General features: G+C 41.4%; 60 protein-coding genes (2 of these 60 cut by a window edge). All 60 read left to right on the top strand.

The features are described 5' to 3' along the window. Positions 1-373 carry the 3' end of a flagellar basal-body MS-ring/collar protein FliF gene (gene fliF / locus ACSR9O_RS00550; protein ID WP_230177507.1) on the top strand. 1,226 nt of this gene lie to the left of the window's left edge, so only the last 373 of its 1,599 coding nucleotides appear in the window; its start codon lies beyond the left edge, outside the window; its stop codon occupies positions 371-373. A 13-nt stretch (positions 374-386) separates the two neighbouring features. After that, positions 387-1,406, top strand: coding sequence for a flagellar motor switch protein FliG (gene fliG, locus ACSR9O_RS00545; protein WP_230177506.1), 1,020 nt, complete (start codon positions 387-389; stop codon positions 1,404-1,406). Next, positions 1,390-2,163, top strand: coding sequence for a flagellar assembly protein FliH (gene fliH / locus ACSR9O_RS00540; protein ID WP_230177505.1), 774 nt, complete (start codon positions 1,390-1,392; stop codon positions 2,161-2,163). The genes fliG and fliH overlap by 17 nt, the downstream gene beginning before the upstream one ends. 2 nt (positions 2,164-2,165) lie before the next feature. Next, positions 2,166-3,485 (top strand): flagellar protein export ATPase FliI, encoded by a 1,320-nt coding sequence (fliI, locus tag ACSR9O_RS00535; protein WP_230177504.1) that lies wholly within the window; start codon positions 2,166-2,168, stop codon positions 3,483-3,485. 2 nt (positions 3,486-3,487) lie between these two features. Then, positions 3,488-3,934 carry a flagellar export protein FliJ gene (gene fliJ / locus ACSR9O_RS00530; protein WP_491723790.1) on the top strand — a complete coding sequence of 149 codons (447 nt, stop codon included), beginning with the start codon at positions 3,488-3,490 and terminating at the stop codon, positions 3,932-3,934. A 4-nt stretch (positions 3,935-3,938) separates the two neighbouring features. Further along, the gene (locus ACSR9O_RS00525; RefSeq protein WP_230177502.1) at positions 3,939-4,556 is read left to right on the top strand and encodes a MotE family protein; all 618 of its coding nucleotides are present in this window, start codon (positions 3,939-3,941) and stop codon (positions 4,554-4,556) included. Positions 4,557-4,581: 25 nt separating this feature from the next. Further along, positions 4,582-5,898 (top strand): flagellar hook-length control protein FliK, encoded by a 1,317-nt coding sequence (locus tag ACSR9O_RS00520; protein WP_491723789.1) that lies wholly within the window; start codon positions 4,582-4,584, stop codon positions 5,896-5,898. Then, positions 5,895-6,530, top strand: a complete 636-nt coding sequence (flgD, locus tag ACSR9O_RS00515) for a flagellar hook assembly protein FlgD (RefSeq protein ID WP_101224649.1) — start codon at positions 5,895-5,897, stop codon at positions 6,528-6,530. The genes ACSR9O_RS00520 and flgD overlap by 4 nt, the downstream gene beginning before the upstream one ends. A gap of 11 nt (positions 6,531-6,541) precedes the next feature. Then, positions 6,542-6,688 carry a hypothetical protein gene (locus ACSR9O_RS00510; protein WP_260357081.1) on the top strand — a complete coding sequence of 49 codons (147 nt, stop codon included), beginning with the start codon at positions 6,542-6,544 and terminating at the stop codon, positions 6,686-6,688. Between the two features lie 85 nt (positions 6,689-6,773). Then, positions 6,774-6,923 carry a hypothetical protein gene (locus ACSR9O_RS00505; protein WP_230177497.1) on the top strand — a complete coding sequence of 50 codons (150 nt, stop codon included), beginning with the start codon at positions 6,774-6,776 and terminating at the stop codon, positions 6,921-6,923. A 72-nt stretch (positions 6,924-6,995) separates the two neighbouring features. Further along, positions 6,996-8,261 carry a flagellar hook protein FlgE gene (locus ACSR9O_RS00500; protein ID WP_491723788.1) on the top strand — a complete coding sequence of 422 codons (1,266 nt, stop codon included), beginning with the start codon at positions 6,996-6,998 and terminating at the stop codon, positions 8,259-8,261. 46 nt (positions 8,262-8,307) lie between these two features. Then, positions 8,308-8,526: a flagellar FlbD family protein gene (locus ACSR9O_RS00495; RefSeq protein ID WP_459735540.1), complete on the top strand. Its 219-nt coding sequence runs from the start codon at positions 8,308-8,310 to the stop codon at positions 8,524-8,526. Continuing rightward, entirely contained in the window at positions 8,523-8,951 is a 429-nt protein-coding gene (gene fliL / locus ACSR9O_RS00490) for a flagellar basal body-associated protein FliL (RefSeq protein ID WP_101224653.1), read from the top strand. The genes ACSR9O_RS00495 and fliL overlap by 4 nt, the downstream gene beginning before the upstream one ends. 53 nt (positions 8,952-9,004) lie before the next feature. Beyond that, positions 9,005-10,003, top strand: a complete 999-nt coding sequence (fliM, locus tag ACSR9O_RS00485; RefSeq protein ID WP_260357085.1) for a flagellar motor switch protein FliM — start codon at positions 9,005-9,007, stop codon at positions 10,001-10,003. Next, positions 9,993-11,210 (top strand): flagellar motor switch phosphatase FliY, encoded by a 1,218-nt coding sequence (gene fliY / locus ACSR9O_RS00480; protein WP_491723787.1) that lies wholly within the window; start codon positions 9,993-9,995, stop codon positions 11,208-11,210. Before fliM ends, fliY begins: the two co-directional genes overlap by 11 nt. Positions 11,211-11,227: 17 nt before the next feature. Beyond that, positions 11,228-11,590, top strand: coding sequence for a chemotaxis protein CheY (gene cheY, locus ACSR9O_RS00475; protein ID WP_063231856.1), 363 nt, complete (start codon positions 11,228-11,230; stop codon positions 11,588-11,590). Positions 11,591-11,605: 15 nt separating this feature from the next. Then, a complete protein-coding gene (locus ACSR9O_RS00470; RefSeq protein ID WP_491723786.1) occupies positions 11,606-12,265 on the top strand; it encodes a flagellar biosynthetic protein FliO in 660 nt (219 codons plus the stop codon). Further along, complete coding sequence (gene fliP, locus ACSR9O_RS00465; protein ID WP_101224657.1) at positions 12,262-12,927, top strand: flagellar type III secretion system pore protein FliP; 666 nt, start codon at positions 12,262-12,264, stop codon at positions 12,925-12,927. The genes ACSR9O_RS00470 and fliP overlap by 4 nt, the downstream gene beginning before the upstream one ends. A gap of 14 nt (positions 12,928-12,941) precedes the next feature. Further along, positions 12,942-13,211 (top strand): flagellar biosynthesis protein FliQ, encoded by a 270-nt coding sequence (fliQ, locus tag ACSR9O_RS00460; RefSeq protein WP_101224658.1) that lies wholly within the window; start codon positions 12,942-12,944, stop codon positions 13,209-13,211. Positions 13,212-13,214: 3 nt separating this feature from the next. Then, positions 13,215-13,991: a flagellar biosynthetic protein FliR gene (fliR, locus tag ACSR9O_RS00455; protein WP_491723785.1), complete on the top strand. Its 777-nt coding sequence runs from the start codon at positions 13,215-13,217 to the stop codon at positions 13,989-13,991. 4 nt (positions 13,992-13,995) lie between these two features. Beyond that, a complete protein-coding gene (gene flhB / locus ACSR9O_RS00450; protein WP_491725431.1) occupies positions 13,996-15,075 on the top strand; it encodes a flagellar biosynthesis protein FlhB in 1,080 nt (359 codons plus the stop codon). Positions 15,076-15,115: 40 nt separating this feature from the next. Next, positions 15,116-17,152, top strand: a complete 2,037-nt coding sequence (gene flhA / locus ACSR9O_RS00445) for a flagellar biosynthesis protein FlhA (protein WP_491723784.1) — start codon at positions 15,116-15,118, stop codon at positions 17,150-17,152. Further along, positions 17,149-18,306, top strand: coding sequence for a flagellar biosynthesis GTPase FlhF (gene flhF, locus ACSR9O_RS00440; protein ID WP_491723783.1), 1,158 nt, complete (start codon positions 17,149-17,151; stop codon positions 18,304-18,306). The genes flhA and flhF overlap by 4 nt, the downstream gene beginning before the upstream one ends. Then, the gene (locus ACSR9O_RS00435) at positions 18,290-19,156 is read left to right on the top strand and encodes a MinD/ParA family protein (protein ID WP_491723782.1); all 867 of its coding nucleotides are present in this window, start codon (positions 18,290-18,292) and stop codon (positions 19,154-19,156) included. The genes flhF and ACSR9O_RS00435 overlap by 17 nt, the downstream gene beginning before the upstream one ends. Positions 19,157-19,166: 10 nt before the next feature. Further along, positions 19,167-20,264, top strand: a complete 1,098-nt coding sequence (locus tag ACSR9O_RS00430; protein ID WP_101224742.1) for a protein-glutamate methylesterase/protein-glutamine glutaminase — start codon at positions 19,167-19,169, stop codon at positions 20,262-20,264. A gap of 21 nt (positions 20,265-20,285) precedes the next feature. Further along, a complete protein-coding gene (locus ACSR9O_RS00425) occupies positions 20,286-22,328 on the top strand; it encodes a chemotaxis protein CheW (RefSeq protein WP_491723781.1) in 2,043 nt (680 codons plus the stop codon). 108 nt (positions 22,329-22,436) lie between these two features. Then, positions 22,437-22,892 carry a chemotaxis protein CheW gene (locus ACSR9O_RS00420; RefSeq protein WP_434169085.1) on the top strand — a complete coding sequence of 152 codons (456 nt, stop codon included), beginning with the start codon at positions 22,437-22,439 and terminating at the stop codon, positions 22,890-22,892. A 4-nt stretch (positions 22,893-22,896) separates the two neighbouring features. Continuing rightward, a complete protein-coding gene (locus ACSR9O_RS00415; RefSeq protein WP_459735494.1) occupies positions 22,897-23,529 on the top strand; it encodes a chemotaxis protein CheC in 633 nt (210 codons plus the stop codon). After that, complete coding sequence (locus tag ACSR9O_RS00410) at positions 23,529-24,032, top strand: chemotaxis protein CheD (RefSeq protein WP_101224667.1); 504 nt, start codon at positions 23,529-23,531, stop codon at positions 24,030-24,032. Before ACSR9O_RS00415 ends, ACSR9O_RS00410 begins: the two co-directional genes overlap by 1 nt. Before the next feature lie 126 nt (positions 24,033-24,158). Further along, positions 24,159-24,923: a FliA/WhiG family RNA polymerase sigma factor gene (locus ACSR9O_RS00405; protein WP_101224668.1), complete on the top strand. Its 765-nt coding sequence runs from the start codon at positions 24,159-24,161 to the stop codon at positions 24,921-24,923. A gap of 200 nt (positions 24,924-25,123) precedes the next feature. Beyond that, positions 25,124-25,762: a DUF6115 domain-containing protein gene (locus ACSR9O_RS00400; protein ID WP_101224669.1), complete on the top strand. Its 639-nt coding sequence runs from the start codon at positions 25,124-25,126 to the stop codon at positions 25,760-25,762. A gap of 154 nt (positions 25,763-25,916) precedes the next feature. Continuing rightward, positions 25,917-26,630, top strand: coding sequence for a 30S ribosomal protein S2 (rpsB, locus tag ACSR9O_RS00395; RefSeq protein WP_034313644.1), 714 nt, complete (start codon positions 25,917-25,919; stop codon positions 26,628-26,630). Between the two features lie 295 nt (positions 26,631-26,925). Further along, positions 26,926-27,810: a translation elongation factor Ts gene (gene tsf / locus ACSR9O_RS00390; protein WP_101224670.1), complete on the top strand. Its 885-nt coding sequence runs from the start codon at positions 26,926-26,928 to the stop codon at positions 27,808-27,810. A gap of 125 nt (positions 27,811-27,935) precedes the next feature. Further along, positions 27,936-28,658 (top strand): UMP kinase, encoded by a 723-nt coding sequence (gene pyrH / locus ACSR9O_RS00385; protein WP_034313639.1) that lies wholly within the window; start codon positions 27,936-27,938, stop codon positions 28,656-28,658. A gap of 3 nt (positions 28,659-28,661) precedes the next feature. Further along, positions 28,662-29,219, top strand: a complete 558-nt coding sequence (frr, locus tag ACSR9O_RS00380; protein WP_101224671.1) for a ribosome recycling factor — start codon at positions 28,662-28,664, stop codon at positions 29,217-29,219. 399 nt (positions 29,220-29,618) lie between these two features. Beyond that, positions 29,619-30,392 (top strand): undecaprenyl pyrophosphate synthase, encoded by a 774-nt coding sequence (gene uppS / locus ACSR9O_RS00375; RefSeq protein WP_101224672.1) that lies wholly within the window; start codon positions 29,619-29,621, stop codon positions 30,390-30,392. 25 nt (positions 30,393-30,417) lie between these two features. Next, positions 30,418-31,215, top strand: a complete 798-nt coding sequence (locus ACSR9O_RS00370) for a phosphatidate cytidylyltransferase (protein WP_260357096.1) — start codon at positions 30,418-30,420, stop codon at positions 31,213-31,215. A gap of 43 nt (positions 31,216-31,258) precedes the next feature. After that, entirely contained in the window at positions 31,259-32,419 is a 1,161-nt protein-coding gene (gene dxr / locus ACSR9O_RS00365) for a 1-deoxy-D-xylulose-5-phosphate reductoisomerase (RefSeq protein WP_101224673.1), read from the top strand. A gap of 7 nt (positions 32,420-32,426) precedes the next feature. After that, complete coding sequence (rseP, locus tag ACSR9O_RS00360) at positions 32,427-33,695, top strand: RIP metalloprotease RseP (RefSeq protein WP_101224674.1); 1,269 nt, start codon at positions 32,427-32,429, stop codon at positions 33,693-33,695. Between the two features lie 266 nt (positions 33,696-33,961). Next, on the top strand, positions 33,962-35,662 hold the full coding sequence (locus ACSR9O_RS00355) for a proline--tRNA ligase (RefSeq protein ID WP_491723780.1): 1,701 nt from the start codon (positions 33,962-33,964) through the stop codon (positions 35,660-35,662). Positions 35,663-35,827: 165 nt separating this feature from the next. Further along, positions 35,828-40,150 carry a PolC-type DNA polymerase III gene (locus ACSR9O_RS00350; protein ID WP_491723779.1) on the top strand — a complete coding sequence of 1,441 codons (4,323 nt, stop codon included), beginning with the start codon at positions 35,828-35,830 and terminating at the stop codon, positions 40,148-40,150. A 193-nt stretch (positions 40,151-40,343) separates the two neighbouring features. Beyond that, positions 40,344-40,817, top strand: a complete 474-nt coding sequence (gene rimP / locus ACSR9O_RS00345; protein ID WP_101224677.1) for a ribosome maturation factor RimP — start codon at positions 40,344-40,346, stop codon at positions 40,815-40,817. 43 nt (positions 40,818-40,860) lie between these two features. Then, complete coding sequence (nusA, locus tag ACSR9O_RS00340; RefSeq protein WP_076366463.1) at positions 40,861-41,991, top strand: transcription termination factor NusA; 1,131 nt, start codon at positions 40,861-40,863, stop codon at positions 41,989-41,991. 16 nt (positions 41,992-42,007) lie between these two features. Beyond that, positions 42,008-42,283, top strand: a complete 276-nt coding sequence (gene rnpM / locus ACSR9O_RS00335) for an RNase P modulator RnpM (RefSeq protein WP_061462443.1) — start codon at positions 42,008-42,010, stop codon at positions 42,281-42,283. A gap of 4 nt (positions 42,284-42,287) precedes the next feature. Continuing rightward, on the top strand, positions 42,288-42,593 hold the full coding sequence (locus ACSR9O_RS00330) for a YlxQ family RNA-binding protein (protein ID WP_034313614.1): 306 nt from the start codon (positions 42,288-42,290) through the stop codon (positions 42,591-42,593). A gap of 19 nt (positions 42,594-42,612) precedes the next feature. After that, positions 42,613-44,763 carry a translation initiation factor IF-2 gene (gene infB, locus ACSR9O_RS00325; RefSeq protein ID WP_101224678.1) on the top strand — a complete coding sequence of 717 codons (2,151 nt, stop codon included), beginning with the start codon at positions 42,613-42,615 and terminating at the stop codon, positions 44,761-44,763. Further along, the gene (locus tag ACSR9O_RS00320) at positions 44,760-45,041 is read left to right on the top strand and encodes a DUF503 domain-containing protein (RefSeq protein ID WP_101224679.1); all 282 of its coding nucleotides are present in this window, start codon (positions 44,760-44,762) and stop codon (positions 45,039-45,041) included. Before infB ends, ACSR9O_RS00320 begins: the two co-directional genes overlap by 4 nt. A gap of 17 nt (positions 45,042-45,058) precedes the next feature. Continuing rightward, positions 45,059-45,418: a 30S ribosome-binding factor RbfA gene (gene rbfA, locus ACSR9O_RS00315; protein WP_101224680.1), complete on the top strand. Its 360-nt coding sequence runs from the start codon at positions 45,059-45,061 to the stop codon at positions 45,416-45,418. 169 nt (positions 45,419-45,587) lie between these two features. Beyond that, the gene (gene truB, locus ACSR9O_RS00310; protein ID WP_230177481.1) at positions 45,588-46,508 is read left to right on the top strand and encodes a tRNA pseudouridine(55) synthase TruB; all 921 of its coding nucleotides are present in this window, start codon (positions 45,588-45,590) and stop codon (positions 46,506-46,508) included. Between the two features lie 33 nt (positions 46,509-46,541). Next, positions 46,542-47,492 carry a bifunctional riboflavin kinase/FAD synthetase gene (ribF, locus tag ACSR9O_RS00305; RefSeq protein WP_101224682.1) on the top strand — a complete coding sequence of 317 codons (951 nt, stop codon included), beginning with the start codon at positions 46,542-46,544 and terminating at the stop codon, positions 47,490-47,492. Positions 47,493-47,627: 135 nt separating this feature from the next. After that, positions 47,628-47,897, top strand: a complete 270-nt coding sequence (gene rpsO, locus ACSR9O_RS00300; RefSeq protein WP_053345367.1) for a 30S ribosomal protein S15 — start codon at positions 47,628-47,630, stop codon at positions 47,895-47,897. Between the two features lie 319 nt (positions 47,898-48,216). Next, positions 48,217-50,334 (top strand): polyribonucleotide nucleotidyltransferase, encoded by a 2,118-nt coding sequence (pnp, locus tag ACSR9O_RS00295; RefSeq protein WP_230177479.1) that lies wholly within the window; start codon positions 48,217-48,219, stop codon positions 50,332-50,334. Between the two features lie 155 nt (positions 50,335-50,489). Continuing rightward, positions 50,490-51,449: a polysaccharide deacetylase family protein gene (locus ACSR9O_RS00290; protein WP_260357104.1), complete on the top strand. Its 960-nt coding sequence runs from the start codon at positions 50,490-50,492 to the stop codon at positions 51,447-51,449. 46 nt (positions 51,450-51,495) lie between these two features. Further along, a complete protein-coding gene (locus ACSR9O_RS00285) occupies positions 51,496-52,722 on the top strand; it encodes a M16 family metallopeptidase (protein ID WP_230177475.1) in 1,227 nt (408 codons plus the stop codon). Positions 52,723-52,884: 162 nt separating this feature from the next. After that, the gene (locus ACSR9O_RS00280) at positions 52,885-53,154 is read left to right on the top strand and encodes a YlmC/YmxH family sporulation protein (protein WP_048684753.1); all 270 of its coding nucleotides are present in this window, start codon (positions 52,885-52,887) and stop codon (positions 53,152-53,154) included. A gap of 229 nt (positions 53,155-53,383) precedes the next feature. Next, positions 53,384-54,286, top strand: a complete 903-nt coding sequence (gene dpaA, locus ACSR9O_RS00275; protein ID WP_101224744.1) for a dipicolinic acid synthetase subunit A — start codon at positions 53,384-53,386, stop codon at positions 54,284-54,286. Further along, the gene (locus ACSR9O_RS00270; protein ID WP_101224686.1) at positions 54,283-54,885 is read left to right on the top strand and encodes a dipicolinate synthase subunit B; all 603 of its coding nucleotides are present in this window, start codon (positions 54,283-54,285) and stop codon (positions 54,883-54,885) included. The genes dpaA and ACSR9O_RS00270 overlap by 4 nt, the downstream gene beginning before the upstream one ends. A 213-nt stretch (positions 54,886-55,098) precedes the next feature. Then, positions 55,099-56,154 carry an aspartate-semialdehyde dehydrogenase gene (gene asd / locus ACSR9O_RS00265; RefSeq protein WP_101224687.1) on the top strand — a complete coding sequence of 352 codons (1,056 nt, stop codon included), beginning with the start codon at positions 55,099-55,101 and terminating at the stop codon, positions 56,152-56,154. A 106-nt stretch (positions 56,155-56,260) separates the two neighbouring features. Next, entirely contained in the window at positions 56,261-57,487 is a 1,227-nt protein-coding gene (gene dapG, locus ACSR9O_RS00260; protein WP_230177473.1) for an aspartate kinase, read from the top strand. 49 nt (positions 57,488-57,536) lie between these two features. Further along, positions 57,537-57,671, top strand: partial view of a 4-hydroxy-tetrahydrodipicolinate synthase gene (gene dapA / locus ACSR9O_RS00255; RefSeq protein ID WP_260357106.1) — the 5' portion only. It continues 732 nt past the right edge of the window; the window shows 135 of its 867 coding nt (coding positions 1-135); its start codon is at positions 57,537-57,539; its stop codon lies off the right edge, out of view.

Raw genomic sequence — 57,671 nt, 5'->3', positions numbered from 1 at the left:
AGCTGAAGGGGAAGAGCTGACGGACGAGGAGCTTAATAATAAAATTGCGATTTCCGTTCAGCCGTTTAATGGAAAAATGAAGTTGCAAAAAGATGAAACGAAACCTTCGTTACCAATATGGGCATACATAGTCGGTGGAGTGCTAATACTTGCCATTATCATTCTCTTAATCTTATTCCTCCGTTCCCGAAAGCAAGCTGAAATGGAAGAGGAGTACGTGGTTGAAGAGGAAGAAGTCGTATTCGATGTTCCGGATCTGAACAAAGAGAAGGAAACAGAAGCATCTTTAAAAAGAAAACAACTGGAGAAGCTGGCAAAAGAAAAGCCGGATGAATTTGCAAAATTATTAAGAAGCTGGATAGCAGAAGACTAGGAGGCTTAAGAAAATGACAGATAGAAAAAAAAAAGCCGGATTGACTGGCAAACAGAAAGCTGCCATCCTCCTTATTTCCTTAGGCCCGGATGTTTCTGCGTCCGTTTATAAGCATCTTTCCGAAGAGGAAATTGAGAGATTGACACTTGAAATTTCGGGAGTGAGGAAAGTGGACTCCCGAGATAAAGAGGAAATTCTGGAAGAATTCCATAATATTGCTTTAGCACAGGATTACATCTCCCAGGGAGGGATAGGATATGCCAAACAGGTACTTGAAAAGGCATTAGGGACTGACCAGGCAACCGCCATCATTAACCGTTTAACATCTTCCTTGCAGGTTCGTCCATTCGACTTTGCTCGAAAGGCAGATCCTGGACAGATCTTGAATTTCATTCAGAACGAGCATCCGCAGACCATTGCATTAATCTTGTCCTATCTTGATCCCACACAGGCTGGACAAATATTGTCTGAGCTTCCGCAAGAGGTGCAGGCCGATATTGCAAGAAGGATTGCTTTAATGGATAGCACTTCTCCGGAAATCATCAATGAAGTGGAGCAAATACTCGAAAGAAAACTTTCAGCGACTGTAACCCAAGATTATACACAGACTGGTGGAGTGGAAGCCGTTGTAGATGTGTTGAATGGTGTTGATCGCTCAACGGAAAGAACGATCTTGGATGCACTTGAAATCCAAGATCCGGAGCTTGCTGAGGAAATAAAGAAACGAATGTTTGTTTTTGAGGATATCGTGACCCTTGATGGCAGAGCGATTCAGCGTGTTGTCAGGGAATCCGATAACGAAGATCTTAAGCTATCGCTTAAAGTGGCTAGTGATGAAGTGAAGGAAATTGTTTTCCGAAACATGTCAAAACGTATGGTTGAAACGTTCCAGGAAGAAATGGAATATATGGGGCCGGTACGTTTGCGTGATGTAGAAGAAGCGCAATCAAGAATTGTTGCCGTCATTCGCCGACTGGAGGAAACTGGAGACATCGTGATTGCCCGCGGCGGAGGGGATGATATCATTGTCTAGGATTATCAAATCCCAGCAGGCTAACCAGGAGAAAAGCAAAAAGATAGCGATAAAAGTTCGCCCTTTTGACTTTCTTCAAAATGATGATGCAGATGAGCGAAAAAAACTTCATTATATTCAATCTGATGAATTTCTCAAAGATGCCAAACAGGAAGCGGAAACGTTATTGCTCGATGCTAAGCAAAAAGCCCAAGCGATTGCTGCTGAAATCCAGCAAGACCGAGAACAATGGGAGAATCAAGAAAAAGCAATGGTTATCGAACAAGCTCAAAAAGAAGGGTATCAGCAGGGAGTCGAAGATGGGATCCAAAAGGGTTATAGCGAGATTGCCGCGGAAATAGCTTTCGCAAAAGAAGTGGTGGAGTCCTCTAAAAAAGATTATCGGCACCATATCGAATCATCTGAAACCGTTATTTTAAATCTTGCCCTGAAGGTGGCAGAGAAAATTATCGGGCAACAGCTTGAAAGAGATGAAGAGTCTTTTTTATCCATAGTCAAAAGAGCCATCAAAGAAGTGAGGGATTGCCGTGAAGTGCAATTGCATATCCATCCGATCCGATATCAATCGATTCTTTCTCATAAAGATGAGTTGATGGCAATCTTTCCGAAAGATACTGAGCTGTATATCTTTCCGGATGATGAGCTTGAAGAAAGCAGCTGTATCATCGAATCCGATAACGGAAGGATGGATGCGAGTGTCGACAGTCAGCTGCATGAAATAAAAGTGAAACTAACTGAATTGCTGGAAGGGGAATAAAGATGAAAACTAGAGACCTATTGCCCTTGGTTGATGAAGTTGATCCATTCAAACATTATGGACGGGTCAAACGTGTCGTGGGGTTAATGATAGAATCTCAAGGCCCTGAAAGCTCTGTAGGTGATGTTTGTTATATCCATACAGGCATACAAAAAAAGAAAAATCGAATCTTAGCCGAAGTGGTCGGTTTCCGTGATGAAATGGTTATTTTAATGCCATTTACAGCAGTTAGTGATATTGCTCCGGGCTGTATCGTGGAAGGGAGCGGACGGAGCCTTGAGATAAAGGCCGGAAGCGGGCTCATTGGCAAAGTAGTCGATCCATTGGGACATCCCATTGATGACTCACTCCTTCCAAAAGGTCTGGCGACAATTTCTGTGGATCAAGATCCGCCGAATCCGATGAAACGACCTCCCATTAATGAACCGATAGATGTAGGAGTCCGGGTGATTGATAGTTTATTAACAGTTGGTAAAGGACAGCGTGTTGGTATCTTTGCAGGAAGCGGCGTCGGGAAAAGCACGTTGCTTGGTATGGTAGCAAGGAATACGACGGCTGACTTAAACGTAATCGGTCTTATTGGAGAACGTGGCCGTGAAGTTCGTGAATTCATTGAGAAAGATCTTGGACCGGAAGGACTGGCACGATCAATCGTTGTAGTGGCGACATCTGATCAGCCAGCGTTGATGAGGATAAAGGGTGCTTTGACGGCAACTGCCATCGCGGAATATTTTCGTGATAAGGGATTGAATGTGATGCTGATGATGGATTCGGTCACGAGGGTTGCGATGGCCCAGAGGGAAATTGGACTTGCCATCGGGGAACCGCCGACGACAAAAGGGTATACCCCCTCCGTTTTCGCCATCCTGCCAAGGTTACTCGAAAGAACGGGTACAAATCAGCTCGGTACCATTACAGCTTTTTATACGGTACTCGTCGACGGTGATGATATGAATGAACCGATTGCTGATGCTGTCAGGGGAATTTTGGATGGTCACTTCATACTGGACCGAAATTTAGCCAATAAAGGACAGTTTCCAGCGCTCAATGTATTAAAGAGCATTAGTCGTGTAATGAATAATATAGTTGGTGACAAGCATAAAAACGCCGCGGAAAAATTACGGGCAAGTTTATCAACCTATATGGAGTCGGAAGATTTGATTAATATAGGAGCTTATAAGAAGGGTTCTTCCAAACAAATTGATAACTCGATTACACGCTATCCGGAAATCATTTCATTTTTGAAGCAAGGAACCCATGAAAAAGCTACCAAAGATAATAGTATCAATGCCCTTGTCGAATTGATGGAGAAAGGTGATTAATAATGATTTATCAATATAAATTCGAGAAGATCCTGACCATCAAAGAAAAAGAAAAAAACGATGCACTAGCTAAATATAATGCTGCTTTAAAAAAATTTGAAGAAGTGGCAGAAAAGTTATATAAGCTTTTAAAGAAAAAGGAAGAGTTGCTTGAGTTTCAACAGGAAAAGCTGCGAAATGGATTATCCATACAGGAAATTCGTCATCATCAGTTATTTATGGACAACTTGGAAAAACTCTTAAACCACTGTCAACAGGAAGTCATTGAAGCGCGATACATGATGAATATTCAACGGGATATATTAATGGAAAGAAATATCGAGGTTAAAAAGTACGAGAAAATGAAAGAAAATGATTTTCTTAAATTCCTCGATGTCATTAAGGAAGCTGAGAACAAACAAATGGATGAAATATCAATCCGGCAATTCTTAAGCAAAGGCGTAAGGTGATGGAATGCGTAAAAAAAGTGAATCCAATGGATTGGAAGAATTGGAAGAAAGCAAGATAAGTAAGTTTCAATGGTTTCTTGTCATCTTCATTCCATTAATCTTTGCGGTAACTGTAGCGTTGATCGTTTTTACAGTTGCAGGGGTGAATGTAATGGAAAAGGCAAAGGATATGTCTGCGAAAATACCCTTCATTGAATCGGATCAAAAGGATGAAGAGAAAGATAAACCAGCCAAGAGTGATGAGAAAGATTCCATGAAGATCGAAAAATTAGAAACCGAGATTGAAAACAAGGAAAAAGAGATGGACAAGCTTGAGAGCATCATCGATACACGCGACAAGGCCATTGAAAAGGCAGAAGCAGAAAAACAGCAGCTTCAAACAGAAATGAATCAACTTAAAGATAGTCAGAATAATAGTAAACAAGCGTTCAAGGATATAATTCGTACTTATGAAACCATGGCTCCGAAGAAGGCTGCACCTATCATTACCGAAATGAATGATGAAGATGCATTGGAGATTCTCTCAAGTATGAAAGCAGCCACTTTAGCTAAGGTTTTGGAGCAAATGACAACGGCTGATGCTGCAAGGTTAACGAAGAAACTAACGGAACAAAGTCCTTAAGTGGAAAGAGTTAGGAGGTGAATATATGAATTCTGCCATTAATTCTTTACTTCCCTTGGCATCATTAAGTCTAAAGGTACCAATTAAGCCAAATCAGCAAACTAATTCAGGGTTTGGATCAGTCCTTCAATCAGCGATAGTGGCAGAACCTCCCATTCCATCGGATATAGGCGGCAACCCTGAAGGACGAATGTCTGAAATAAACGATTTGCTTGGTTTTTTGAAGCTTGAAAGGTTAAGTGATACAGGGGAAGAGAGTCCAGCCGTTGACCCTTCAGTAAACAAACAAGACAGCAACCTTATTTTACAGGCCCTAAAAAATATAGTTGGAAATGATGAGGGTGCGCTGGATGATTTCTTTGCGAGCATCGAGGAACTGGATTTAGAACAAGAAGGTGATGACTTCAGCCTGAATCCACAAAGTTTGTTATCAGCCAATGTGATGGAACTGTATACCACCCTGAAAAAAATTACTTTATTGAGCGAAGAAGAATGGCATGACCTACCATTATCTGGTGTGGTGAATCTCTTGAAATTTGTGAAAGTTCAAGATCTTCTCTCGGAGAATAAGCACATGACACAAGATGAAGCGGCCATGCAGAAACAAATGAAACACCTGCTTGAAGGGATAACGGGGAAGCTGGAGAAATGGCTGTCCATTCAACCAAAATCAAAAACAGAACCTGACCAATCCAACACTTTGGAGACAGGGCAAACTAAAGCAATAGAAACATTTAAAAGCGCATTCCCTCATTCATCTGGGAGTGACAAGGTAAATAAAGACGGAGCAGTCGCTAGCATTGTGACTTTGCAAAGCCTGGATAGCGGTAAACATCAAGGGTCTGGTATGCCTTTTTTCATGACAAAGCTGGAGCAATTCGTCTTGGCAGCTCCCAAAGTTGAGCAAACTGCCAGTCAAGGAGAGTTCGTTAAGCAATTTGAAAATATTCTAAGTAAGGCGAACTTTAGCGTAATTAACGGTGTAAATAAACTGTTGATCAGATTGAATCCTGAACATTTAGGGTCCCTAAGAATCGAGCTGATTCAAAAGGATGGTATGCTTTCAGCCAAGATTCTAGCTACTACTGCACAGGCCAAAGATATGCTGGAGAATCAGATTCATGGTTTAAAACAAGCGTTTAGCGGACAAAACATTCAAATTGAAAGAATTGAAATATCACAGACCTTCAATGCTTTTTCTGAGAAATTCAGCCAGAAAGATGCGGATGAACATAATGAACAACAGGAGAGTAAGGAAGAAAGCAATGATGAGACGGAAAGCGAATTTACGGGATCCCTTGCCGATGCTTTGTTAAATCTGGAAGTGTGGGTGAAAAAATGACGACCATCGATACGTCACTATTATTATCAAAATCTCAAACTGAAAACAGAAAAACCGGGGATGCATTGGGAAAAGATGATTTCTTGAAATTGCTGCTTACCCAGCTTCAAAACCAAGATCCGTCAAGCCCGATGGACAATACGGAATTCATCGCCCAAATGGCCACTTTTTCTTCTCTGGAACAGATGATGAATATGGGAGCCCAAATGGAAGAAATAATCGGGATCAATCAACAAAATAGTTTAATGAACTATAACTCTTTTGTCGGAAAGGAAGTCACTTGGCATAAACTGGATGAAGGCGATGATGACCTTGCGATAGAAGAAGGAACAGGCATGGTTAAATCGATCCAATATAAGGGTGATGGCGTTTATTTTCTTTTAGAAGATGGCACAAAGCTTGAACCCGCAAATATCTCGGCAATGAAACAAACAAGTTCCACGTCGAATAGCTTGACGGCGGCAAGTGAATTAATAGGCAAGCGCGTTTCCTGGATGGATGAAAAAAATGGAGAGACATCAGCTGTAGTAATCTCGGTATCCATGAGTAATGGCAAACTGCAAATTGAAGTGGATGATGAAAACAAAACCAAGTTATCATCAGAGCAATTGATAAAAATCGCTGAAGCTTAAGGGGCGGGAATATGAATAAACTTGGTTTTCAAGCAAATTCCTCTCAGCTGATGCCACAAAGAAAATTGCCGTTAAGGCAAAGGCGGATGATCCAGCAAGGCTTCCAACAGCATTTTCAAGCTGCTGTCTGCACAAAATCAAAAATTGACCATCAGTAAACATGCTCAATTTCGGATGAGTCAAAGGAGAAATAGCGTCATAAACCTGGGACAAATAGCTCTTAAAGCCAATGAGGCCAAAAAAATGGGTGTAAACGAATCTCTTATCATTACAAAGAATGCGGCACTGATAGTAAGCCCGAAAAACAATATGGTCATCACAGTCATGAACAGGGAAGAAGCAACATCACAAATTTTCACGAACATCAACGGAACCATAATTTTAGATAAATAGGCTGGACCTGAAAGAGAAAGCCTGGACTGTGGAATGACGGAAGCAGTCTATATATGAAAGGGGAGCTTTACCATGCTTCGTTCAATGTATTCGGGAATAAGCGGATTAAAAAACTTACAAACAAAATTGGATGTTATCGGTAATAACGTCGCCAATGTCAATACATATGGTTTCAAAAAAAGCCGTGTGACATTCAGTGATGCAATGAACCAAACGGTATCTGGTGCAAGTGCAGCAACAGCCAATAAAGGAGGAACCAATTCTAAACAAATTGGATTGGGCTCCACGATTGCTACAATTGATACGATCCATACACAGTCAAGCCTGCAAACCACTGGCCGCGATCTTGATTTAGGAATATCCGGTGATGGCTATTTCGTCGTCAAGCAAGGCGATTCTCTTTCATATACACGTGCAGGAAACTTTTATCTGGATGATAATGGTACCCTTGTCAACGCGAATGGTTTGAAAGTGCAGGCTTACAAGGTTGATGAAAACGGGAAACGATCAAAAACGATTGGCGATGTTGCTGTTAACGTCAATGCGATTTTACCTGCCATTACCTCCACTAAAATATCAGTAAGTGGAAATCTAGCTGCTGACGCAATTGATGGTACCGTATTTAGCCAGCAAATGAAAGTTGTGGATGACAAGGGTAAAGAACAAACGGCAACTATCTTTTTCCAAAAAAACGGTGATGATAAATGGGAGGTTTTTGATGAAGAACCTGCTCCTTTGGGGGATACATCAGCAACTAAACCAAAACCGTTCACTACGGTAAATTTCGACGCTAATGGGTTGATAGTGGCAGCAGATAAAACCCAGGCAGGTCAAACCATAAACATTTCAAGCGGCAAAGAGGATGACTCGGATACTGCAGTCGATGAAAGCGTACAAAAAGTTAATTTGGATTTTGATTTCTCGAATCTTACTCAAGTTAAAGGTTCCACCACTGCTCTTGTAAATCCGAATGGTAATAAAGAAGGTAAACTGGAAAGTTTTAATATTGGTTCATCAGGGGAAATAAATGGCGTTTATTCCAACGGTCTGATCACTACCTTAGGCCAACTTGCCGTCGCCAAGTTTTCCAATGCATCTGGCTTGACGAAAACCGGTGGCAATACTTTTCAGGAATCAATAAATTCAGGTACCGCAAATATCAATATCGCAGGTGAGGGGCGCGGTGTGATTGCATCAGGTTCTTTGGAAATGTCCAATGTGGATTTATCCGAAGAGTTTACTGAAATGATCGTTGCTCAACGTGGTTTCCAGTCAAATTCGAGGATCATCACGACGTCGGATGAAATTCTACAGGAATTGGTTAACTTAAAACGATAGGTTAAGGGAGGGAGGAGCCAGGTGCTTTTTGCCCTAGCTCCTAAATATCATTATCAAAGTCACAAGGCTCAATGGAAAATGCTTTTATATCAATGCATTGTACATAGACACAGTCGAGTCATTGCCAGATACGACCATTACCTTTACAAATGGTAAGAAAATCGTTGTGCTAGAGAAGGAAGAGGAACTGGTTGAAGGTATTATACAATTTTATCGTACTGTTAATATTCTCGGTTTTCGTAAGGATGTGGAGGAAAGTTCATGAAAAAAAATCTATTGACCATTATGTTGATTATACTCGTGGCTATAACGCTTGTTGGTGTCATAGCGGTCGTAGTTGTGACAAAGTTATCTGAGCCCACATCTGCCGAAGATAAACCTAGCATTGACGAAATTATCAAATCATCAGTTGAGATTCCTGAAATTACTACGAATCTTGCCGGCAATGATTATATCAAAATCTCATTTACGGTCCAAACAGAAAATAAAAAAGCAAAAGAAGAGTTGGAAAAAAGAAATTTTCAAGTGAAAAATATCATCATTACCGAACTATCAGAAATGAAAGCGGAAGAGTTAACCGGTAAAAAAGGCAAGGAAAAGCTTCAAGAAGCGTTAAAGACTAGAATGAATGAATTAATGGAAGAAGGAAAAGTTGAAAAGGTTTATATAACCTCCTCGATTCTGCAATAAGAACATCCTTGCTTCATTAAATTAATAAGGAGAAGCTTTGGAGGTGAGTGTTAATGTCCGGGGAAATATTATCGCAAAATGAAATCGATGCTTTGTTATCGGCCATTTCCACAGGTGAAATGGATGCAGATGATTTAAAAAAAGAAGAAGTAGAAAAAAGAGTGAAAGTATACGACTTTAAAAGGGCGCTTCGGTTTTCTAAGGATCAAATCCGGAGTTTGACCAGGATACACGAGAACTTTGCAAGGCTGCTGACCACATACTTTTCTGCTCAGCTTAGAACATATGTCCAAATATCCGTTGCTTCGGCAGATCAAATACCTTACGAAGAGTTTATCCGATCGATTCCTAAAATGACCATCATGAATGTTTTTGAGGTGCCGCCCTTGGATGGCCGGATCATTCTTGAGGTCAACCCGAATATCGCTTATTCCATGATGGATCGCGTTTTGGGCGGGCGGGGCATAAGCGAGAATAAGGTGGATAGTTTAACGGAAATAGAAACGAAGATCATGTCGAATTTATTCGAGAAAGCTTTTGAAAATTTACAGGAGGCTTGGGGAACGATTGTTGAAATCGAGCCGGTGATGACAGAGTTCGAGGTGAATCCACAATTTTTACAACTGGTTTCACCCAACGATACTGTTGTGGTCATTTCCTTGAATACACAAATCGGCGAAACGAGTGGAATGATTAATGTTTGCATTCCTCACGTCGTATTGGAACCGATCATACCAAAGTTATCCGCTCATTATTGGATGGAAAATTCCCAAAAGGAAAAAATCCCGGAGGAAATCATGATTTTGGAAAAGCGTATCCGAAACGCAGATCTTCCCATTATTTCCGAACTTGGTTCCACGGACATCACCATCGAGGATTTTTTGCTGCTTGATGTTGGCGATGTCATCGATTTAAATAAGGCAATCGATGAACCTTTGACGATTACCATTGGAGGGATTCCAAAATACAGCGGGCAGCCAGGAAAAGTAGGAAAAAAACATGCTATCCAGATTCTTGATATTTTGAAAGGGGGAGACGAGGATGGTAAGTGATGGAATGCTTTCGCAAGACGAGATAGATGCCCTTTTAAAAGGTACAAGTGATATAGAAGATGAGGTGTTCCCTCTCTCGATTGACGATTATTTATCGATGATGGAACTCGACGCCCTCGGTGAAATCGGTAATATCTCCTTCGGAAGTTCGGCCACTGCCCTATCCACTTTGTTGAATCAGAAAGTGGATATCACCACTCCGACGGTTACATTGATTGAAAGGGGACAGATCGCGGAAGAATTCCCGCATCCGTATGTAGCGATACAAGTGCAATATACAGAAGGTTTTTCAGGTATAAATATGCTGGTCATCAAGCAGAGCGATGCTGCTATCATTGCGGATTTGATGCTTGGGGGAGATGGGGAGAATCCTTCTGACCTGCTTGGGGAAATTCAATTGAGTGCTGTTCAGGAAGCCATGAACCAAATGATGGGTTCTGCTGCGACTTCCATGTCGACCATTTTCAGTAAAAAAGTGGATATTTCTCCACCTAGCATAGATTTACTTAACTTTTTAAATGGTGAAGGTGAAAATGCGATACCGGACGAGGATTTATTTGCAAAAATCTCATTCCGTCTCCGTGTCGGCAGCTTAATTGATTCCAGTATCATGCAATTGCTGCCTTTAGAGTTTGCTAAAGGGTTAGTTTCCGAATTATTAAATGGAACGGGCGAAAGCGATCCTGCCGAGATGACAACGCAAAAAGTACTAAGTGAACCAGTAACAAACATTCCAACTCAGGAGCGGGCACCATTACAGGACAGCCGGTCTGATCGATCGGCAAATGAAACTTATGGACAAGGCGATCACCAAACCCAACCTATGAACCAAATACCGAATGTACCACAACATTTTGGTGTTTCATCCGTACCAACAGGACAGCCGGTAAATGTTCAGCCTGCCAGTTTCACCAGTTTTCAGCCTTATCAGCTTCAGGAGTCTGAAACGAAAAATCTCAGCATGCTGATGGATATCCCTTTGCAGGTAACTGTGGAGCTTGGAAGAACGAAACGCTCCGTCAAGGATATTTTGGAGCTGTCCTCCGGATCGATCATCGAATTGGATAAATTAGCGGGAGAGCCAGTGGATATCCTGGTAAACAGCCGCTTGATAGCAAAAGGCGAGGTAGTGGTTATTGATGAAAACTTTGGAGTGCGTGTTACGGATATCATGAGTCAGAGTGACCGATTAAATAAAATAAGATAATTTGGGGGACGAAAATTATGGCTAATAGAATTTTAATTGTGGACGATGCAGCATTTATGAGAATGATGATTAAGGATATCCTTTCAAAAAATGGCTTTGAAATAGTCGGGGAAGCAGCAGATGGCGCCCAAGCGGTGGAAAAATATAAAGAAACTCATCCGGATCTTGTAACGATGGATATTACCATGCCTGAAATGGATGGAATTACAGCATTAAAGGAAATTAAAAAGGTAAATCCTCAAGCTAAAGTCATCATGTGTTCAGCGATGGGACAGCAAGCAATGGTCATTGATGCAATCCAGGCGGGTGCAAAGGACTTTATCGTGAAGCCATTCCAGGCAGACCGTGTTTTGGAAGCCATAAATAAAGCATTAAGTTAAGAGGGTGTCTTCATATTGTTTTTAATTAAAAAATGGCTTCAGGTCTCACTGATGATAGCAGTATTCTTCTCTGGGGCGATACAGGCCCATGCGGAAGATCTTGAAAAAACAGTGAAGGATGTTTATGAACAGCCAGATGATTTAAAGGTGGATAAAGGTGAATCAAAAGGCTCGAAATCTATCAAACAGACAACGAATCCTGACAAAGTGGGGATAACCGTTTGGGAGTTTCTGAGGATGATATTTGCTACTATTTTTGTAGTGGCCCTTCTATATATCCTATTAAAGTTCATCAATAAAAAAAGTAAATCGTATCAAAAGGCAAATTCAGTGGAGAATTTAGGCGGTACGGGCCTTGGCGCAAATCGTTCTGTCCAGCTTGTTAAAGTCGGCGGGAGAATATTGGTGATCGGGGTCGGTGAAAATATTCAGCTCTTGAAAGAAATAGATGATCCAGAGGAATATGAACAGCTTTTGAAAGATCACAACGATAAGATCGATCAAATGATCCAGCCAGGGGAACTTGCAATGAAGTTAAAAAATAATTGGTTGAAGAAAAGCGGATCCGAAACCGCCAGTTTCTCTGCAGAGTTCAAAAATCAACTTGATCAATTGTCTGCTAGCAGGAAAAAGCTGTTAAAGGAGCTTGATAGGAAAGGAAGAGACAATGAATGAATGAGTTCATGGAGTTTTTTAATAACAGTGATCCCACTAATGTCTCTACTTCCGTCAAACTTGTTCTACTGATGACTGTCTTATCGCTGGCTCCAAGCATATTGATCCTGATGACCTGTTTTACTAGAATCATCATTGTCCTGAGCTTTGTGAGAACATCGCTAGCTACACAGCAGATGCCGCCGAATCAGGTGTTGATCGGCCTGGCACTTTTCATGACATTTTTCATAATGGCACCGACTTTTCAGGAAGTGAATGAAAAGGCATTAACCCCGTTATTTAATGAAGAGATAGATTTAGAAGAAGCATATGTACAGGCCTCGATACCATTTAAGGAATTCATGAGTGCCCATACAAGACAGAAGGACCTTGAGCTATTCTTGGAATATGCCAAGGTGGATAAGCCTGAAACGATACAGGACATTCCCTTGACGGCCTTTGTACCTGCTTTTGCAATCAGTGAAATCAAAACAGCTTTTCAAATAGGTTTCATGATTTTCATTCCCTTTTTGGTTATTGATATGGTCATTGCAAGTGTCCTGATGTCGATGGGGATGATGATGTTGCCGCCAGTCATGATTTCCCTGCCATTTAAAATCCTCCTTTTCATTCTTGTAGACGGATGGTATTTAGTGGTGAAGTCTTTATTACAGAGTTTTTAAGCAGGTGAGAAAAAATGAGTGCAGATTTTGTTATTGATATAGCAGAAAAAGGAATTTATATGGTATTGATTATCGCTGGCCCATTGATGGTAATCGCTCTTATTGTAGGACTATTAGTAAGCATCTTTCAGGCAACTACACAGATTCAGGAACAAACCTTGGCATTTGTTCCGAAAATCGTCGCAGTCTTATTGGGACTCATTTTATTGGCTCCATGGATGTTGAGCCACCTATTATCATATGCAAATGAAATATTCGGTAATCTGAATCGATTTGTAGGGTAGGGCATGGAAGAATTATTTCCGCACTTTCCCGCCTTTTTATTAATTGTGGTACGGGTCACTACGTTTTTCGTGGCCATGCCGATTTTTTCGTACCGTTCTATACCGGTACAACATCGGGTCGGGCTTGGAATCTTCCTTGCCTGGATCATGTACTACACCATTGATGCTCCGGTTCTGGAATTGGATGTCACATTTTATTTATTGATCATGAAGGAAGCGCTTGTTGGCCTTTTCATTGGGTTTGCAGCGTATATGATTTTATCGGCCGTTCAAATGGCTGGCGGATTGATTGATTTTCAAATGGGTTTTTCAATAGCGAATGTCATCGATCCCCAAACGGGGGCACAAAGCCCGTTGATGGGACAATATCTTTATACAATCGCTCTATTATTCCTATTGAGTACTAATGGCCATCATTTGCTTTTGGATGGAATTTTTTATAGTTATCAATTCATCCCGATTGACCAATTATTTGTACCATTCGGAGATCATGCGCTGATAGAATACTTGGCCAAAGCTTTCAGCAAAGCTTTCATGATTGCTTTTCAAATGTCCATACCTGTGGTGGGAAGTATTTTCTTAGTGGATGTCACGTTAGGGATACTTGCCAGGACAGTTCCTCAATTAAATGTATTCGTTGTTGGGATTCCAGTGAAAATCATTGCCGGCTTAGCGGTTATCATACTGGTAATGGGGATGATGATGACGGTTGTCACCCAACTCTTCAATTTCTTGCTTTTGACGATGCGTCACCTAATGCAGTTGATTGGAGGCGCTTGATATGGTGAGGTTTCAGCTGGATTTGCAGTTTTTCGCTGGTGAAAAGACCGAAAAGGCGACTCCCAAAAAACGTCAGGATTCGAAGAAAAAAGGTCAGGTGGCAAAGAGTCAGGATGTAAATACCTCTGTGAATTTAATTGCCGTGTTTTCTGTGTTATTGCTTATGGGACCGTACATGTTTAATCATTTGCTCGGTCTTACGAAAGAATATCTGCAACATTTTACCTTGGCTGGATTCAGTGAGGAGAATATGCAAATTATCATGATAGAGGTTTTAAAGGAGATGGGCCTTATCCTAGGACCCGTTTTTGCAGCAGCGATAGTCGCTGGGATATTGGCTAATGTCATGCAAGTCGGGTTTCTGTTTTCGACTGAATCCATACAGTTCAAACTTGATAAATTGGATCCCATTAAAGGATTCAAACGTATTTTTTCAATGAGGGCCATTGTTGAGTTATTGAAATCCATTCTTAAAATATCATTTGTTGGTTTGGTTGCCTTTTATGTACTATGGCAGCGCATGGACGAGATTATGATTTTATCACAGATTTCTGTGGAAGAAGCGATGGCAACATTGGCGGATATTACGATTAAAGTAGGATTTTATGCTGCCGTGGCTTTATTGTTCATTGCTCTATTAGACTATTTGTATCAAAAATATGACTTTGAAAAAAACATCCGGATGTCCAAACAGGATATTAAGGATGAATATAAAAATTCCGAAGGGGACCCGCTCATCAAATCCAAGATAAAGCAAAAGCAGAGGCAGATGGCCGCTCAAAGAATGATGCAGGAAATTCCCAATGCGGATGTCGTCATCACTAACCCGACGCATTTTGCTATTGCTTTAAAATATGATGAAGAAAAAGCTGAGGCTCCGTATGTAGTGGCAAAGGGCGTTGATTTTGTTGCCCAGAAAATTAAATTCATTGCCAAAGAAAATGATGTGATCATGGTGGAAAATCGGCCTTTGGCGAGGTCTTTATATGATCAAGCTGAATTAGGCCAAGCGATACCTGAAGAGTTCTTTAAGGCGGTCGCTGAAATACTGGCCTTTGTATATAAAACCAAAGGTAAACTGTAAAGAAGTAATAGGGTAACCCGCTAGTTAGGAGAGAAAAAACATGCGAGCAAGAGATTTAGTTGTTATATCGAGCGTCATCATGATCGTTGCCATGTTGGTCATTCCATTGCCAACATGGTTGTTAAGTATTTTACTCCTTTTAAATATCTCTCTTGCGCTGCTGGTTCTATTGACTACGATGAATATGAAAGAACCTCTCGAATTTTCAATCTTTCCTTCCTTGCTCCTTTTACTGACATTGTTCAGGCTGGGGTTGAATGTTTCGACGACTCGTGCCATTTTGACCTATGGTGATGCTGGGGGAGTTGTAGAAACCTTTGGGTCGTTTGTAGTCGGCGGTAACGTGCTTGTAGGATTAGTTGTATTCATCATTTTGGTCATCATCAATTTCATCGTCATCACGAAAGGTTCCGAACGGGTCTCGGAGGTAGCGGCAAGGTTTACGCTGGATGCGATGCCAGGGAAACAGATGGCCATCGATGCAGATTTAAATGCTGGGATGATCTCCGAAAACGAAGCACGTGCCAGAAGGGAAAAAATTAGTAACGAAGCAGACTTTTATGGATCCATGGATGGGGCTAGTAAGTTTGTTAAAGGGGACGCCATAGCGGGCATCATCATTGTCATCATTAACTTGATTTTCGGTATGATCATTGGCGTCATGCAATTGGACATGAGCTTTGGAGAAGCAGCCGTCCATTTTTCCATGTTATCGGTTGGTGACGGAATCGTGAGTCAGGTACCAGCTTTATTGATTTCTACAGCTACGGGAATTGTCGTAACCCGGGCAGCCTCGAATGGAAACCTCGGAGCGGATATTGTTGAACAGTTATTTCAATTTCCCAAAATGCTTTACCTAACAGCAGCAACCATTTTCCTTTTAGGGTTATTCACTCCCATTTCCGACTTGTTCACCATTCCGATCGCTGCTTTATTAGTCGTTGGAGGGTATACAATTTCAAGGATACCGAAGCAGGACGAAAGTGAAATACAAGAAATGGAGGAAGTGCTGGAAACCGATGAAATGAAAAGCCCAGAAAGCGTCGTTAACCTTTTAAGTGTCGACCCGATCGAATTTGAGTTTGGATATGGACTGATTCCGCTTGCGGATGCCAATCAAGGGGGAGACCTACTGGACCGGGTCGTCATGATCCGCCGGCAGCTTGCAATTGAGTTGGGACTCGTGATCCCTGTCGTCAGAATACGTGATAATATTCAGTTGAATCCTAATGAGTATCGGCTGAAGATTAAGGGAAGTGTCATGGCAAAGGGGGAATTGCTCCTAAATCATTTCTTGGCCATGAGTCCAGGGATGGAAGATGATTCAATAGAAGGAATCGATACGATAGAACCGTCTTTCGGTTTACCGGCCAAGTGGATTACGGATGATATGAAAGAACATGCCGAGATTCTGGGTTATACAGTTGTGGACCCGCCAAGTGTTGTATCCACCCACTTGACGGAAGTCATAAAGTCCAATGCGCAGGAATTATTGGGCAGGCAGGAAACGAAACAATTGATCGATCATCTTCACGAATCGGCACCTATACTAGTAGAGGAGGTCACTCCGAATCCCTTATCTATAGGAGATGTACAAAAGGTATTGGCAAAATTATTGAAGGAAAAGGTTTCGATAAGGAATTTACCGATCATTTTCGAAACGCTTGCTGATTATGGCAAGTTATCGACTGACACAGATTTGCTTACTGAATATGTAAGGCAGAACTTAGCGAGACAAATAACAAATTCTTTTATTGCGGATGAAAATAGAATTAAAGTCATAACATTATCGGGGAAAGTTGAAAAGACCATCGCTGATGGTGTACAGCAAACTGAACATGGTAATTTTTTATCATTGGATCCAACTCTATCGCAATCCATATTGGAGGCAGTTGCAGCCAAATTGGAAGAGCTGACCCTAATGGATCACCAACCGATCCTACTCTGCTCTCCAGCAGTAAGGATGTATGCCCGGCAATTAACTGAACGTTATTTTCCTAATGTACCGATTCTTTCATACAATGAACTCGAATCGAATGTGGAAGTACAAAGTGTAGGGGTGGTGAATATCGATTGAAGGTAAAGAAATATTTGGCGCCATCAATGAACGAGGCAATGAAGCGAATAAGGACGGAACTAGGCAGTGATGCAGTAATCTTAAGTTCGAAGGCTGTATATAATGGTGGTTTCTTAGGATTATTCAAAAAGAGGAATATTGAAGTCATTGCAGCCATAGACCCTGTGTCCCAGCCTATCCAAGCCGTAACCAAGCAAAAATCGAAGAAGTTGCCATCAAAGCTGGAAATGGCAAGTCATGCCCCTGAACCTAATGAAGGGAATGGGGAAAGTGCTGACTTATTAAAAGAAATCGAAGGTTTGAAAGATATGATAAAGAGTTTGCAAATCTATTCAACTGATAAAAAATATCCGGGGAAGCTGGAGAAAATCCACGAATACCTAACCGAGCAGGAAATGGATATATCACTTCGGTCCCAAATCATGGATGAATTGCTTGAAAAATGGTTCGTTTTTAAACAGCAATCCACTGATGAAGAGGTTCAAGTTTGGTTGGAAGAAGCCATGCTCGGGATTTTAGAAGAAGTTGGAAACGGAAAACCCGGGCTGCAAAAAAAATATATTAATATTGTTGGCCCAACAGGTGTGGGAAAGACAACGACCTTAGCAAAAGTAGCTGCGGAAACCATGTTAAAGCATGATAAAAAGGTGGCCTTCATTACGACGGATACGTACAGGATTGCTGCAATAGATCAACTTAAGACATATGCCAAGATTTTAAACGTTCCGATTGAAGTCGCTTATAATTTGGAAGACTTCAAAAGGGCTGCTGAACGCTTCTCCCATTATGATTTTGTTTTTATTGATACGGCCGGAAGGAATTTCCGTAACCCGCAATATGTCAAGGATCTTAATGAAATCATCCATTTTACAGATGAGATGGAAACCTATTTAGTATTGTCATTGACCTCTAAACAAAAGGATATGGAAGATATTTATCGACAGTTTGCTGCCATACCTATTAAACAGGTCATTTTTACAAAAGCGGACGAAACCTCCACTTTCGGGCAAATATTCAATTTTATACATACTCATAAATTAGGAGCCGCCTATATAACAGATGGACAAAATGTGCCAGACGATATTGAAATAGCTACATCTTCACAGCTATTGAAAATGGCTATTGGGGCTAATAAATATGAAAGATCAAGCTGAGAATTTACGAAGAAGATTGGAAGCCCGCCAAAATCGATCAATGGCCAAAACGATTGCCGTTTTAAGCGGGAAAGGTGGAGTGGGAAAATCAAACTTTTCCTTGAATTTTTCGATTGCCTTATCCCAAAGAGGCAAAAAAGTACTGTTGTTCGACATGGATATCGGTATGGGGAATATTGATATTTTGATCGGGGAACAATCTCCCTGCAGCATAATTGATTTTTTTGAAAACGATTGTAGTTTGAAGGATATCATCATGGCAGGACCGGGAAACATTTCAATCATTACAGGTGGAACGGGGTTGACGGCTCTCTTTTCACTTGATGAGGAAAAATATACCCGGTTTAATGAGGAGTTCGGTTTATTGTTGGCGAATTACGATTATATCTTATTTGATATGGGTGCTGGCATCACTCAGGATTCCATGAAATTCCTGTTATGTGTGGATGAATTAGTCGTTATAACGACACCTGAACCCACTTCTATCATGGATGCATATTCCGCAATGAAATATATCCATTCAGTAAATAAAGAGATATCATTGTTCCTGGTTTGCAATCGGGTTTTCACGAGTAAGGACGGCAAAGATACGATTAAGCGGCTCCAAAATGCATTAGTGGAATTTTTGGGATTGGAAACTGTAGCTCTTGGGTACTTGCCAGATGATAGAACCGTACCCAATTCTGTTAACAAACAAATGCCCTTTCTTCTTTTCGATTCTGAAGCCGATGTATCCAAAGCCATTATGGACATTGCTTCGAGATATGCAAATCATTCATTTGGGGAAGAATTGACTTTGCAAAAAAGCCATTTCCTCCAAAATATGAAGAGATATTTTTTTGGAAAGTAGGTCTCCTTATATGAGTAAAGTAAAAGTGCTGATAGTGGACGATTCTGCGTTTATGAGAAAGTTAATTTCAGAGTTTTTAGCGGAAGATAGCAGGATGGAAGTCATCGGGACTGCGAGGAATGGTAGAGATGCCATAGACAAAATAAAGGCTTTAAAACCCGATGTCGTGACTTTGGATGTGGAAATGCCTATTATGGACGGATTGGAAGCATTAAGCCGGATCATGAATGAATGTCCAACTGCTGTTGTCATGTTATCAAGCACAACGAAAAAGGGAACGGAAAATACATTTGCCGCCATGAACAGTGGAGCCTTTGACTTTGTGGCTAAACCCTCTGGTGCCATTTCATTGGATTTACATAAAATCAAGAAAGAACTCCATGAAAAAGTTATGGCTGCCAGCAGGGCAAATGTTCACAAACTAGAAAAAAATGCGATGAATATTGAAAGAAGCCCATCCGTTTGGGAAAAATATAGTAAAATAGATTCAAAAGAATCGTCAAAAATTAAAAAAAATCAAAAAAAATGGTCCTATGGGTACAAAAAAATAATAGTCATTGGTACATCAACAGGAGGGCCGAGAGCTCTGCAGACCGTCTTGGCAGGACTCCCGGAAGAAGTTGATGCTCCCATACTCATTGTCCAGCATATGCCCCCCGGTTTCACAAAATCCTTGGCAACACGCCTGAATTCATTGTGCAAGATTAAAGTGAAGGAAGCTGAAGAGGGGGAACTGATTCAAAAAGGTGTCGCCTATATCGCACCGGGAGGTTTTCACTTGAAAGTGAGGAAAGTCGGAATGAGCTGGGCAATCCTTTTGGATCAATCCGAATTGCGTAATGGACATCGCCCGTCGGTTGATGTGCTATTTGAATCGGTAAGTGAAATGAATGATTCTGCGAAAATAGCCGTTATCATGACCGGGATGGGAATGGACGGGTCGATGGGACTCATGAAGCTTAAACAGGAGGGTCCTTTAAAAGCGATAGCCGAATCACAGGAGACATCAATCGTTTTTGGTATGCCTAAGGCGGCAATCAATACCAAGTTAATAGATAGCATAGAGGATGTAGAAAAAATAGCTAAAGCGATAATGAGCTATTGTTAACACGTGGAGGTGTGAGATTGTATGGATATGAATCAGTATTTAGAGGTTTTTATAGAAGAAAGTAAAGAACATCTTCAAACGTGCAGCGAACAGTTGCTGGTACTCGAAAAGAACCCGGAAGACCTCTCAATCGTAAACGAAATCTTTCGTTCCGCCCATACCTTAAAAGGGATGTCGGCGACTATGGGGTATGAGGATTTAACCAATTTAACCCATAAAATGGAGAATGTGTTGGATGCAATCCGAAATAGTCAAATCGCCCTCTCTCCAGAATTATTTGATGTGATATTTTTAGCGGTTGATGATTTAGAAGCGATGGTCATGTCCATTGCAGAAGGTGGAGATGGAAAAAGAAATGTGGAAGAGGTTGTCCATCAGCTGGAAGTGATTGAAAAAGGGGAGTCGCCCGTTTCTTCCACCATTGCAGAGATTGCAGCAGCTTCTGCCGTCCTTGAAAAAGAGGAAATGACTGTGGGAGAGTACGATGAATTTGAATGGACAGTGCTTAAGCAGTCCAAAGATCAAGGCTTCAACAGCTTCGAAATCTCGATAGGGTTGCGAGAGAACTGTCTTTTAAAAGCTGCCCGGGTGTTTATGGTTTTCGAGGTGCTTGAAAAGTCAGGTGAAGTAATCAAGTCACACCCACCGGTCGAACTTTTGGAAGAAGAACAATTCGATCAGCAATTTACGGTCACGATGGTAACAACAGAATCGAGTGATGAGATAAAGGAAAAAATCATGAAGGTTTCCGAAGTGGATCAAGTTGTGGTAAATGCCCTTGATCTTGAGGGCTTGAGGCATGCAGCCAATTCTATAGAGGATCAAGTTGCTGAAGTACCGGAACAAGCGACAATTAAAGCCGTGCTTCCAACTGATAATGATGATAAGAAAAAACAGGCACTCGTTAAGCCGGCATCAAGCAAGACCATTCGGGTGAACATTGAGCGGCTTGATATATTAATGAACCTATTCGAGGAACTAGTAATCGATAGAGGCAGACTTGACCAAATTTCCAGTGATTTGAATAATCAAGAATTGCATGAAACAGTAGAAAGAATGTCCCGTATAACAAGTGATTTACAAACAATCGTTTTGAATATGCGGATGGTGCCCGTTGAAACTGTATTCAATCGTTTTCCTAAAATGGTTCGTCAATTAGCAAGGGATTTAAACAAGAAAGTCAATTTGGAAATCAACGGTGCAGAAACGGAACTTGACCGTACAGTCATTGATGAAATCGGTGATCCTCTCGTCCATTTATTAAGAAACGCCATGGATCATGGAATTGAAACACCTGAAGAACGTTTGGCGAAAGGAAAGAAAGAAGAAGGTAAAATCCTGTTAAAAGCCTACCACGGCGGCAATCATGTTTTCATTGAAATTGAGGATGACGGTGCAGGAATCAATAAAGATCGAGTCTTGAACAAGGCGCTCTCCAATGGGATTTTAACCAAGGAAGCTGCCGACACCCTAACGGATAAGCAAATCTATGAATTGATATTCGCTTCTGGTTTCTCAACAGCGGAAACCATTTCAGATGTATCGGGGCGCGGTGTTGGACTGGATGTGGTTAAAAATACTATTGAGTCTCTCGGTGGATCTGTCACGATCGATTCCAAAGAGAATGATGGATCCATCTTCCTTATTCAGCTTCCGCTTACATTGTCCATTATCTCTGTCATGCTGGTTGCAATCCAAAACGAAAAATATGCCATACCTCTTTCTTCGATAATAGAAACAGCGATCATAAAAAAAGCAGATATCTTGAATGCCCATAATCAACAGGTTATTGACTTCAGGGGAAAGATTCTGCCGCTTCTGTTCTTGAAAGATATATTTGAAGTGCCAATCAGTCTGGAAGAAGAAGAGTCCCTCTCTGTGGTCATTGTAAGAAAAGGTGATAAATTAGCCGGATTAGTCGTTGATTCATTCATCGGGCAGCTGGAAATCGTTCTGAAATCACTAGGTAATTATTTAAATAGCGCTTTTGCAATATCGGGGGCAACGATCCTTGGTGATGGTCAAGTTGCTTTAATTATAGATTGCAACACATTGATTCATTGAATGATAGATAAGCGGGGCAGGGGAATGGGACGTTGGTTCAACCGTTTCGATTCAAGTTTTCGTTAAGACTGCACAACAATCAGGAGTTTATTAAAAGGAGGGGAATAGATGTCGGAGGATATGAAAGTAATCGTATTTCAAATTAAAGATAAAGAATATGCAATACCAGTGGATAAAGTCAGCGGTATCGAAAAGATTCTGCATATTACCAGAGTTCCAAAGGCTGTAAAGTTTGTTAAGGGAGTCATAAATCTAAGGGGTGTAATCACTCCAATTATTGATTTGCGGGTGCGTTTTGGTTTCGAAGAGATGGAATACGATGAATCAACAAGGATTATCATCGTCATTCTGGATGATATGGAAGTTGGGTTAATAGTGGACTCTGCCAATGATGTTTTGGATATTCCAGTGGAGAGTATCGAACCTCAGCCTGAAGTTGTGGGACATTTGGCTTCAGAATACATTAGCGGAGTGGCTAAAATTGACAAGCGACTGCTCGTCCTAATCAATTTGGAGAAGGCTCTAAGTCTGGAAATGACTGAAAATATATTAAGAGAAGGATAATCATATGTCGTTCATTGAGAAAATCAACCCTATTCAACTCGATATTTTGAAGGAAATCGGCAATATAGGTGCAGGGAACGCAGCAACTGCGTTTTCTGCCATCCTTAATAGGAAAATTGATATGAATGTTCCTAATGTCCGAATCGTTTCCTTTGATGAAATGATGGAAATGGCTGGCGGGGCCGATCAAGTCGTTGCCAGCGTTTTCCTTAGAATAGAAGGTGATGCTTCAGGGAGTATGTTTTTTATCCTTTCGCTTCCTGTAGCCCAATACTTGATTCGTAAGATGACTGGTGATGAGACCTTTTTGATGGAATCCGCACCCCATACTGAATTGGCGCTTTCTTGCCTTCAGGAATTAGGGAATATCTTATCGGGATCCTACCTCTCTTCTCTTTCTGATTTCACCCGATTGAATATCTATCCATCCGTTCCATCCTTGAGCATCGATATGGTAGGGGCAACGATCAGTTACGGATTATTGGAATTATCAAAAGTAAGTGACGCAGCCATCGTCATTGATACTGTGCTTGAAAAAGACCAGCTTTTCGCTGAATCCATTAATGGTCATTTCTTTTTATTACCTGATCCCGAATTTTTTGATATCATTTTTTCCGCTTTAGGAGTGTCCACCTAATGACTGAATTGTTAAAGGTCCAGGTTGTTAAGGTTGGAATAGCGGATATGAATATTATAAAACCTCCCTATACGATTCGCACTTCCGGGCTGGGGTCGTGTGTTGGAGTTGTGATTTATGATGAGAAAAAAGAGATTGCGGGTTTGGCACATATTATGCTGCCTGACTCTTCATTAGCTAAATCGGGGCCGATCAACGTTGCCAAATTTGCAGATACGGCGATAAAGGAATTGGTGCAGCTCTTAGTAAAAGAAGGCGCAAGAATGCCATTCCTAAAAGCGAAGTTGGCTGGCGGAGCACAAATGTTCCAATTTGCCTCCGGAGGGGATTTAATGAGAATAGGACCACGGAATGTGGAAGCTGTCCGAAAGGTGTTATCTGACTTGCGCATTAGAGTCGTCGCTGAAGATGTTGGCGGGAATAGCGGAAGAACGATTGATTTCAATTTAAGTGATTGTTTGCTAAATATACGGACCGTTACAAAAGGGACTAAAAACATATAGGATCGGATTTGGCTTTTGAAAAACCAAAAATATGACAGGTACACTTGCAATCGAATTATTATTGCATTTATGGCTTTAGGGGTCGTATCGATCACAAATCGTATAACAATGTTAGGAGGATGTCCAATGTCTCATCTGACCATCGAAGAAGAGCAGTTATGTTGGAAGAATTGGGTGGATCGCAGAGATCCGCTAGCCGGGGACATTTTGGTGAAGAAATACATACCTCTCGTATCGTATCATGTTCAACGTATTTCAGTAAGTCTTCCTAAAAATGTGAGCCGGGATGATATAAGGAGTTTAGGAATGATGGGGTTATTCGATGCCCTGGAACGTTTTGACACGAAGCGTGACCTGAAGTTTGACACATATGCATCATTTAGAATACGTGGTGCTATTTTAGATGGATTAAGAAAAGAGGATTGGCTTCCGCGGAGCGCAAGAGATAAAGCCAAGAAAATTGAAGCTGCAATAGAAAAGCTGGAGCAGCAATACATGAGGAACCTTTCGCCAAACGAGATTGCCGCTGAATTGAATATTCCGGAAGATGAAGTATATGCTGCATTAAATGAGAACTTCTTTGCCAATGTACTATCAATGGATGAAAATCCCCAAGAAGACGATAAAGAAAGCGCGAATTTTCATATTAAAGATGAAAAGGCGGATTTACCCGAGGAACATGTGTTAAGGGATGAACTGTATGTTGAATTGGCCAAAGTCATAGAAACCCTTAATGAAAAAGAACAGTTGGTTTTACAGCTTTTTTATAAAGAAGAACTAACATTGACCGAAATCGGGCAAGTGATGAGCCTATCTACGTCCCGGATATCCCAAATTCATTCAAAAGCGATATATAAATTAAGAAACACGATGCAAGATCAAAAAAATTAATCATGATAGTTTAATGAAGAGAGCTACGGAGTTTGGGAAGCATAAAATCCCAATTGAACGAAGAAGCCCCCTGCAAGCTTGAAAGAATTGATAAGGGTACCCGCATCAATAAATGCTTCGAAATCACAGAATGCACGAACTGTACTTAGTCAATAAGAGCAAAACAACAGATTGACTATTCCGGTTAATTAGGAGGCAACATGACAGCATTTTTTATATTTCTGTTGTTTGTATTAAACATATTCACCATTTTCGCCATCATCGTTTTATATCTTCGGCAAAATCGTTTAAGTAAGTTGGAAAAAGACCAAAAAGCCATCATTGGAGAAATGGAACAACTTTTGTCTGGTTATTTAATGGAGATGAAAGAGGATAATGAGGCATTGGTAAAGGCATTCACCAATTCGGTGGCAATGAATCACGAGCATGGTCAAAAAGGTCAAGTACATGGCTCGATCAAAGAAACAAAGGAAGATAAAGAAGAAAAACAGGAACAAAACATGCTGCTAGAGTATAAAGAGGGAAGCCGTGCCGGTGCTAAAAAGCAGGCAATCAACGCCTATAAAATTATGCCTGAAAAAAATGAAACCAATGCTTTACCAGTAAAAGTCGAGGACAAATTGGAGCTTTCATCGGCAGTCGCTTCTCCAAAAAACGAAGGGAAGCCGGCTGGCATGGAATTTTCGGACATGCTGCAGGCTTCGTTAAATGAACGATCATTAAATGCAAAAGTGGATATGTTAGCGGATCAAGGACATTCAGTAGAGGAAATCGCCAAAAAGTTAGGTTGCGGTCAAACCGAGATAGAGCTATTACTAAAGTTTCGCATGAATAGATAAAGTTATCTCTTGATTGTGCAGAGCCATTATGATATATTATGAAATGGTGTTAATACACACGCCCCGTGATTCTTGCAGATGGTGCTGTTATGACAGTTTCTGTATGAAAATGATCGGTGCGGAGGAAAAACAAAACCATTTAGGAGGAACTAAAATGTCAGTCATTTCTATGAAACAATTGCTTGAAGCTGGTGTACATTTCGGACACCAAACACGTCGCTGGAACCCAAAAATGAAGAAATATATCTTCACTGAGCGTAACGGCATCTACATCATCGACCTTCAAAAAACAGTTAAAAAGGTTGAAGAAGCTTATAACTTCGTGAAAGAACTAGCTGCTAACGGTGGTACTGTTCTTTTCGTTGGAACTAAAAAACAAGCTCAAGAATCTGTTAAAGAAGAAGCTATCCGTTCTGGTATGTACTATGTAAACCAACGTTGGTTAGGTGGAACTTTAACAAACTTTGAAACAATCCAAAAACGTATCGCTCGTCTTAAAGATATCGAAAAAATGGAAGAAAACGGAACTTTCGAAGTACTTCCTAAAAAAGAAGTTATCCAACTTAAAAAAGAATGGGATCGCTTAGAGAAATTCTTAGGCGGTATTAAAGATATGAAGACTCTTCCAGATGCGATCTTCGTTATCGACCCTCGCAAAGAGCGTATCGCTGTTGCGGAAGCACACAAATTACACATTCCACTTGTTGGTATCGTTGATACAAACTGTGATCCGGATGAAATCGATGTAGTTATTCCTGCGAATGACGATGCAATCCGTGCTGTTAAATTATTAACAGGTAAAATGGCAGATGCTATCTTAGAAGCTAAACAAGGCGAAGAAACAGCAACTGAAACAACTACTGCTTAATAAGTAAAAAAGGTTGCTTATTCAGTAAGAAAAAAGGTGATAAGAGGATAATGCCTTTTATCCCTTTTTTTTGCACTAAATAAGCATACATAAAATCACTGTACGTAATGACTTTTTAAAAAGGTATGGGCGATTTTTCAGGGATGAAAATGTTCCGTCATATTGACTGAGTAAGTGGATGTTTTTTCAGAAATATTGTCAAGACTCGTTATTTTGTTTGATGATAACAAGTATTTTTTGGCAATAATGGGTAAAGATTGAATAAACTGCATTTAATTTGAGGAGGATATATATTATGGCAATCACTGCACAATTAGTTAAAGAATTGCGTGAAAAAACTGGTGCCGGTATGATGGACTGTAAAAAGGCACTTGTACAAACAGAAGGCGATATGGAAAAGGCAATCGATTTCCTACGTGAAAAAGGAATTGCAAAAGCTGCTAATAAAGGCGACCGTATTGCTGCTGAAGGTCTAACTTCAATCGTTGTGGAAGGAAACCAAGCGGTAATCCTTGAAGTGAACTCAGAAACTGATTTCGTTGCTAAAAACGAAGGATTCCAAACTCTTGTTAAAGAATTGGCTGGATTCCTTCTTGCTAACAAACCTGAAAGCGTTGAAGCGGCTCTTGAGCAAACAATGGAAAATGGAGTAAAAGTAGCAGATCATATCAATGCTGCAGTTGCTAAAATTGGGGAAAAATTAACTCTACGCCGTTTCCAAGTTGTTTCTAAAACAGATAACGACGCATTTGGTGCATACCTTCACATGGGTGGACGTATCAGCGTACTATCAGTTCTTGAAGGTACAACTGACGAAGAGGCAGCTAAAGGCGTTTCAATGCATATCGCTGCAATCAACCCTAAATATATTTCTCGCGACCAAGTAGATGCTAGCGAATTAGAACGCGAACGCGAAGTTCTTACTCAACAAGCGCTTAATGAAGGCAAACCTGAAAAAATCGTTGCAAAAATGGTTGAAGGACGTATCAATAAATTCTACGAAGAAATCTGCGTAAACGAACAAGCTTTCGTTAAGAACCCAGATCAAAAAGTGGGACAATTCGTTGAATCAAAAGGCGGAAAAATCCTATCATTCGTTCGTTATGAAGTAGGGGAAGGTCTTGAAAAACGTCAAGAAAACTTTGCTGAAGAAGTAATGAACCAAGTTAAAAAAGACTAATTGTCAGATAATTAATAATGGGGAACACTCTGGTGTTCCCTATTTTTTGAAATGTCATGAATTTTTGGTAGTATTGCAAGAAAGCATGATGAACGAATGAAAAGATTACATAGTTGGAGGTTCTCATGAGTAACGCTAAATATAAACGTGTCGTTTTAAAACTAAGTGGCGAAGCATTAGCCGGTGAAGAAGGATTTGGAATTAACCCTGCAGTAATTAAATCTATTGCTGAACAAGTCAAGGAAGTGGCTGAGCTTGATGTAGAAGTGGCTGTTGTTGTCGGCGGCGGAAACATTTGGCGCGGGAAAATAGGCAGTGAAATGGGCATGGATCGTGCTAATGCCGATTATATGGGGATGCTGGCTACAGTCATGAACTCATTGGCATTACAAGACAGCCTTGATCAGCTTGGAATTGAAACGCGCGTGCAAACTTCCATTGAGATGAGGCAAGTCGCTGAGCCATACATTAGACGCCGTGCTATCAGGCATCTAGAGAAAAAGAGAGTGGTGATTTTTGCAGCTGGTACAGGTAATCCATACTTCTCAACGGATACCACTGCCGCCCTGCGTGCTGCTGAAATTGAAGCTGATGTCATCTTGATGGCGAAGAATAATGTGGATGGCGTATACAATGCAGATCCGGTTAAGGACAAAAATGCGGTGAAGTATGATAAACTTTCCTACCTTGATGTGATTAAAGAAGGGTTAGAAGTAATGGATTCAACTGCGTCCTCACTATGCATGGACAATGATATTCCATTGATCGTCTTCTCGATCATGGAAAAAGGTAATATTAAACGGGCCGTATTAGGCGAAACGCTTGGTACTATTGTAAGGGGGAAATAAAAGATGCCGAAACAAGTTATTTCGAATGCGAAAACGAAAATGGAAAAAGCCATTGGAGCGTACACACGTGAATTAGCAAGCATCCGTGCCGGAAGGGCAAATGCCTCATTGCTTGATAGAATCTCGATCGATTATTATGGATCGCCGACACCAGTCAATCAGGTGGCAGGAATTTCTGTCCCGGAAGCTAGACTATTAGTCATTCAACCATATGATAAAACGGTTTTGGGTGAAATCGAAAAGGCGATTTTGAAATCAGACTTGGGATTAAATCCTTCTAATGATGGATCGGTCATCAGGATTGCCATCCCAGCTCTAACGGAAGAGCGCAGAAAAGAGCTTGTGAAAGTCGTTAAAAAAGAAGCGGAAGAAGCGAAAATAGCTGTCCGTAATGTTCGTCGCGATGCTAATGATGATTTGAAAAAGCTTGAAAAAAGTGGTGAAATCACTGAAGATGATTTACGTGGCTATGCAGATGACATCCAAAAGATGACAGATGGCAACATCACGAAAATTGATGAAATTACAAAAGATAAAGAAAAAGAAATTATGGAAGTATAATTCCCACTGAAGAATTGATTAAATAAAGAGGGCCGAATCCATACTGGGTCATGTCTTGGTTCTAACATATAGGTGTGCTTAAAGGAGAAAACTGTTATAATAAGGTTTCTCCGATAATGATTACTCCTTGAGTTAGTATGTTGCATGCAAACGTTGGAGGTGGTCCTTTTTTTGCATTTTTCATGGTAATCATAACCGGTTTTAGAAAAAAAGAAGTAATGATTTCTCCCTTTCTAGCTTCTAATGAAGAAATAATTTTCATATAAATAATATGAGAACCAGTTTTTTTTTGGTATTATAATATAGATTCTTTTTAAGCGGCAGAAAGCTTGATATACATAGTGCACGAAAACTTTGCCTTTGTAGAGAGATAAGTACAACCTGATGGGGGACTAACATATGTATTCACTTTGGAAGCGTTTCGTTAAAAAAGATGCTTCTTCCGATGTAACAAATAGGATTCAGCATATTAAACAGTTTGATGTTCCTCAGCATATCGCCATCATTATGGATGGAAACGGCCGTTGGGCCAAAAAGCGTGCATTGCCACGTGTGGCGGGTCATCATGAAGGAATGAAAACCGTTCGTAGAATTACGAAAGTTGCCAATAAATTAGGGGTCAAAACTTTGACAGTCTATGCGTTTTCCACTGAAAATTGGAAACGTCCGAAAAGTGAAGTCGACTTTTTGATGAAGCTTCCCCAGGAATTTCTGGGGACATTTTTACCAGAGCTCATTTCAGAAAATGTAAGAGTTGAAACGATAGGGGACTTGTCACTCATTCCGTCACATACTCAAGGTGCCGTTAAACGGGCCATGGAGGACACGAAAGACAATGATGGGATGATTCTGAATTTTGCCCTGAACTATGGAAGCCGTGGGGAGATTGTATCTGCAGTGAATAGCATCATTGAAGATGCTAAGAATGGTATAATAAAGGAAAATGTAACTGAGGAAATGCTATCCAGTTACCTGATGACCAAACATTTGTCGGATCCTGATTTACTGATCCGTACAAGCGGTGAAATCCGTTTAAGTAATTTCATGCTTTGGCAGTCGGCTTATACTGAGCTGTGGTTTACTGAGGTGCTATGGCCGGATTTTAGTGAAGAGCATTTATTGCAGGCAGTTGAGGAGTATCAAAAGCGTTCACGAAGATTCGGTGGCGTTTAATGTAGAAGGCGAGGAAAATGGAATAATGAAACAACGAATTATTACGGCGGTCGTAGTTGCCGCTATCTTCATTCCACTAGTCATTTTAGGGGGCACTCCCTTTTTACTGACGGTATATCTGTTAGGGTCAATTGGTTTGTATGAACTGATGAAAATGAAAAAGTTACGTGTACTGTCTTTTGAAGCATTTCTTTCCTACATATTATTGTGGGTGCTTTTATTGCCTAATGAGCATACTGCTTTTTTAGCAGAAATAAATTACGATAAAGTTCAAGTCTTTTTAATCGGGGTTTTGTTGCTATTGCTTTATACAGTCGTTTCAAAAAACCGTTTTACTTTTGATGACGCGGGCTTTCTAGTGATTTCAATCCTATACTTGGGGATAGGCTTCTATTACCTATTTGAAACACGTGACTCATTGGGGTTGGGGCTGATCTATATCCTGCTTACCCTATTTACGATCTGGGCAACCGATTCCGGGGCATACTTCATAGGTAAATCACTTGGTAAAAGAAAGCTATGGCCAGAAATAAGTCCAAACAAGACGGTGGAAGGGTTTATCGGCGGGTTATTTTCCGCGATGGTAGTGGGGGTTCTATTTTACGCCTTCTCCAGCCTGGATTACACGTTATTACAATTATTATTGATTTCATTAATCATTGGGGTATTCGGCCAATTGGGCGATCTCGTCCAATCGGCGTATAAACGTCATTATGGCGTCAAGGATTCAGGAACGCTTCTCCCGGGACATGGTGGGATTTTGGACAGGCTTGATAGCGTGATATTCATTTTACCGATTCTGCATTTATTGCACGTTTTATAATATAAATATAGGCAAGTGTTATCTGAATTAGGAGATGAACAATTTGAAAAATATCAGCCTTTTGGGCGCGACAGGATCGATTGGTCAACAAACAGCGGATGTAGTAAGGTCCCATCCAGATCAATTCAAGATCGTGGCGCTTTCTGCTGGAAAGAATATAGAATTGGTCAGGACTTATATAAAAGAGTTTGAACCGAAACTGGTTTCAGTCCAGACGGAAGAAGATTATCATGTTTTGAAAAGTGAATTCTCCAGCCGCAAAGATATCGAGTTCATGTATGGGGATGAGGGTTTGACTGCTGTTGCCGTTTATGGTCAAGCGACGATATTGGTCAATGCTGTAATTGGAAGCGTGGGTCTATATCCTACACTTCAAGCAATAAAGGCTAAAAAGGATATTGCGATCGCCAACAAGGAGACTTTGGTGACGGCAGGTCATTTGGTCATAAGTGAAGCAAAAAAAGCGGGGGTTAGACTGCTGCCGGTTGACAGTGAGCATTCCGCTATTTTTCAGGCATTGCAAGGTGAAAAGGAAAAAAATATAGAACGACTTGTCATTACTGCTTCAGGAGGCAGTTTTCGAGATCGAACCAGGGAAGAATTGAAGGATGTAACGGTGGAAGAGGCATTGAACCATCCGAACTGGTCAATGGGAGCCAAAATCACGATCGATTCGGCATCAATGATGAATAAAGGATTGGAAGTAATTGAGGCCCACTGGCTATTCGATCTCCCCTACGATAAAATTGATGTATTGCTACATAAGGAGAGCATCATCCATTCCATGGTTGAGTTTCATGACTCCAGCGTGATAGCACAACTGGGGACACCGGATATGAGGGTGCCTATACAATATGCGCTTACTTATCCAGACCGTATTCCGCTGGCAGGGCGCAAACGGCTTAACCTTGCTGAAGCAGGCAAACTGCATTTTAGCGATATGGATTTCACCAGATATCCTTGTTTGCAATTCGCTTATAAAGCGGGTAAAATGGGCGGAACGATGACTACTGTGCTGAATGCCGCCAATGAAGCCGCAGTATCTGCATTCTTATCTGGAAAGGTAACCTTCCTTGATATTGAAACATTGATTGAAAAAGCGCTGAATCAGCATTCCGTCATAGCCCTTCCAGATTTAGAAACGATTCAGGAAGTCGATCATATGACAAGGCAGTATATAGAATCTTTAGTGAAAGATAGGTGACCGGAACATGCAGACTTTAGAAACGATTATAGCGTTCATCATCATTTTTGGAGCTCTAGTATTTTTCCATGAGCTTGGGCACTTAGTGTTTGCTAAGCGAGCAGGAATTTTATGCCGTGAGTTCGCAATCGGTTTCGGGCCAAAAGTATTCACATATAAAAAGAAGGAAACCGTTTATACCATTCGATTGCTTCCTCTTGGCGGGTACGTCCGTATGGCTGGTGAAGATGCAGAGAATATAGAATTGAAGCCCGGCTATCGAGTGGGATTAATGTTTGATAATGAAGAGAATGTTACAAAAATCATTTTGAACAATAAAGATAAATATCCTGATATTCGACTTGTGGAAGTTGAAGTGATCGACCTTGATCATAAACTGATCCTTACTGGTTATGAAGAGGGCGAGGAAGAAACATTAAAAACGTTTGCCATTCATAAAGAAGCGGTGATTGTTGAAAATGGTGTAGAGAACCAGATAGCTCCTTTTGACCGGCAATTTGCCTCAAAGTCGCTTGGGCACCGTTTTCTAACGATTGTAGCTGGACCGGCAATGAATTTCGTTTTGGCTTTTGTCATTTTTGTATTGATCGGCCTGTTTCAAGGAGTCGTGGTGGATGAAGCGAAACTTGGTGAATTGACACCGGATGGCTCGGCAGTAAATGCCGGTTTAAAATCGGGGGATGTCATTCAATCCATAGAAGGGACGGAAGTCTCCACTTGGGGAGATGTTCAGGAAAGCATTCAAAAGAACCCTGGGCAAGAGATCGAGTTCGTCGTTGATAGGGACGGGAAAACATTAGAAGTTCCGGTTGTTCCGCAAGAAGTGGAGAGGGAAGGGAAGAAAATCGGGATTATCGGTGTCTACCCTCCAGTTGAAAAAGCCCCGATTAAAGCTATACAATATGGTTTTACAGAAACGTATTTTTGGACAAAACAAATCTTCATCATCCTTGGTGACCTCGTAACGGGTGGGTTTACGATCGACAGTTTATCTGGTCCTGTAGGAATATATAAATCAACTGAGGAAGTGGCGAAACAAGGTTTATTCACGTTAATGAAATGGGCAGGGCTGCTCAGCATTAACCTGGGAATCATGAACCTGCTTCCGCTACCGGCATTGGATGGAGGAAGACTGTTATTCTTTGTGGTCGAATTCTTGAGAGGGAAACCGATCGATCGTCAAAAAGAAGGAATGGTCCACTTCATCGGCTTTGCTTTGTTGATGTTATTGATGATTGTCGTTACCTGGAATGACATCCAGCGCTTCTTCCTGTAAGACATGTTTGGATAACGCAAAACAGGCCAGCAGAATTATCTGTTGGCCGTTTTCTTATCTGAAGGATTTCCTAGTTTTTTAACCGTTTTGGGGAAATTGTTTGTTTTCTAGGGAAATCGTAAGTATAATCGAGAATGAGTATATTAAATTAGCTTTTCTGAATAACGCGGAAAGTCTTTTTTGTATGAAATGACCGTATTAATGTTGCGGTATTAAATTTACCGTAGCTGCAAGTAATTTATAGGAAATATTGAAGAGGTGCAGATATGAAACAAAGTATGACGTTGATCCCTACATTGAGGGAAGTGCCTGCAGATGCTGAAATCAAAAGCCATCAGCTGCTATTACGTGCAGGATTTATGAGACAAAACTCCAGCGGTGTTTATAGTTTTATGCCGCTTGGAAAAAAGGTGCTTCAAAAGGTTGAGGCGATCGTTCGGGAAGAGCTGGAGAATGCTGGTGCAGTAGAATTGTTGATGCCGGCTTTACAACAAGCCGAATTCTGGCAGGAATCTGGACGCTGGTATACCTATGGTCCAGAGTTGATGCGTCTTAAGGATCGTAACAACCGTGAATTTGCGCTTGGTGCCACACATGAAGAAGTGATAACCAGCTTAGTTCGTGATGAGGTGAAGTCCTACAAGCGTCTTCCATTAACGGTTTACCAAATCCAAACCAAATTCCGTGATGAAAAAAGACCGCGTTTCGGATTGCTGCGTGGACGTGAGTTCATCATGAAGGATGCTTATTCTTTCCATGCCAATCAAGAAAGCCTGGATGCTGTTTATAAAAATTTATATGCGGCATATTCCAATATATTTAGCCGTTGTGGGTTGAACTTCCGTGCCGTCATTGCCGATTCTGGGGCGATGGGTGGTAAAGATACACATGAATTCATGGTCCTGTCAGACATAGGGGAGGATACCATCGCATATTCGGATACTTCCGATTATGCAGCTAATATTGAAATGGCACCTGTGAGTGTAAACTATGAAAAAAACTCCGAAGAACAAATTGCACTTGAAAAAATTCATACACCTGGCCAAAAATCGATTGAAGAAGTTGCATCATTCTTGAATACCGATGCAGAGAAACTAATAAAATCGTTATTGTTTAAAGTGGATGAAAAGTATGTGCTTGTTTTGGTACGAGGAGATCATGAGGTCAATGATATTAAGCTGAAGAATTTCTATAACGCTTCAATCGTTGATTTGGTCGATCCAAATGAAACGAAGGAAGTCTTAGGATGTACAATTGGATCTCTCGGACCAATCAATGTCACTTCTGAGGTTGAAGTGATTGCGGATTTTGCCGTCGAAGCCATGGTTAATGGAGTTTGTGGTGCCAATGAGGAAGACCACCATTATGTGAACGTAAATCCCGCTCGTGATTTTAACGTGGCCAATTATATAGATCTACGTTTCATCCAAGAGGGTGACCCATCACCGGACGGAAACGGAAAAATCAAATTTGCCAAAGGGATTGAGGTAGGCCACGTATTCAAACTAGGAACTAAATATTCCGAAGCTATGAATGCGACATTCCTAGATGAAAATGGACGGTCGCAGCCAATGATCATGGGATGTTATGGTATTGGGGTTTCCCGTACACTTGCAGCTGTTGCTGAACAATTCAACGATGAAAAAGGATTGGTCTGGCCAGCGAATTTAGCGCCATACCAAGTCCATTTGATTCCAATCAATATGAAGGATGAGTCTCAGGCTGCCCTGGGAGAAGATTTATATAATGAGTTAAAGGCACAAGGCATGGAAGTTCTAATGGATGATCGTCAAGAACGTGCGGGCGTGAAATTCGCAGACTCCGACTTGATCGGTCTTCCTGTCAGGGTGACTGTAGGTAAAAAGGCATCCGACGGAATCGTCGAAGTGAAAATCCGTAAAACGGGTGAGGTTCTTGAAATTGAAAGAGCTGAATTAACTCAAAAGCTTCACGAAATACTGGGGTAATTTAAAAATAGGGGAATTAGGCATCATTCAATTGGATGATGCCTTTCCTTTTCATGGATTTGGATACTAGTGAAACATTCATGATATGTTATAATAGCCTCTGATATCAAAACGAAAATGATAGTGAATAATATCTAAAGAGATAGTAGATAGGGGAGAGAGGGAATGGATCAAAATCCAAATAGCGGTAGAGAGAGATTTCAACTCTTGCTCCAGCAAATGGACTTGACTGAGGATGCCTTTGTGAATTATTTCATAGGTGCCGAAATTGATAAACTCTCGATCGAGAGGGAGTCCAAAACATGGCATTTTGCCTTTAATATACCTGCATTAATTCCTTGCAGTGTTCATACAAGACTTGCTACTCATCTAGCAAGTACGTTTTCCCATATTGCAAAGGTCACATTCAACTTGAATGTGGCCAATCCGCAGGTGACGGAACAATTGGTGATAGAGTATTGGAAAAACTGCATTGGCGAGCTTGAAGGCATGTCTCCAGCACTTTTATCACTTCTGAATGAACAAGTGCCAACGGTGAATGGATATAAGCTTATCGTAAGCGCCCGAAATGATACGGAGGCTGGTCAGTTAAAACGCAAATACTCCGGCATCATTTCGAATATCTACCAAACATTCGGTTTTCCTCCGTTGACACTTGAAGCGGAAGTGAAGGAAACGGTTTCGAATCCTGATTACCAGAAGTTTTTAGAAGAGAAACAAAAGGAAGACGCGGAAAAGGGACTTGCCGCCCTAGTGGAAATGCAGAAGAAAGAATCGGAAAAAGGCGGCGACGATGGCGTCTACGAAGGACCGGTTAAAATTGGCTATACGATTAAAGAAGATGCGGATTTCCGCAGAATCGAACAGATTATCGATGAAGAGCGCAGGATTGCCATCGAAGGCTTCGTATTTGATGCAGAAGTGCGTGAGTTACGCAGCGGACGAAGCCTGCTGACCTTTAAAGTCACCGATTATACGAGCTCGATATTGGTCAAAATGTTTTCGCGTGATAAAGAAGATGCCGCCATACTTGCCCGAGTGAAAAAAGGGATGTGGGTACGTGCCCAAGGCAGCATTCAAAATGATACATTCGTACGTGACCTTGTAATGATTGCAAATGATATAAATGAAATTTCTAAACAAGGACGGCAGGATAAGGCTCCAGAAGGGGAAAAGCGTGTCGAACTGCATATGCATACCCCAATGAGCTCGATGGATGCAGTGACACCTACATCTGCGCTTGTTGCCCAGGCTGCAAAGTGGGGACATAAGGCTGTGGCCATTACAGATCATGCGGGAGCACAATCATTTCCTGAAGCTTATAGTGCCGGGAAAAAGAATGGTATCAAAATCCTTTATGGCGTAGAAGTGAATCTTGTAAATGATGGTGTACCAATTGTTTATAATGAGGCGCATATCGCTTTGGCAGATGCCACCTATGTTGTGTTTGACGTAGAGACGACAGGCCTGTCAGCTGTTTATGATACGATCATTGAATTTGCTGCAGTGAAAATTCGTGGCGGTGACATCATTGATCGATTCGAGTCATTTGCGAATCCGCATCACCCACTATCCAATACGACGATAGAATTGACTGGAATCACTGATGATCTTGTACAAAATGCTCCAGAAGTCTCGGAAGTACTGGAAAAGTTCAAGGACTGGGCAGGCGATGCAATCCTGGTTGCCCACAACGCAGCCTTCGATATGGGCTTTTTGAATATAGGTTATAAAAACTTGGGTTACCCTAAAGCTTCCAATCCAGTTCTTGATACATTGGAACTTGCCCGTTTCCTATATCCAGAGTTTAAAAATCACCGGTTAAATACATTATGTAAAAAGTTCGATATTGATTTGACCCAGCATCATAGGGCCATTTATGACGCCGAAGCTACTGGTTACCTTATGCTGAAGATGCTGAAGGATGCAATGGAAAAGGAGATTACCCATCATGATCAACTTAATGACAATATGGGTAAAGGAAATGCTTATCAGCGTTCCCGCCCGTCACATTGTACACTGATCGCGCAAACACAGGCTGGGTTAAAAAACCTATTCAAATTAATTTCAATATCACACATCGATTATTTCTATCGTGTGCCCCGGTTACCGCGCTCACAACTTAAAAAGTATCGTGAAGGAATCTTGGTGGGATCGGGTTGCGATAAAGGGGAAGTTTTTGAAGGGATGATGCAGAAGGGTTTTGAGGAAGTCGTCGATATCGCCGAATTCTACGATTATCTTGAAATTCATCCGAAGGAAGTGTATCAGCATTTGATTGAGCTTGAATATGTACGGGATGATAAATCATTAGAAACGATCATCTCCAATATCGTCAAGCTTGGTGAAAAATTGGATAAGCCAGTCGTAGCCACGGGAAATGTGCATTATTTGGAGCCGAATGATAAAATTTACCGCAAAATCCTTGTGAATTCACAAGGCGGCGCCAATCCGCTGAATCGTCATAAGCTGCCTGACGTACATTTTCGGACAACAGATGAAATGCTGCGGGAATTCTCCTTCCTCGGTTCCGAGAAAGCCAAAGAGGTCGTGGTGACCAACACGAATAAAATCGCTGATATGATTGAAGAAATCAAGCCAATCAAGGATGAGCTATACACACCTAAAATTGAAGGTGCAGATGAAGAGATGCGTGAAATGAGTTATGGCATGGCAAGGAAGATTTATGGAGAGAACCTGCCTGAAATCGTGGAAGCCCGTCTTGAAAAAGAATTGAAAAGCATCATTGGCCACGGTTTTGCCGTTATTTATTTAATTTCTCACAAACTTGTTAAAAAATCATTGAATGATGGTTATCTAGTTGGTTCAAGGGGATCGGTTGGATCATCTTTCGTTGCCACCATGACTGAAATTACAGAGGTAAATCCGCTTCCGCCGCATTATGTATGTCCGGAGTGCAAGAAATCCGAATTCTTCAATGACGGTTCTGTAGGTTCCGGGTTTGACCTGCCCGATAAAGACTGTCCCGATTGCGACATTGCTTATACAAAAGACGGGCATGATATCCCGTTTGAAACTTTCCTTGGGTTTAAAGGGGATAAGGTTCCCGATATCGACTTGAACTTCTCCGGTGAATATCAGCCGAAGGCCCATAACTATACGAAGGTCTTATTCGGTGAAGAATATGTATATCGTGCAGGGACGATTGGTACGGTCGCCGAAAAAACGGCTTATGGATATGTAAAGGGGTATTCCTCCGATAATAACATCCATATGCGTGGAGCCGAGACTGATCGCCTTGTTGCCGGCTGTACTGGTGTGAAACGGACGACAGGACAGCATCCTGGCGGAATCATCGTTGTTCCGGATTATATGGATATCTATGATTTCACACCTATTCAGTTCCCTGCGGATGACAGGAATTCCGAGTGGAAAACTACTCACTTTGATTTCCATTCCATTCACGATAATATTTTGAAACTTGATATACTTGGACACGATGATCCGACTGTAATCCGGATGCTTCAAGATTTAAGCGGCATCGATCCAAAGACCGTTCCTACCGATGATCCGGAAGTAATGAAAATATTCAGCAGCACTGAATCTTTAGGAGTTACCGAGGAACAGATCATGTGTAAAACGGGTACGCTTGGCATCCCGGAATTTGGTACGCGTTTTGTCCGGCAAATGCTTGAAGATACGAAACCTACGACATTTTCCGAACTTGTTCAGATTTCAGGGCTTTCCCACGGTACGGATGTATGGCTGAGCAATGCACAGGAACTGATTCACAACCGGATATGTACACTAAGTGAGGTTATAGGCTGCCGGGATGATATTATGGTCTATTTGATTTATCAAGGTCTTGATCCTTCCCTGGCGTTTAAAATCATGGAATCTGTTCGTAAAGGGAAAGGGCTCTCTGAGGAATTTGAAGAGGAAATGAGAAAAAATGAGGTACCGGAATGGTATATCGATTCATGTAAGAAGATTAAATACATGTTCCCGAAAGCCCATGCTGCAGCTTACGTCTTGATGGCTGTCCGGATTGCCTACTTTAAAGTCCATCTGCCTTTATTGTATTATGCAGCCTATTTCACAGTGCGTGCCGATGATTTTGAAATCGACGCCATGACACGGGGATCGCAGGCCATCAAAGCAAAAATGGAAGAAATCATGGTAAAGGGATTGGATGCATCCACCAAGGAAAAGAATACATTGACGGTTCTCGAACTTGCTTTGGAAATGTGTGAACGCGGATATTCCTTCGCTAAAGTTGACTTGTACAAATCCAGTGCAGATCAATTCTTAATTGAAGGAAATACTTTGATACCGCCTTTTAATTCGATACCGGGTCTTGGGACGAATGCGGCGATCAATATTGTCAATGCACGGAAAAATGGTGAATTCCTCTCCAAAGAAGATCTTCAGCAACGTGGGAAGGTTTCGAAGACCATCCTTGAATACCTTGATAAACAAGGCTGTCTGGAATCATTGCCTGAACAAAATCAGTTATCATTATTTTAAAGGGGAAACTGATTTCAAAAAGGAAGAAACAGACATGATATTTGCATAAATATCTTGATTATGGTATATTTTTATTGGAAATACTAAGAGGAACCAATGGAAAGAGTGGGGAAACCCACTCTTTCGTGTTGTATTGACCATTTAATTTTGAATCCGAAACCAAGCGCATACAACGCACGTATGGAGGAAACAAATGAGTAAAAAGGTAACGGAAGTCGTAGAGGAATTAGCATTACCAGTTCTTGAAGAATTGCAGCTTGAATTAGTCGAAGTGGAGTATGTGAAGGAAGGTAAAAGCTGGTTCCTTCGAGTGTACATTGATAAAGAAACAGGCGTAGATATTGATGATTGCGGAAATGTGAGTGAAAAACTCAGTGAAAAGCTTGATGAGGTTGATCCGATTCCACAAAATTATTTTCTCGAAGTTTCATCACCCGGAGCTGAAAGGCCTCTGAAAAAGGAGAAGGATTTCCTTAATGCTATCGGTAAAAATGTTTACATAAAAACATACGAGCCCATTTTAGATGAAAAAGAATTCGAAGGAATCTTAACCAGTTTCGATGGTGAAGAAGTGACACTCGAAGTCAGAATCAAGACAAGAAAGAAAACGATCGTCATACCATTCGAAAAGGTAGCGAAAGCAAGATTGGCGATTACCTTCGCTTAAGTCAAGCAAATCATTAATTTAAATATCCGTAAGGGGGATCACCATGGGCAATGAGTTATTGGATGCTCTCTATATTTTAGAAAACGAAAAAGGAATTTCCAGGGAGGTTTTGATCGACGCGATCGAATCTGCCCTTATATCGGCATATCGCCGTAACTTTAACCAAGCACAAAATGTTCGTATCGACTTGAATCTTGGTAAAGGGACTATGCGTGTATTTGCCAGAAAAGACGTTGTTGACGAAGTGTTCGATTCACGTCTGGAAATTTCTGTTGAAGAAGCAAGAGCAATTGATCCCAACTATCAGTTAGAGGATATTGTCGAAATGGAAGTAACACCTAAGGATTTCGGCCGTATTGCTGCACAAACAGCAAAACAAGTCGTCACTCAAAGGGTGCGTGAAGCGGAACGGGGCATCATTTATGCCGAATTCATCGATCGTGAAGAGGATATCATGACTGGTATCGTTCAACGCCAGGATTCCCGATTCATTTATGTGAGCCTAGGTAAAATCGAAGCTTTGCTCCCGGTGAATGAGCAAATGCCGAATGAACAGTATAAGCCACATGATCGCATTAAAGTTTTCATCACTAAAGTTGAAAAGACTTCCAAGGGCCCGCAAATTTTTGTATCCCGTTCACATCCTGGCCTTTTAAAACGTTTATTCGAAATCGAAGTGCCTGAAATTTTTGATGGAACAGTAGAAATTAAGTCAGTTGCTCGCGAAGCAGGCGACCGTTCAAAAATCTCCGTGCACTCCGATAACGAAGAAGTAGATCCAGTCGGTTCTTGTGTAGGCCAAAAAGGACAGCGTGTCCAGGCCATCGTCAATGAATTGAAAGGTGAAAAAATCGATATCGTTAAATGGTCGGAGAATCCGGTCATTTTCGTTGCGAATGCTTTAAGCCCTTCAAAAGTACTTGAAGTTATTGTTAAAGAAGAGGAAAAGGCGACGACTGTAATCGTTCCGGATTATCAACTTTCCCTGGCAATTGGTAAGCGTGGACAAAATGCCCGTTTAGCTGCCAAGCTTACAGGCTGGAAAATTGATATCAAGAGTGAAACGGAAGCCCGCGAAGCTGGTATTTATCCTGTGGAAGAACAGGAATTCCTTTTGAGCAGAGATAGTTATGTTACTGAAGAGGAAACAGATTTCGAAGAGGATAACGAGTAATTCGAGGTGAAAAAAGATGAATAGCCGAAAAAAAATCCCGATGCGTAAATGTGTGGCTACAGGCGAAATGAAGCCGAAGAAAGAACTCATTCGCATCGTTCGATCTAAAGAAGGGGAAGTCAGCCTTGATCCTACCGGAAAGAAATCTGGAAGGGGAGCTTATTTGACTCTTGATCGGGATGTTATCGAGCTGGCCAAAAAGAAAAATGTGCTGGCTAATCACCTTAGTACCCAAATCGATTCTTCCCTTTATGAACAATTGCTTGAATTAGTGAATAAGGAGAAAAACTAACACCATGACCCAACAACAACAATGGATGTCTCTATTAGGTTTGGCCAATCGAGCACGCAAGCTAATTTCGGGTGAAGAATTAGTGGTTAAAGAGATTAGAAGCGGTAATGCCAAAGTTGTTATTTTATCCGCGGACGCTTCAAAAAACACTGAAAAAAAAATATCTGATAAGTGCGCATTTTATCAGGTTCCTTTAAAAAGAGTCGAAAGCAGGTCATTGCTCGGCCATGCGATAGGCAAGGATGCTAGAGTTGCCGTCGCAGTTCTGGATGAAGGTTTTGCACAAAAACTCCGAACGCTGCTCGATTAAATTTTACGGGGGTGAACGTATGACAAAATTGCGTGTATATGAATATGCAAAACAAAAGAACGTTTCAAGCAAGGATGTAATAAATAAACTTAAAGAAATGAATATAGAGGTAACAAACCATATGACAGCATTAGACGATTCAACTGTAAATAAATTAAACGATTCAATCAAACCTAAAAACGAAGATAAAAGCCAAGAACCAAAAGCTAACGCTACGGTTGCGAAGTACGAAGCTGAGGCGGATGAAAAGAGCACAGTCAATAAAGAAAAACTGAAGAAAAAACCACCAGTTAAACCTGTAGGGACGAAAAAACCAACAGGTCAGTTCAACAAAGGTCGCAATAACAAGAATAAAAATAATAAACAAAGACAACAAGCGCCTCAGGCACCTGTAACAAAACGTAAAGAAAGGGAACTTCCTGAGAAAATTACGTTTTATGAGTCTTTGACGGTTATGGAACTTGGAAAAAAACTTCACCGTGAACCTTCTGAAATCATTAAAAAACTCTTTATGCTTGGTGTTATGGCAACAATCAACCAGACTTTGGATAAAGATGCAATTGAATTGATTTGTGCGGAATACGGTGTAGTGGCCGAAGAAGAGATTCGTATCGACCTAACAGACCTGGAATCACTTGTAACTGAGGACGCTTCTGAAGATTTGATTGAACGTCCGGCTGTCGTGACGATCATGGGTCACGTCGACCATGGTAAAACGACATTGCTTGATTCTATACGCCATACAAAAGTAACTGAAGGCGAAGCAGGCGGAATCACTCAGCATATCGGTGCTTATCAAGTTAAAGTTAACGATAAGAAAATAACATTCCTGGATACACCAGGCCATGCTGCGTTTACGACAATGCGTGCCCGCGGTGCACAAGTTACCGATATCACCATCCTTGTCGTCGCTGCGGATGATGGCGTTATGCCTCAAACGATTGAAGCGATCAACCATGCTAAAGCGGCAGAAGTTCCAATCATCGTCGCTGTCAATAAGATGGATAAAGAAGCTGCCAATCCGGACCGTGTCATGCAAGAATTGACAGAGCACGGTTTAGTTTCTGAAGCATGGGGAGGAGATACGATCTTCGTACCAATTTCAGCTAAAAACGGTGAAGGCATCGACAGCTTGCTTGAAATGATTCTTCTTGTCAGTGAAGTGGAAGAGTATAAAGCTAATCCATCTCGTAAAGCAAATGGAACTGTCATCGAAGCACGTTTGGATAAAGGGCGCGGATCGGTTGCCACTTTGCTAGTTCAAAACGGAACGTTGAAAATCGGCGATCCGATTGTTATCGGTAATACATTCGGACGTGTCCGTGCTATGGTTAACGATCTTGGACGCCGTGTTAAGGATGCAGGTCCATCAACACCGGTTGAAATCACAGGATTGAACGAAGTGCCACAGGCCGGCGATCGTTTCATCGTCTTTGAAGATGAGAAAACGGCCCGTCAAGTTGGGGAAGTGCGTGCACAAAGGCAACTTGCTTCACAACGTAATGAAAAATCCCGTGTAACCCTGGATACATTGTTCGAACAAATGAAAGAAGGGGAAATTAAAGAATTGAACATCATTTTAAAGGCTGATGTTCAAGGTTCTGCGGAAGCAGTAGCCGCTTCCCTGAATAAAATAGAAGTGGAAGGCGCTAAAGTAAAAATCATACACACTGGCGTCGGTGCTATCACAGAGTCTGACATCATCCTTGCTACAGCTTCGAATGCAATCGTCATCGGATTCAACGTCCGTCCTGACGTGAATGCGAAGCGTGCAGCTGAATCAGAAAATGTTGATGTCCGCCTTCACCGCATCATCTATAAAGCGATCGAAGAGATCGAGTCGGCTATGAAAGGGATGCTTGACCCTGAATTCGAAGAAAAAATTATCGGTCAGGCTGAAGTCCGTACGACTTTCAAAGTATCCAAGGTTGGTACGATTGCCGGTTCTTACGTTACAGAAGGAAAAATCACTCGTGACAGCGGAATTCGCTTAATTCGTCAAGGTGTCGTCATTTTCGAAGGTGAAATTGATGCATTGAAACGCTTTAAAGATGATGTAAAAGAAGTGGCAACGAACTATGAGTGCGGTATTACGATTAAAAATTACAACGACCTTAAAGAAGGCGATGTAATTGAAGCGTATGTTATGGAAGAGATTGAACGTAAATGATCGTTGGCTCTGTCCAATGTGAATGCATCATCCATGACACCCATTCTTTGAAAGAAAAACGGGCCGTGCTTCAGCGTGTCATGACACGGCTTAAGCAGAAGTTCAATATTTCTGTAGCAGAAACCGATTTTCAGGATTTATGGCAGCGGACAACGATTACTATCGTTACCGTAACATCCTCACGGAAGGCTACTGAACGGGAACTTCAAAATGCCCTTAAATTTCTAGATTCTTTTCCGGAACTAGAGCGAACAATAACAGATATAGACTGGCTTTAGGCTATCGAGGTGATATTATGAGCCTTCGTTCAAATCGTGTTGGCGAACAAATGAAAAAAGAGCTGAGTGAAATTATCGGCCGAAAAATTAAAGATCCAAGAATCGGATTTGTTACTGTGACGGATGTCGCGGTTACAGGCGATTTACAACAGGCAACAGTTTATATTTCCGTTTTGGGTGACCAGGAACAAAGGGAGAAAACCCTGCAAGGTCTAGCTAAGGCGAAAGGATTCATGCGTTCAGAAATTGGGCAGCGGATCCGCCTTCGCAAAACCCCTGAGCTGTTTTTTGAATTTGATGAATCGGTCGATTATGGTAATCGTATCGAGTCGTTGATTTCCCAAATCAATAAACCGGCTGAAAAAGACGAGGAATAAGCAAGCAGTAAAAGGAGGCCGACTCAATAAGTGCTTTGCACTTCTTGAAGTCGGTCTCTTTTTTTTGAAAAATGGATATGTAAAAAAGCGAAAAACACCTATCGAAATTGGAATTCATTTTGCTTTATGATAGTAATTTAGGGTGTTTTATAAATGATGAGGTGAAAGCGTGAACGGTATTCTTCCATTATGGAAACCCAAGGGATTGACATCCCATGATTGTGTTTTTAAATTAAGAAAGATCCTAAAGACTAAAAAGGTTGGGCACACAGGTACTTTAGATCCTGATGTAACAGGGGTTTTACCTATTTGTATTGGCAGGGCAACCAAGATAGCCGAATATTTGACAGAAGCCGGTAAAGCGTATGAAGGGGAAGTGACCCTTGGTTTTTCCACGACAACTGAAGACGTAAGCGGTGAAAAAGTGGAAGAGAAAAAGGTTGATCAAGTGATTCAGCGTAAACGGATTCTGGAAGTGCTGGAATCACTGACTGGAAAGATTGAACAGACGCCGCCAATGTATTCAGCAGTAAAGGTAAACGGGAAGAAGTTATATGAATATGCCCGTGCAGGGGTGGAAGTGGAGAGGCCGACAAGGGAGGTCACCATTTATGATATTAGTCTTCTCGATGATCGTTCTGAATTTAAAGGGGAAACCATCTCTTTTCGGTTTCGCGTCAAATGCAGCAAAGGAACGTATATTCGGACGCTTGCAGTCATGATGGGGGAAGAATTGGGTTTTCCTGCCCATATGTCAGACTTGACACGTATTGAATCAGCGGGTTTTAAGCAGGAGGATTGTTTCACATTTGCTGAAGTGGAAGACTTCATGGAAAGTGGACAAACGGATAAATTTCTGCTGCCTTTGGAACGGGGATTATTTCATTTGCCCAAATTTCAGATTAGTGATAAAGTAGCAAAGAAAGTACTTAACGGTGCGGTATTGGAACAAACAAAGGATGTTGTTGTTGATAAAGGGATGCCTTTTGTTATGGTCGACCCAGCAGATAAGGCCATTGCCATTTATCAAATACATCCGACAAAAGAGGGATTAATTAAACCTGTAAAAGTATTGGCACAAGAATTATAGACCGTTTTACCGTCGGAAAGAGGAGATTGAAAGGTGAAAGTGATCGCAATAGAGCATCCTCATCAATTTAATTCGGATGATTTTCCCGAGCTTGTAATGGCGCTTGGATTTTTTGATGGTATACATAAAGGTCATCAGATTGTTATTCAGACCGCCAAGCAAAAAGCCGATGAAATGAATCTTAAGTCAGCAGTAATGACATTTGACCCGCATCCTTCTGCAGTACTGGGTAGGAAAACGGAAAATATCCGCTATATCACTCCACTTGAAGATAAGGTGGATATCATAGAGTCGATGGAGATAGATTATTTATTCATTGTCCATTTCAGCAAGGAATTTGCTTCGGTTCTGCCGCAGCGGTTCGTTGACGAATACATTGCCGGGCTGAATGTCCGTCACGTAGTTGCAGGCTTTGATTATTCCTACGGTCGCTATGGTCAAGGATCGATGGAAGATTTGCCTGTTTATGCACAGGGCAGATTTTCACAGACAGTCGTCGCAAAACAGACAATTGAAGATGAAAAGGTTAGCTCGACGAGAATCAGGGAAACTCTCGGTAACGGCAGCTTTACCGACTTTTATCATTTGGCTGGCCGCCGCTATTTAACGAAAGGTCATGTCGTTCACGGTGAAAAGCGGGGCAGGAAATTGGGTTTCCCCACCGCTAATATTGATGTGGGTGATGATTATATTTTTCCTGCTGCCGGCGTATATGCCGTCAGGATCAAAATAAGCGGTAAATGGTATAAAGGGGTTTGCAATGTCGGTTACAAACCTACATTCCACGAAGAAAAACCTAAATATCCGACTGTAGAGGTTCATGCCTTGGAGTTCTCGGGAGATATTTATGGCAACCAAGTCTCGGTTGAGTGGCATATAAGACTTCGGAGTGAGCAGAAATTTTCCGGACTTGAAGCATTGGTCGCTCAGATCGAAACGGATAAGCAAAATGCCATAGCCTATTTTGCAAAGCTTGAAGGATAAAAGACAAGACTTGCAATTTTAATGAAAAACATGTATTCTATTGTATGTATGAAAATAACCATTGCTTGGCTAGTCGAGACTCCGACGCTGGCTCGGTAATAGGTGATTTTACAGAATTTTAGGAGGAATAATAACATGGCAATTACACAAGTACGCAAAAACGAACTTATCGCTGAGTTCAGAACTCACGATACTGACACTGGGTCTCCAGAAGTTCAAATCGCAGTATTAACAGAAGAAATCAACAACTTGAACGGTCACTTACGCACACACAAAAAAGATCACCATTCACGTCGCGGTCTTCTAAAAATGGTAGGTAAACGTCGTAATCTTTTAACTTACCTACGTAACAAAGACGTTACTCGTTACCGTACACTAATTAACAAATTAGGTCTACGTAGATAATTTTTTCAGGAAGGCGGGAAATTTCCCGCTTTTTTGATGTTAATCAAATGATTTGGACGTATTCTACTTAAGGCTGGGCCTTCGTCCTTGGGACTCGGCAGGAGCCGGGTCCTTTTCCATTTATAAATGATCGGGATATACATAATCAAATGAATGAAATTTTTATTCATTTTACTGTTAATGCTTGTTTTTTTCGTGCATAATAGGAATAGTTTGGTTTTAACTCGAGTTCAGTTACTTTTCACATATAAATGATTTATCCAATACAGGTTTAGGTAAACTAAGCCTCTAAGTGAAGATTCAGAGAGGGGTTTAATAAATGGGACAGGAAAAACATACGTATTCATTTGACTGGGCCGGCCGTAATGTAACGGTAGAGATAGGGCAATTGGCCAAACAAGCGAACGGGGCAGTTTTAGTCCGTTATGGAGAAACTGCTGTATTAAGTACAGCGACGGCTTCAAAGGAACCTAGAAATGTCGACTTTTTCCCTTTAACAGTCAACTACGAAGAAAGACTATATGCAGTCGGTAAAATTCCGGGAGGCTTCATTAAACGTGAAGGACGACCGAGTGAAAGGGCAATTCTTGCAAGCCGCTTGATTGACCGTCCAATCCGTCCGCTTTTCGCCGATGGCTTCAGGAATGATGTTCAAATCATCAGCATGGTCATGAGTGTCGATCAGGATTGTTCTACGGAAATGGCAGCTATGCTAGGTTCTTCACTTGCACTTTCAGTTTCCGATATTCCGTTTGAAGGTCCAATTGCCGGAGTTGTAGTGGGGAGGATCAATAATGAATTCATTATTAACCCTACTGTCGACCAACTAGCTAAAAGTGACATCAATCTGACGGTTGCCGGCACTAAAGATGCTATCAACATGGTTGAAGCCGGAGCAAATGAAGTACCAGAGGAAACGATGCTTGAAGCAATCATGTTTGGACATGATGAAATCAAGAAGATCATTGCATTCCAAGAGAAAATCGTTGCTGAAATCGGCAAGGAAAAAATGCAGGTCACTTTATATCAAGTGGATGCAGAACTGGAAGCAGAAGTGAAAGGCCTATGTGAAGCAGACTTGAACAAAGCTGTACAAGTTCAGGAAAAGCATGCTCGTGAAGACGCGATCAAAGAAGTAAAAGATCGTGTATTGGGTCATTATGAGGAAGAAACTGATGAAGAAAAATTAAAGCAAATCAAAGAAATCCTGAATAAATTGGTCAAATCCGAAGTCCGCCGTTTAATCACGGAAGAAAAAGTGCGTCCGGATGGCCGTAATCCTGACGAAATCAGACCATTATCATCAGAAGTTACGATTCTGCCTCGTACACATGGTTCCGGATTGTTCACACGCGGACAAACCCAAGCTCTATCGATCTGTACATTAGGTGCGCTTGGTGATGTGCAGATTCTGGACGGACTTGGAACCGAAGAGTCAAAACGTTTTATGCACCACTATAACTTCCCGCATTTCAGTGTCGGTGAAACTGGCCCTATCCGTGGGGCAGGACGCCGTGAAATCGGTCATGGTGCACTTGGTGAAAGGGCATTGGAGCCTGTTATTCCAAACGATAAAGACTTCCCTTACACAATCAGACTTGTTTCTGAAGTGCTTGAATCAAACGGTTCAACATCACAAGCAAGTATTTGTGCAAGCACGTTGGCAATGATGGATGCAGGCGTTCCATTGAAGGCTCCAGTTGCCGGTATTGCCATGGGTCTTGTCAAATCAGGTGAGCACTATACAATCTTAACGGATATTCAAGGCATGGAAGACCATCTGGGAGACATGGACTTTAAAGTCGCAGGTACTTCAAAAGGTGTTACTGCCCTGCAAATGGATATTAAGATTGAGGGTCTTTCAAGAGAGATCCTTGAAGAAGCTTTACTTCAAGCCAAACATGGCCGGATGCATATTTTGGAATCAATGATGTCAACAATCAATCAACCGCGTGAGCAGTTATCCAAATATGCTCCAAAAATCGTTACGATGTCCATAAATCCGGATAAGATCCGTGATGTGATTGGACCGAGCGGAAAACATATCAACAAAATCATTGAAGAAACTGGCGTGAAAATCGACATCGAACAAGATGGAACGGTATTCATATCTTCTACTGATGAACCAATGATTCAAAAAGCGAAGAAAATCATTGAGGATATCGTACGTGAAGTCGTAGTGGGCGAACTATACTTAGGTAAAGTTAAACGTATCGAAAAGTTCGGTGCCTTCGTTGAAATCTTCAACGGTAAAGACGGTTTGGTACATATTTCTGAACTGGCTGAAGAAAGAGTCGGAAAAGTGGAAGATGTCGTTTCACTTGGTGATGAATTATTGGTCAAAGTTACTGAGATCGATAAGCAAGGAAGGGTAAACCTTTCCCGTAAAGCGGTCTTGAAAGAGCAAAAAGAGGCAGCCAACCCTTCTCAATCGTAATGAAAAATGAAATCCGGCATGCGGTTCCTTGTGAATCTGCATGCTTTTTTTGTTTAAAGTATGGGAATATCCATAGTGTGAATGGCGTTAAAAGGATGTCAAGTTCTACCTTGTCCGTTTTCTTCATACATTTTGGTATGAAGGGGGCGTAAAAAATGAATAATAAATGGAAGCAGATAGTTGCGATAAGTGCCATTGCAGGTATATCATGGTTATTAGTGCAAAATCCATATACACAAATTTATTTGACCCAATTAACCGATGATTCAGTTGCTTCAATGAAGCAAGAAGACGAGCTTCTTTTACAAATAAAAGAATCAACAAAAAAATATGAGATTGCACCACAGGATGCACGAATAGATTCTGTCTGGAAAACCGTTCCTGCATATAACGGCCTGAAGGTAAATATTGATGATTCGTATAAAGCCATGAAGAAGGAGGGCGTGTTCGATAAGGATAAGCTGGTGTTTCAGCAGGTTCCTGCGAAGATACATATGGAGGATCTGGATCCGGCTCCGATCTACCGGGCCCATCCCGAAAAGCCAGTCGTTTCATTTTTGATCAATGTAGCCTGGGGGAATGAATACTTACAAGATATGTTGGCCGTGTTAAAAAAGCATAATGTCAAGGCCACTTTTTTCCTGGAAGGCAATTGGACCAAGAAAAACCCAGATTTAGCCAAAATGATCAAGGGTGGCGGACATGAAATTGGAAATCATTCTTATTCACATCCCGATATGAAAAACATCTCCGCACAAGCTACACGTGAGGAAATTCGAAAAACGAACGAAGTCATTGAAGCGGTGACGGGTTTGAAAATGAAATGGTTCGCACCACCAAGTGGAAGCTACCGGGACGAAACGGTGAAAATCGCGGATTCTTTCGGTATGGAGACCGTCATGTGGAGTGTGGATACGATCGACTGGCAAAAGCCAAGCCCTGAAGTCCTTCAACAAAGAGTGCTTTCTAAGGTACACCCCGGAGCATTTATATTGATGCATCCGACGGAATCTACTGCAAAATCATTGGAAACGTTAATAATTGAAATGAAAAAGAAAAACTTAGATGTTGTTACCGTTTCGGAAGCAGTAGATGAAGAGCGATCGAATCCATAAAGTATTGGTTACGATAGCAGCATAGAATGATTGGGAGGAATGTTAGTTGATTAAGAAATACACGTGTCAAAATGGAGTTAGAATTGTATTGGAAAATATTCCAACTGTACGCTCTGCAGCAATTGGAGTATGGATCAAAACAGGTTCAAGAAATGAAACACCGGAATTGAATGGGGTATCACATTTCTTGGAGCATATGTTCTTCAAAGGGACAGCTACGAGAAATGCGCGTGAAATTGCCGAGTCATTCGATAGTATTGGCGGACAGGTGAATGCATTCACTTCAAAAGAGTATACATGCTATTATGCTAAAGTAATGGATAACCATGCAAGCTATGCGCTTGAAATCCTTGCTGATATGTTCTTCAACTCAACATTTGATGGTGAAGAATTGAAAAAAGAAAAAAATGTCGTCTACGAAGAAATCAAAATGTACGAAGACACACCAGATGACATTGTCCATGACCTCTTAAGCAAGGCGGTATATGAAAATCATCCCCTTGGCTATCCGATACTTGGCACGGAAAATACGCTTGAAACGTTCAATAGTGATACATTAAAAAAATACGTCCATGACATGTATACACCAGATAAAGTAGTTGTATCCATTGCTGGGAATGTAGATGAAAAAATGATTAAGGAAGTCGAAAGCTACTTTGGCTCGTATCAAGGAGGGGAAGATCGTCTTGAATTGGTCAAGCCTACCTTCCATGAAAATAGGATCACCCGTAAAAAAGATACGGAACAAGCCCATTTATGCCTTGGCTACAAAGGGTTGGAAATTGGCAATGATAAAACATACAGCCTGATTACTTTGAATAATATTCTTGGAGGAAGCATGAGCAGCCGCTTATTCCAGGACGTCAGGGAGCAACGAGGCCTTGCCTATTCCGTATATTCCTATCATTCCAGCTATCAAGATAGCGGTATGGTGACGGTATATGGGGGGACAGGCACAAATCAGCTTGACAGCCTGTATGAAACCATTCAGGAAACACTGGATACTCTAAAAAGGGATGGCATTACGGAAAAGGAATTACGGAATAGTAAAGAGCAACTTAAAGGCAGCTTGATGCTTAGCCTTGAAAGCACGAATAGCCGCATGAGCCGGAACGGAAAAAATGAGCTGATGTTAGGTGAGCACCGTTCCCTTGATGATATCATCATCAAGATTGACGAGGTGACGGAGGATACCGTCAATGAATTGGCAAACCAGATCTTTACGGAACATTCATTGTCATTAGTGAGCCCGTTGGAAAACTGGGATAAATAATGACGGACAAGTCTGCACCTTCCTTTAATTAATGGGGGGGCAGGCTTTTTTTCTTTGAATGCGGGAGGGTCCAATGTTATGGACAATATTTGGATAAATGCCTTCTAAGTTTACCTTTTTCGGATATAGATTGAATAGAAGGCCAAAAAGGGGGAACCAAATTTGAGGTTGAGCGAATTGAGCGGTAAGGAAATAGTCGATGTGAATAGGGCGGAAAGATTAGGGATCCTTGGTCAGACCGATTTGGAAATAGATGAAACTGGACAAATTACCTCATTGATCATCCCATCTGTCAAATGGTTCGGCCTTTTAAGGAATGGCAGTGAAATAAGAGTTCCTTGGGAACATATAAAAAAAATCGGTGCGGATATGGTCATCATTGACTTTCAGGAGGGACTTTCACTTAAAGACGGAGAGCATATGGACGGATGATCACGCTCGCGCCAGGCTCCTTGAACTTCACGGAATACAAGCTCGAAAACGCCTTAGCTGGCAATAGCTATGGCGTTTTTTCTTTTCTTATCACCGTTTTTTAAGTGAAAACATAAGATGGCAGGGTAACTAGAGAATGTAGCAAAAACCGAATTGCTTCTTGAAGGAATTGTATATCATGAGGCAAGGAATGTTTAGGATCTTTTATATAAAGAAGGTGACGGTTTTAATGCTCACAGGCATGCAAATCGCTGTAATTGGTGGAGATGCGCGTCAGCTTGAAGTTGTCCGTAAACTGACGGAGCTGGATGCAAAGCTATTATTGGTAGGTTTTGAACAGCTCGACCATGCTTTTACCGGAGCGGTTAAGGAAAAAATGGAAGATATAAACTTCAAGGAATTAGATTCAGTTATTTTACCTGTCCGGGGCACGGATTCAGATGGGAAAGTAGAAACGATCTTTTCCAGTGAAGAGGTTGTTTTGACTGAAGAAATGATAAAAAATACCCCGGCACATTGCATTTTTTATGCAGGAATCAGTAACGACTATCTTAATGAGATATTCAAGAAAGTGGATCGCAAACTCGTTCTATTGTTCGAACGTGATGATGTGGCTATTTATAATTCGATTCCCACTGTTGAGGGTACAATCATGATGGCCATTCAACATACGGATTTTACTATCCATGGGTCGAATGTAGCCGTTCTCGGTCTGGGAAGGGTCGGAATGAGTGTAGCCCGGTCATTCCATGCACTTGGAGCAAAAGTGAAGGTGGGGGCAAGAAAAAGCGAAGATATTGCGAGGATCAGTGAAATGGCATTAGCCCCTTTTCATTTAAATGAACTCGCTGCAGAAATGAAAGATGTTGATATATGTATCAATACGATTCCTTTTCCGATAATTACCGCAAAAGTTATAGCCAATATGCCCGTTCATACATTAATCATCGACCTTGCTTCAAAACCGGGGGGGACGGATTTTCGTTACGCTGAAAAAAGGGGAATTAAGGCGCTGTTGGCACCGAGCCTACCGGGTATAGTTGCCCCGAAAACAGCTGGTCAGATATTAGCGAATGCACTGGGACTATTGATTCAAGGCGAGTTCTTGAAAAGGAAGGGGAAAATGATATGAGTCTCAAAGGGAAACGTATTGGTTTCGGATTAACAGGATCACATTGCACATATGATGAAGTGTTTCCGGAAATAGAAAAACTTGTAAACGAAGGTGCGGAAGTCATTCCAATCGTAACATCGACTGTCCAAAACACGGAAACCCGTTTTGGAAAGGGAGAGGATTGGGTCGAAAGAATAGAAAAATTGACGGGGAACCATGTCGTTGATACAATCGTCAAAGCAGAGCCTTTAGGACCTAAATTGCCACTTGATTGCATGGTGATCGCTCCTTTAACGGGTAACTCAATGAGTAAAATGGCAAATGCACTTACCGATTCGCCAGTACTTATGGCTGCAAAAGCGACGATGAGAAATCACCGTCCAGTCGTGGTCGCGATATCAACTAATGATGCACTTGGGTTAAATGGTGTCAATCTAATGAGGCTGATGGCAGCTAAAGACATTTATTTCGTTCCATATGGCCAGGATAATCCCAAAGGAAAACCAAGTTCCATGGTTGCGAGGATGAGCATGATAAGGGATACGATCATAGCGGCATTGGAAAGGGAACAGATTCAACCTGTCATCGTCGAAAGGTTCAAGGATGATTTAGTCTGAACAAGTATTACTGCCTCAAACCAGCTTTCTAACGACTGACATATATGCATAAATTTGTAGGTTGAAGTTATGAAAAACCACTCCACTACCAGAATATTTTGTTGAAGTGCGACCCTTTGGAATGTTAATGTGTTAAAATAAATGATATTCTGAAAAAGAAGCAGTAAATCCAATAAATAACTAATTTAAGAGATAGAAAAGGAGTATGTATAAATGACTGAGACACAGGGATTGCGTATTGCAGTTGTGGGAGCAACTGGGGCAGTAGGACAACAAATGATTTCAACACTCGAACAAAGGGACTTACCGATTAAGAAAATCATCTTTTTATCATCGGCTCGTTCCGCAGGAATCAAACTTACGTTTAAGGGCGAAGAAATCGAAGTGCAGGAAGCAAAACCTGAAAGCTTTGAAGGCATCGATATCGCTTTATTCAGTGCTGGTGGAAGCGTGTCTAAGGAATTGGCTCCAGAAGCAGTTAAACGCGGTGCGATAGTAGTGGATAATACAAGCGCATTCCGCATGGATGAAAATGTGCCGTTAGTCGTTCCTGAAGTAAATGAAGAAGACTTGAAACAGCATAATGGGATCATTGCAAATCCGAATTGTTCAACTATCCAAATGGTAGTGGCATTGGAACCTATTCGCAAGACATACGGCTTATCAAAAATTGTTGTTTCTACCTATCAGGCTGTTTCGGGTGCAGGTGCAGCTGCGATAAATGAATTAAAGGAACAAGCTCGCGACTTGCTTGATGAAAAAGAAATAGATCCGAAAATTTTACCGGTAAAAGGGGACGAAAAGCATTACCAAATCGCATTTAACGTCATTCCCCAAATCGATAAATTCCAAGATAACGGGTACACATTCGAAGAGATGAAAATGATTAATGAAACAAAGAAAATCATGCATATGCAAAACCTTCCAGTGGCTGCAACTTGCGTGAGGCTTCCTGTTGTAACAGGTCATTCGGAATCTGTATACATTGAAGTTGAAAAAGAAGGCATAGCGGCTTCTCAAATCAAAGAGCTAATGAAAACGGCACCTGGAATAGTGTTAGAAGATGAACCGGAACAACAAGTTTACCCTACGCCTGCTTCATCCGTCGGCAAGAATGATGTATTCGTCGGTCGGATTCGCAAAGATTTGGATGAAGATAAAGGCTTCCATTTATGGGTGGTTTCCGATAATCTATTAAAAGGAGCAGCTTGGAATTCCGTTCAAATTGCTGAGAGCCTTTTGAAATTAGGTTTGGTTACCGTTAAATAAAAATTTTATTCTTAATGAACTCGACAGAAAATTAAATTCCAATAGGATAGAGAGTTTTTGTCAGCTTCCCGGATTGGGAAGCTGGCTTATATTTGGGGTGCATATTATGAAAATTATCGTCCAGAAATACGGTGGGACATCCGTTCGTGATGAGGAAAGCCGTTCATTCGCCAAGGGGCATATTGAAAATGCGATTAAAGAAGGCTATAAAGTGGTGGTTGTGGTTTCAGCAATGGGAAGAAAAGGCGATCCTTATGCAACGGATACCTTACTTTCCCTGGTAAATGGAGCGAAAGCCTGCCTTTCAAAACGAGAACAGGATTTACTTATGTCAGTAGGGGAAACGATATCATCTGTCGTATTTACGAACATGCTCTTGGAACATGGTATTGATGCGGTCGCATATACTGGAGCTCAAGCGGGATTCTTGACGAATACCGACTATTCAAGTGCGAAAATTATCGAAATGAAATGCGACCGTCTCATGAAAGAACTTGAGGTGAAGGATGTCGTCGTTGTAGCGGGTTTCCAGGGTGCGGCTAAAAACGGGGACATCACGACCATCGGCCGTGGTGGAAGTGATACTTCAGCCGCAGCATTAGGTGCGGCATTGCAAGCTGAACGTGTCGATATATTTACGGATGTGGAAGGAATCATGACGGCAGATCCACGTATTGCCGATCAAGCTCGTCCATTATCAATCGTTTCATATACGGAAGTTTGCAATATGGCATATCAAGGGGCGAAGGTCATTCATCCGAGAGCTGTTGAAATTGCGATGCAGGCGAAAGTCCCGATTCGGATAAGGTCAACGTACAGCGAAGGTTTGGGAACACTTGTTACTAGCATGAACAAGGGAAGTCAGGGCAGTGACATACGTGAAAGGCTCGTGACCGGGATTGCCCATGTACCAAAGATCACTCAAATCAAGGTCCGTGCGAAAAAAGATCAATATAATCTGCAGGCAGAAGTTTTCAAAGCAATGGCCAATGCCTCCATTTCAGTGGACTTTATAAATATATATCCAAGTGGCGTAGTTTATACCGTTTCCGAGGAGATGACTGAACTTGCCCTCACGATTTTGGCCGAGCTTGGTCATGAACCGGTCATTGAACGGAATTGTGCCAAGGTTTCAGTAGTCGGTGCAGGCATCAATGGAGTGCCAGGTGTTGCAGCGAAGATTGTCACAGCACTATCCGAAAAGGAAATTGCCATTCTCCAGTCAGCGGACAGCCATACGACAATTTGGGTACTCGTAAAAGAGGAAGATTTAATAGAAGCTGTTAATTCCCTGCACTATGCGTTTCAATTGCATGAAAGGGAAGTCCAATAATCAGGTTTTTTAATAAATAAAGGTTTTAAAAATTAAAGAGGTGTTAGAAATGATATTTGGTAGAGTATCAACCGCAATGGTCACCCCTTTCGATAGCAAGGGAAATGTTGATTTTCAAAAGACGACTTCATTGGTTAATTACTTATTAGCGAATGGAACCGATTCGCTTGTGCTTTCGGGAACG

The organism is Peribacillus sp. B65, from assembly GCF_058513295.1.
Note: the sequence above shows the minus strand (reverse complement) of the source record. Positions and strands in the feature narration are given on the sequence as shown.

Excerpts from the sequence above, each read along its gene's own strand:
- fliG (WP_230177506.1), top strand. The coding sequence starts at position 387 with ATGACAGATAGAAAAAAAAAAGCCGGATTGACTGGCAAACAGAAAGCT.
- fliH (WP_230177505.1), top strand. The coding sequence starts at position 1,390 with ATGATATCATTGTCTAGGATTATCAAATCCCAGCAGGCTAACCAGGAG.
- fliI (WP_230177504.1), top strand. The coding sequence starts at position 2,166 with ATGAAAACTAGAGACCTATTGCCCTTGGTTGATGAAGTTGATCCATTC.
- fliJ (WP_491723790.1), top strand. The coding sequence starts at position 3,488 with ATGATTTATCAATATAAATTCGAGAAGATCCTGACCATCAAAGAAAAA.
- ACSR9O_RS00525 (WP_230177502.1), top strand. The coding sequence starts at position 3,939 with ATGCGTAAAAAAAGTGAATCCAATGGATTGGAAGAATTGGAAGAAAGC.
- ACSR9O_RS00520 (WP_491723789.1), top strand. The coding sequence starts at position 4,582 with ATGAATTCTGCCATTAATTCTTTACTTCCCTTGGCATCATTAAGTCTA.
- flgD (WP_101224649.1), top strand. The coding sequence starts at position 5,895 with ATGACGACCATCGATACGTCACTATTATTATCAAAATCTCAAACTGAA.
- ACSR9O_RS00510 (WP_260357081.1), top strand. The coding sequence starts at position 6,542 with ATGAATAAACTTGGTTTTCAAGCAAATTCCTCTCAGCTGATGCCACAA.
- ACSR9O_RS00505 (WP_230177497.1), top strand. The coding sequence starts at position 6,774 with ATGGGTGTAAACGAATCTCTTATCATTACAAAGAATGCGGCACTGATA.
- ACSR9O_RS00500 (WP_491723788.1), top strand. The coding sequence starts at position 6,996 with ATGCTTCGTTCAATGTATTCGGGAATAAGCGGATTAAAAAACTTACAA.
- fliL (WP_101224653.1), top strand. The coding sequence starts at position 8,523 with ATGAAAAAAAATCTATTGACCATTATGTTGATTATACTCGTGGCTATA.
- fliM (WP_260357085.1), top strand. The coding sequence starts at position 9,005 with ATGTCCGGGGAAATATTATCGCAAAATGAAATCGATGCTTTGTTATCG.
- fliY (WP_491723787.1), top strand. The coding sequence starts at position 9,993 with ATGGTAAGTGATGGAATGCTTTCGCAAGACGAGATAGATGCCCTTTTA.
- cheY (WP_063231856.1), top strand. The coding sequence starts at position 11,228 with ATGGCTAATAGAATTTTAATTGTGGACGATGCAGCATTTATGAGAATG.
- fliP (WP_101224657.1), top strand. The coding sequence starts at position 12,262 with ATGAATGAGTTCATGGAGTTTTTTAATAACAGTGATCCCACTAATGTC.
- fliQ (WP_101224658.1), top strand. The coding sequence starts at position 12,942 with ATGAGTGCAGATTTTGTTATTGATATAGCAGAAAAAGGAATTTATATG.
- fliR (WP_491723785.1), top strand. The coding sequence starts at position 13,215 with ATGGAAGAATTATTTCCGCACTTTCCCGCCTTTTTATTAATTGTGGTA.
- flhA (WP_491723784.1), top strand. The coding sequence starts at position 15,116 with ATGCGAGCAAGAGATTTAGTTGTTATATCGAGCGTCATCATGATCGTT.
- ACSR9O_RS00435 (WP_491723782.1), top strand. The coding sequence starts at position 18,290 with ATGAAAGATCAAGCTGAGAATTTACGAAGAAGATTGGAAGCCCGCCAA.
- ACSR9O_RS00430 (WP_101224742.1), top strand. The coding sequence starts at position 19,167 with ATGAGTAAAGTAAAAGTGCTGATAGTGGACGATTCTGCGTTTATGAGA.
- ACSR9O_RS00425 (WP_491723781.1), top strand. The coding sequence starts at position 20,286 with ATGGATATGAATCAGTATTTAGAGGTTTTTATAGAAGAAAGTAAAGAA.
- ACSR9O_RS00420 (WP_434169085.1), top strand. The coding sequence starts at position 22,437 with ATGTCGGAGGATATGAAAGTAATCGTATTTCAAATTAAAGATAAAGAA.
- ACSR9O_RS00415 (WP_459735494.1), top strand. The coding sequence starts at position 22,897 with ATGTCGTTCATTGAGAAAATCAACCCTATTCAACTCGATATTTTGAAG.
- ACSR9O_RS00410 (WP_101224667.1), top strand. The coding sequence starts at position 23,529 with ATGACTGAATTGTTAAAGGTCCAGGTTGTTAAGGTTGGAATAGCGGAT.
- ACSR9O_RS00405 (WP_101224668.1), top strand. The coding sequence starts at position 24,159 with ATGTCTCATCTGACCATCGAAGAAGAGCAGTTATGTTGGAAGAATTGG.
- ACSR9O_RS00400 (WP_101224669.1), top strand. The coding sequence starts at position 25,124 with ATGACAGCATTTTTTATATTTCTGTTGTTTGTATTAAACATATTCACC.
- rpsB (WP_034313644.1), top strand. The coding sequence starts at position 25,917 with ATGTCAGTCATTTCTATGAAACAATTGCTTGAAGCTGGTGTACATTTC.
- tsf (WP_101224670.1), top strand. The coding sequence starts at position 26,926 with ATGGCAATCACTGCACAATTAGTTAAAGAATTGCGTGAAAAAACTGGT.
- pyrH (WP_034313639.1), top strand. The coding sequence starts at position 27,936 with ATGAGTAACGCTAAATATAAACGTGTCGTTTTAAAACTAAGTGGCGAA.
- frr (WP_101224671.1), top strand. The coding sequence starts at position 28,662 with ATGCCGAAACAAGTTATTTCGAATGCGAAAACGAAAATGGAAAAAGCC.
- uppS (WP_101224672.1), top strand. The coding sequence starts at position 29,619 with ATGTATTCACTTTGGAAGCGTTTCGTTAAAAAAGATGCTTCTTCCGAT.
- ACSR9O_RS00370 (WP_260357096.1), top strand. The coding sequence starts at position 30,418 with ATGAAACAACGAATTATTACGGCGGTCGTAGTTGCCGCTATCTTCATT.
- rseP (WP_101224674.1), top strand. The coding sequence starts at position 32,427 with ATGCAGACTTTAGAAACGATTATAGCGTTCATCATCATTTTTGGAGCT.
- ACSR9O_RS00355 (WP_491723780.1), top strand. The coding sequence starts at position 33,962 with ATGAAACAAAGTATGACGTTGATCCCTACATTGAGGGAAGTGCCTGCA.
- ACSR9O_RS00350 (WP_491723779.1), top strand. The coding sequence starts at position 35,828 with ATGGATCAAAATCCAAATAGCGGTAGAGAGAGATTTCAACTCTTGCTC.
- rimP (WP_101224677.1), top strand. The coding sequence starts at position 40,344 with ATGAGTAAAAAGGTAACGGAAGTCGTAGAGGAATTAGCATTACCAGTT.
- nusA (WP_076366463.1), top strand. The coding sequence starts at position 40,861 with ATGGGCAATGAGTTATTGGATGCTCTCTATATTTTAGAAAACGAAAAA.
- rnpM (WP_061462443.1), top strand. The coding sequence starts at position 42,008 with ATGAATAGCCGAAAAAAAATCCCGATGCGTAAATGTGTGGCTACAGGC.
- ACSR9O_RS00330 (WP_034313614.1), top strand. The coding sequence starts at position 42,288 with ATGACCCAACAACAACAATGGATGTCTCTATTAGGTTTGGCCAATCGA.
- infB (WP_101224678.1), top strand. The coding sequence starts at position 42,613 with ATGACAAAATTGCGTGTATATGAATATGCAAAACAAAAGAACGTTTCA.
- ACSR9O_RS00320 (WP_101224679.1), top strand. The coding sequence starts at position 44,760 with ATGATCGTTGGCTCTGTCCAATGTGAATGCATCATCCATGACACCCAT.
- rbfA (WP_101224680.1), top strand. The coding sequence starts at position 45,059 with ATGAGCCTTCGTTCAAATCGTGTTGGCGAACAAATGAAAAAAGAGCTG.
- rpsO (WP_053345367.1), top strand. The coding sequence starts at position 47,628 with ATGGCAATTACACAAGTACGCAAAAACGAACTTATCGCTGAGTTCAGA.
- pnp (WP_230177479.1), top strand. The coding sequence starts at position 48,217 with ATGGGACAGGAAAAACATACGTATTCATTTGACTGGGCCGGCCGTAAT.
- ACSR9O_RS00290 (WP_260357104.1), top strand. The coding sequence starts at position 50,490 with ATGAATAATAAATGGAAGCAGATAGTTGCGATAAGTGCCATTGCAGGT.
- dpaA (WP_101224744.1), top strand. The coding sequence starts at position 53,384 with ATGCTCACAGGCATGCAAATCGCTGTAATTGGTGGAGATGCGCGTCAG.
- ACSR9O_RS00270 (WP_101224686.1), top strand. The coding sequence starts at position 54,283 with ATGAGTCTCAAAGGGAAACGTATTGGTTTCGGATTAACAGGATCACAT.
- asd (WP_101224687.1), top strand. The coding sequence starts at position 55,099 with ATGACTGAGACACAGGGATTGCGTATTGCAGTTGTGGGAGCAACTGGG.
- dapG (WP_230177473.1), top strand. The coding sequence starts at position 56,261 with ATGAAAATTATCGTCCAGAAATACGGTGGGACATCCGTTCGTGATGAG.